The sequence below is a fragment of the Lonsdalea iberica genome (genome assembly GCF_002111585.1).
GTDB lineage: Bacteria > Pseudomonadota > Gammaproteobacteria > Enterobacterales > Enterobacteriaceae > Lonsdalea > Lonsdalea iberica.
This window is the reverse complement of the sequence record NZ_LUTP01000029.1, coordinates 1-45,690: the sequence shown is the minus strand read 5'-3', so window position 1 is coordinate 45,690 and position 45,690 is coordinate 1. Positions and strand designations below refer to the sequence as shown.

At 53.3% G+C, this 45,690-nt stretch carries 41 protein-coding genes and 1 pseudogene; 21 read left to right on the top strand and 21 right to left on the bottom strand.

Going from position 1 to position 45,690, the window contains the following annotated elements; translation table 11 throughout:
- The 6 genes from AU511_RS11995 to AU511_RS11965 all read left to right on the top strand — a co-directional run.
- Nucleotides 1–1,177, top strand: a 1,177-nt coding sequence (locus AU511_RS11995; RefSeq protein WP_139829371.1) for a sensor domain-containing diguanylate cyclase, incomplete at its 5' end; no start/stop codon positions are given.
- On the top strand, nucleotides 1,174–1,647 hold the full coding sequence (locus tag AU511_RS11990; RefSeq protein ID WP_094109828.1) for a GGDEF domain-containing protein: 474 nt from the start codon (nucleotides 1,174–1,176) through the stop codon (nucleotides 1,645–1,647). The genes AU511_RS11995 and AU511_RS11990, both read left to right, overlap by 4 nt.
- Nucleotides 1,648–2,017: 370 nt before the next feature.
- A complete protein-coding gene (locus AU511_RS11985) occupies nucleotides 2,018–2,338 on the top strand; it encodes a phage holin family protein (protein WP_094101100.1) in 321 nt (106 codons plus the stop codon).
- 312 nt (nucleotides 2,339–2,650) lie between these two features.
- Nucleotides 2,651–2,884: a hypothetical protein gene (locus AU511_RS11980; protein ID WP_094101133.1), complete on the top strand. Its 234-nt coding sequence runs from the start codon at nucleotides 2,651–2,653 to the stop codon at nucleotides 2,882–2,884.
- A 561-nt stretch (nucleotides 2,885–3,445) separates the two neighbouring features.
- Nucleotides 3,446–3,625, top strand: a complete 180-nt coding sequence (locus AU511_RS11970) for a DUF2158 domain-containing protein (RefSeq protein WP_094109827.1) — start codon at nucleotides 3,446–3,448, stop codon at nucleotides 3,623–3,625.
- Nucleotides 3,626–4,192: 567 nt separating this feature from the next.
- Entirely contained in the window at nucleotides 4,193–4,570 is a 378-nt protein-coding gene (locus AU511_RS11965; RefSeq protein ID WP_094109829.1) for a helix-turn-helix domain-containing protein, read from the top strand.
- Between the two features lie 2,087 nt (nucleotides 4,571–6,657).
- Here AU511_RS11965 and AU511_RS11960 read toward each other — a convergent pair.
- Nucleotides 6,658–6,996: a YebY family protein gene (locus AU511_RS11960; RefSeq protein ID WP_094109826.1), complete on the bottom strand. Its 339-nt coding sequence runs from the start codon at nucleotides 6,994–6,996 to the stop codon at nucleotides 6,658–6,660.
- Between the two features lie 172 nt (nucleotides 6,997–7,168).
- A complete protein-coding gene (gene ftnA / locus AU511_RS11955; RefSeq protein WP_094109825.1) occupies nucleotides 7,169–7,678 on the bottom strand; it encodes a non-heme ferritin in 510 nt (169 codons plus the stop codon).
- A 314-nt stretch (nucleotides 7,679–7,992) separates the two neighbouring features.
- On the opposite strand from ftnA, the gene AU511_RS11950 reads away from it, so the two are divergent.
- Both AU511_RS11950 and purT read left to right on the top strand, forming a co-directional pair.
- Nucleotides 7,993–8,223: a DNA polymerase III subunit theta gene (locus tag AU511_RS11950; protein WP_026739311.1), complete on the top strand. Its 231-nt coding sequence runs from the start codon at nucleotides 7,993–7,995 to the stop codon at nucleotides 8,221–8,223.
- A gap of 165 nt (nucleotides 8,224–8,388) precedes the next feature.
- Complete coding sequence (purT, locus tag AU511_RS11945; RefSeq protein ID WP_094109824.1) at nucleotides 8,389–9,567, top strand: formate-dependent phosphoribosylglycinamide formyltransferase; 1,179 nt, start codon at nucleotides 8,389–8,391, stop codon at nucleotides 9,565–9,567.
- Between the two features lie 506 nt (nucleotides 9,568–10,073).
- On the opposite strand, the gene AU511_RS11940 is transcribed toward purT, so the two are convergent.
- From AU511_RS11940 to zwf, 3 genes are all read right to left on the bottom strand, one after another.
- Entirely contained in the window at nucleotides 10,074–12,785 is a 2,712-nt protein-coding gene (locus tag AU511_RS11940; RefSeq protein ID WP_094109823.1) for an AAA domain-containing protein, read from the bottom strand.
- 544 nt (nucleotides 12,786–13,329) lie between these two features.
- Nucleotides 13,330–13,971, bottom strand: coding sequence for a bifunctional 4-hydroxy-2-oxoglutarate aldolase/2-dehydro-3-deoxy-phosphogluconate aldolase (locus AU511_RS11935; protein ID WP_094109822.1), 642 nt, complete (start codon nucleotides 13,969–13,971; stop codon nucleotides 13,330–13,332).
- A 121-nt stretch (nucleotides 13,972–14,092) separates the two neighbouring features.
- Nucleotides 14,093–15,568, bottom strand: coding sequence for a glucose-6-phosphate dehydrogenase (zwf, locus tag AU511_RS11930; RefSeq protein ID WP_094109821.1), 1,476 nt, complete (start codon nucleotides 15,566–15,568; stop codon nucleotides 14,093–14,095).
- Nucleotides 15,569–15,929: 361 nt separating this feature from the next.
- Between zwf and AU511_RS11925 the strand changes: the two genes are divergently transcribed.
- Both AU511_RS11925 and pyk read left to right on the top strand, forming a co-directional pair.
- Nucleotides 15,930–16,799, top strand: a complete 870-nt coding sequence (locus AU511_RS11925; RefSeq protein WP_094109820.1) for a MurR/RpiR family transcriptional regulator — start codon at nucleotides 15,930–15,932, stop codon at nucleotides 16,797–16,799.
- A gap of 153 nt (nucleotides 16,800–16,952) precedes the next feature.
- Nucleotides 16,953–18,395 carry a pyruvate kinase gene (gene pyk, locus AU511_RS11920; protein ID WP_094109819.1) on the top strand — a complete coding sequence of 481 codons (1,443 nt, stop codon included), beginning with the start codon at nucleotides 16,953–16,955 and terminating at the stop codon, nucleotides 18,393–18,395.
- Nucleotides 18,396–18,633: 238 nt separating this feature from the next.
- On the opposite strand, the gene AU511_RS11915 is transcribed toward pyk, so the two are convergent.
- The 4 genes from AU511_RS11915 to znuA all read right to left on the bottom strand — a co-directional run bounded on the left by AU511_RS11915 (nucleotide 18,634) and on the right by znuA (nucleotide 22,792).
- On the bottom strand, nucleotides 18,634–18,963 hold the full coding sequence (locus tag AU511_RS11915) for a hypothetical protein (RefSeq protein WP_094109818.1): 330 nt from the start codon (nucleotides 18,961–18,963) through the stop codon (nucleotides 18,634–18,636).
- Nucleotides 18,964–19,295: 332 nt separating this feature from the next.
- Nucleotides 19,296–20,258 carry a lauroyl-Kdo(2)-lipid IV(A) myristoyltransferase gene (lpxM, locus tag AU511_RS11910; protein ID WP_094109817.1) on the bottom strand — a complete coding sequence of 321 codons (963 nt, stop codon included), beginning with the start codon at nucleotides 20,256–20,258 and terminating at the stop codon, nucleotides 19,296–19,298.
- Between the two features lie 152 nt (nucleotides 20,259–20,410).
- Nucleotides 20,411–21,790 carry a murein DD-endopeptidase MepM gene (gene mepM / locus AU511_RS11905; protein WP_094109816.1) on the bottom strand — a complete coding sequence of 460 codons (1,380 nt, stop codon included), beginning with the start codon at nucleotides 21,788–21,790 and terminating at the stop codon, nucleotides 20,411–20,413.
- Nucleotides 21,791–21,802: 12 nt separating this feature from the next.
- Nucleotides 21,803–22,792, bottom strand: a complete 990-nt coding sequence (gene znuA, locus AU511_RS11900; protein ID WP_240503820.1) for a zinc ABC transporter substrate-binding protein ZnuA — start codon at nucleotides 22,790–22,792, stop codon at nucleotides 21,803–21,805.
- A 132-nt stretch (nucleotides 22,793–22,924) separates the two neighbouring features.
- Between znuA and znuC the strand changes: the two genes are divergently transcribed.
- Together znuC and znuB are read left to right on the top strand one after the other, a co-directional pair.
- Entirely contained in the window at nucleotides 22,925–23,677 is a 753-nt protein-coding gene (gene znuC, locus AU511_RS11895) for a zinc ABC transporter ATP-binding protein ZnuC (protein ID WP_094109814.1), read from the top strand.
- Nucleotides 23,674–24,459, top strand: a complete 786-nt coding sequence (gene znuB, locus AU511_RS11890) for a zinc ABC transporter permease subunit ZnuB (protein WP_094101113.1) — start codon at nucleotides 23,674–23,676, stop codon at nucleotides 24,457–24,459. The genes znuC and znuB overlap by 4 nt, the downstream gene beginning before the upstream one ends.
- Before the next feature lie 141 nt (nucleotides 24,460–24,600).
- Here znuB and ruvB read toward each other — a convergent pair whose 3' ends face one another.
- The 6 genes from ruvB to aspS all read right to left on the bottom strand — a co-directional run bounded on the left by ruvB (nucleotide 24,601) and on the right by aspS (nucleotide 29,882).
- Nucleotides 24,601–25,605, bottom strand: coding sequence for a Holliday junction branch migration DNA helicase RuvB (gene ruvB, locus AU511_RS11885; RefSeq protein ID WP_094101114.1), 1,005 nt, complete (start codon nucleotides 25,603–25,605; stop codon nucleotides 24,601–24,603).
- A 7-nt stretch (nucleotides 25,606–25,612) separates the two neighbouring features.
- The gene (gene ruvA, locus AU511_RS11880; RefSeq protein ID WP_094101115.1) at nucleotides 25,613–26,230 is read right to left on the bottom strand and encodes a Holliday junction branch migration protein RuvA; all 618 of its coding nucleotides are present in this window, start codon (nucleotides 26,228–26,230) and stop codon (nucleotides 25,613–25,615) included.
- Between the two features lie 84 nt (nucleotides 26,231–26,314).
- Nucleotides 26,315–26,836 carry a crossover junction endodeoxyribonuclease RuvC gene (gene ruvC / locus AU511_RS11875; protein WP_026742342.1) on the bottom strand — a complete coding sequence of 174 codons (522 nt, stop codon included), beginning with the start codon at nucleotides 26,834–26,836 and terminating at the stop codon, nucleotides 26,315–26,317.
- Nucleotides 26,837–26,873: 37 nt separating this feature from the next.
- Nucleotides 26,874–27,617 carry a YebC/PmpR family DNA-binding transcriptional regulator gene (locus tag AU511_RS11870; RefSeq protein WP_085653332.1) on the bottom strand — a complete coding sequence of 248 codons (744 nt, stop codon included), beginning with the start codon at nucleotides 27,615–27,617 and terminating at the stop codon, nucleotides 26,874–26,876.
- A gap of 23 nt (nucleotides 27,618–27,640) precedes the next feature.
- Nucleotides 27,641–28,093 carry a dihydroneopterin triphosphate diphosphatase gene (gene nudB, locus AU511_RS11865; protein WP_139823909.1) on the bottom strand — a complete coding sequence of 151 codons (453 nt, stop codon included), beginning with the start codon at nucleotides 28,091–28,093 and terminating at the stop codon, nucleotides 27,641–27,643.
- Nucleotides 28,086–29,882 (bottom strand): aspartate--tRNA ligase, encoded by a 1,797-nt coding sequence (gene aspS / locus AU511_RS11860; protein ID WP_094109813.1) that lies wholly within the window; start codon nucleotides 29,880–29,882, stop codon nucleotides 28,086–28,088. The genes nudB and aspS overlap by 8 nt, the downstream gene beginning before the upstream one ends.
- A 309-nt stretch (nucleotides 29,883–30,191) precedes the next feature.
- Here aspS and AU511_RS11855 point away from each other — a divergent pair, with 309 nt between their 5' ends.
- The 5 genes from AU511_RS11855 (at nucleotide 30,192) to cmoB (ending at nucleotide 33,988) form a co-directional block, all read left to right on the top strand.
- Nucleotides 30,192–30,773: a hydrolase gene (locus AU511_RS11855; RefSeq protein WP_094109812.1), complete on the top strand. Its 582-nt coding sequence runs from the start codon at nucleotides 30,192–30,194 to the stop codon at nucleotides 30,771–30,773.
- 18 nt (nucleotides 30,774–30,791) lie between these two features.
- Nucleotides 30,792–31,607 (top strand): DUF72 domain-containing protein, encoded by an 816-nt coding sequence (locus tag AU511_RS11850; RefSeq protein WP_094109811.1) that lies wholly within the window; start codon nucleotides 30,792–30,794, stop codon nucleotides 31,605–31,607.
- A gap of 155 nt (nucleotides 31,608–31,762) precedes the next feature.
- Complete coding sequence (locus tag AU511_RS11845) at nucleotides 31,763–32,158, top strand: MAPEG family protein (RefSeq protein WP_094101120.1); 396 nt, start codon at nucleotides 31,763–31,765, stop codon at nucleotides 32,156–32,158.
- 118 nt (nucleotides 32,159–32,276) lie between these two features.
- Nucleotides 32,277–33,020, top strand: a complete 744-nt coding sequence (gene cmoA / locus AU511_RS11840) for a carboxy-S-adenosyl-L-methionine synthase CmoA (RefSeq protein ID WP_094109810.1) — start codon at nucleotides 32,277–32,279, stop codon at nucleotides 33,018–33,020.
- Nucleotides 33,017–33,988, top strand: coding sequence for a tRNA 5-methoxyuridine(34)/uridine 5-oxyacetic acid(34) synthase CmoB (gene cmoB, locus AU511_RS11835; protein WP_094109809.1), 972 nt, complete (start codon nucleotides 33,017–33,019; stop codon nucleotides 33,986–33,988). Before cmoA ends, cmoB begins: the two co-directional genes overlap by 4 nt.
- A 464-nt stretch (nucleotides 33,989–34,452) precedes the next feature.
- Here the strand turns inward: cmoB and cutC are convergent, their stop codons facing one another.
- Both cutC and AU511_RS11825 read right to left on the bottom strand, forming a co-directional pair.
- Nucleotides 34,453–35,211 (bottom strand): copper homeostasis protein CutC, encoded by a 759-nt coding sequence (gene cutC / locus AU511_RS11830; RefSeq protein ID WP_094109808.1) that lies wholly within the window; start codon nucleotides 35,209–35,211, stop codon nucleotides 34,453–34,455.
- Between the two features lie 129 nt (nucleotides 35,212–35,340).
- Nucleotides 35,341–35,940 (bottom strand): VOC family protein, encoded by a 600-nt coding sequence (locus AU511_RS11825; protein WP_094109807.1) that lies wholly within the window; start codon nucleotides 35,938–35,940, stop codon nucleotides 35,341–35,343.
- A 660-nt stretch (nucleotides 35,941–36,600) separates the two neighbouring features.
- Between AU511_RS11825 and argS the strand changes: the two are divergent.
- Nucleotides 36,601–38,330, top strand: a pseudogene (gene argS / locus AU511_RS11820) (arginine--tRNA ligase).
- Between the two features lie 339 nt (nucleotides 38,331–38,669).
- Here the strand turns inward: argS and murJ are convergent.
- Nucleotides 38,670–40,205: a murein biosynthesis integral membrane protein MurJ gene (gene murJ, locus AU511_RS11815; protein ID WP_094109806.1), complete on the bottom strand. Its 1,536-nt coding sequence runs from the start codon at nucleotides 40,203–40,205 to the stop codon at nucleotides 38,670–38,672.
- Between the two features lie 187 nt (nucleotides 40,206–40,392).
- The gene (gene rimJ, locus AU511_RS11810; protein WP_094101126.1) at nucleotides 40,393–40,977 is read right to left on the bottom strand and encodes a ribosomal protein S5-alanine N-acetyltransferase; all 585 of its coding nucleotides are present in this window, start codon (nucleotides 40,975–40,977) and stop codon (nucleotides 40,393–40,395) included.
- Between the two features lie 309 nt (nucleotides 40,978–41,286).
- Here rimJ and mdtH point away from each other — a divergent pair, with 309 nt between their 5' ends.
- The 3 genes from mdtH (at nucleotide 41,287) to AU511_RS11795 (ending at nucleotide 44,024) form a co-directional block, all read left to right on the top strand.
- On the top strand, nucleotides 41,287–42,492 hold the full coding sequence (gene mdtH, locus AU511_RS11805; protein ID WP_094109805.1) for a multidrug efflux MFS transporter MdtH: 1,206 nt from the start codon (nucleotides 41,287–41,289) through the stop codon (nucleotides 42,490–42,492).
- Between the two features lie 168 nt (nucleotides 42,493–42,660).
- On the top strand, nucleotides 42,661–43,311 hold the full coding sequence (grxB, locus tag AU511_RS11800) for a glutaredoxin 2 (protein WP_094101128.1): 651 nt from the start codon (nucleotides 42,661–42,663) through the stop codon (nucleotides 43,309–43,311).
- Nucleotides 43,312–43,460: 149 nt separating this feature from the next.
- Nucleotides 43,461–44,024: a lipoprotein gene (locus AU511_RS11795; RefSeq protein ID WP_094109804.1), complete on the top strand. Its 564-nt coding sequence runs from the start codon at nucleotides 43,461–43,463 to the stop codon at nucleotides 44,022–44,024.
- 68 nt (nucleotides 44,025–44,092) lie between these two features.
- On the opposite strand, the gene AU511_RS11790 is transcribed toward AU511_RS11795, so the two are convergent.
- Together AU511_RS11790 and AU511_RS11785 are read right to left on the bottom strand one after the other, a co-directional pair.
- Complete coding sequence (locus tag AU511_RS11790; protein WP_094109803.1) at nucleotides 44,093–44,662, bottom strand: TorD/DmsD family molecular chaperone; 570 nt, start codon at nucleotides 44,660–44,662, stop codon at nucleotides 44,093–44,095.
- 31 nt (nucleotides 44,663–44,693) lie between these two features.
- Nucleotides 44,694–45,431, bottom strand: coding sequence for a phosphatase (locus AU511_RS11785; RefSeq protein ID WP_094109802.1), 738 nt, complete (start codon nucleotides 45,429–45,431; stop codon nucleotides 44,694–44,696).
- Nucleotides 45,432–45,690: the final 259 nt, after the last annotated feature.

Sequence of the window (45,690 nt, the reverse complement as noted above, 5' to 3'; positions counted from 1 at the left end):
TGAGACGCCGCTATCGATTTCTTTTTGCGTTCACACGGTCGCTTCCAACGAACCGCTTATCGTTTCCGACGCGCGCAACGATCCCAGATTCAGCGACAATCCGATGGTGACGGGTCAGCAACAAGTTCAATTCCACGCGAGTTATCCGCTTCGTTCATTTTACGGTATCCCTCTGGGAGCACTTTGTCTCTATCACAGCCAACCCATTGAATTTGATAGTAAAAAACTCGAAGAGCTGAGCGACCTGGCTTACGTAGTGCAAACCTACCTACAAAGAGTTGAGATGCAGGCCGAAGCTGAAAGCACGCGTGATATGCTCCATCGAGCAGATTACGTCAACCGCCAAATTTTTTCTCAGGCGGCAATTGGCCTTGTACTGATGACGCCGGATAAAAAACCGATCAGAGTCAACCTCACAATCTGCAAAATGATGGGGTATACCGAAGAAGAGCTGTTACAGACCACAATGGAAAGTGTGACGTACCACGGCGATCTTGCATTAACTAAAGAACGCTACGATCACCTCCTGAAAAATGGCAATCGCAATACGACGTTTCAGAAGCGCTATCGCCGGATGGACGGTTCATTGATGTGGGCGATGGTCTCGGTAGCGCTTCTGTACAACCCCGATGGTAGCCAGCACGGCCTGCTACTGGCGATTACTGACATTAGCAATCAGAAAGCTTCTGAAGCCGCGCTTCTCACCTTAAGTAAGGAGTTGGAGCAACGCGTTGAACAGCGTACCGAAGAGCTGCAGCGTAGCCATCAGTTTATCCAGGATATTACCGACCATATCCCCGCGATGATTTCCTGTATTCGCTCAGACAATGTCTTCACCTTCGCCAATCGTCATCTTAAGGCGCTGCTGGGAAGCACGGGCGATGACCCCATCAACTGCAATATCAGCACCGTTTTGCGTCCCAAAGAACGCAAACTGTTTACGCCATTGTTGGATAAGGTGCGAAAAAATCGGCGGCCGTTGCATATTGAACATACCGTCGACTTGCCATTAGGAGGCCGGATCACTTACCACACGCAGATGGTGCCCGCAGAGCCGCCGGCGCAGGGGGTATACGTGTTCTCCACCGACATCACCGATTTGACATCCTTACGCGATCAACTGAAGTTTGAAGCTAATCACGATCATCTCACCGGGTTACCCAACCGGCGCGCGTGATCTCCTACCTCAATCAGCTCGCCACGAAGCAACGGCAGCATGGACTGGCGCTGCTGTTTTTCGATCTGGATAACTTCAAACACTACAACGACCGGTACGGACACGAATTTGGCGATCGGGTGATCAAAACCTTCGCACGTGTCTTAGGTCAAAATACTCGCCCTAAAGATTTGATTGGGCGGCTGTCGGGCGATGAGTTCGTCATGGTGTTACACGAGCAACAGGATCTGGATCGTGAAGTGGATGAGTTGTGTCGCGTGCTGAAAGAACGCTTCCAAAAGCCCCTTCGCATCCGCGGCCAGGATATCGAGCTTTCCGCCAGTGTTGGGATCGCCATTTTAGGTAAAAATGACCGTTTGGATGTCAACCACTTCATCCACCAAGCCGACACCGCGATGTATCAGGCTAAACGTCAGAGTATTCACTCCTCTCGCGGGCATAAACATGACGCCGAAAACGATAATAAGTGACATGGTCACCAAAAAATAGTCTGCAAAAAAAATTATGCCTATCTATACTCCCTGTCGATTGCCGCTGAATTTGGCGGCATGCATCAATCTGACCTTCCCCCCTATTCCTGACACACTGTTTGCTCCACGCTCATACAACCCCAAGCACTAGCCCCCAACAGCCATAAACTGGTTACATAACGTGACTGGTATCACAGCGTTGCAAATGAGGGATGAACAGCTTAACAGCAGCATTTCATTTTCCTCGTGGTATATGCCCTACCATATGGAAGCTGGGAAATCCCAACTTGAATGACCGTTTGGACGGGGGATGCATTTACTAAGGAGAGAATTTATCCCCATCAAGCGTCCTACAAGAGGAGTTAAGATAATGAGTGAAACAGATAAAAGTGTCTTGTCACTATTCCTAATCGGCCTGCTGATTGCCGTCGGCAAGATTTTGATCAGCGGCAAACCCATCAGTCTGGGGCAATTTACCGGCCGATTAATGCTGGGGGGGTTTGTGTCGATGATTGCCGGAGTCGCATTGATACAATTTCCGACGCTGTCCCCGATTGCCATAAATGGGGTTGGCGCAGCGTTGGGGATTGCGGGTTATCAAACGATAGAGTTATTTCTACAGCGTCGCGCCCGCAACCAGGGAGATAAGGATAATAGTAGCGACACCAATGATAATAATCGAACGGAATAGCTATTCTGATCGTGGTGCGCCCCATCCCCGGGCTGACTTCAATGAAGGCTCACCATGACGCCATCAGGATGCATTCTAACTACACGCGGCAGTTTTTTCAGTCAGCCCAAAACTTTCCCCTGCTCTCCCCGCTCATCATGAGAGCCTTTTCCTGTAACGCCATTTAGCCGACAGGAGGCCACCTGGCTCGGTATTCCCCATGAAGATCAGCGCGACGTCGTTCGACGGCCGATGAGGCAGCGAAACGCAGCAGATGAGTTAAGAACCGAAGAACGGCAACGTGCTATACTGCCCTTCCCAGAGATTTTTAGTATGAAATCAGAAGACGCCCTGAATTGGTATCCTGCCCAACTCCCTCCTGTCAAAATCATATTAGGCAACGCCGTTCTGGAAGTCATTAAAGTCGGTCGTCCAGTCAATACGCGCACCCTGCTGGAGTTTCTGCAAGTCATGCAGGGCAGGCAGAAACGGCGTGATGATAAAATTGCCATGCAAACCGCCATTGATGTTTTAAAAAACAATCAAAGCATATATGGCAGGATATAGAACTTTACCCCGAAATAGCGAGGTAGGTAGGTCTTGCAGCTTAATGCTGACTTCTCCAAGTCCTGTTCATCTCTTTTGACACTTCACTTTCGAAGCAGATAGGGGCATCCCCCCCTGCTCGACTCCATGCGCTTCGACCACCACACCGACTCCCTTTTCTGGCTGAGCTATAAGGGCATGAATAATTCCCAGGATAATGGCTGACAAATTCTAGAATAAAGAAATTCTTTACCTGTTGAACGCTGAAAATAGATATTTTGGCGACCAGCGTACTTACAGACAATAAGGCCATAAGCGAAATTGTTTATATGTTGATTATTATGCTTGTTTTCATCTCAATTGACTTTTTTAGTGGCCGCAATATAAGCCCGAGCATGAGAGCAACCCCTTGAAGATTAAAAGCGAACTATCAGAACGCTTCCGCCCATTCAATCGCGTTGAACGACAAAAATATTGGATCAGTTCGCCGATGACTCATCGACTAATTTCACCGTACTGAAACCGCTAAAAAATGATGAATCTGCTATAGTGAAAATAATTTACACAGCTGAGGGATAATTTATGTTTAAAGAAGGTGATGTTGTCCAGAGTAAAACCGGGGGCCCCAAGATGGTCATCCACAAAGTAGAAGACGACAAACTCTGGTGCGTCCGAGTGGATGACTCATTAAAAAAAGAGGTCATCGTCGGCGCTGGCTCCGTGGAACACTACCGGGAAGAAGGCCCCTTCGGCGTTTGCTAACCCACCCGGCGGCTTATGCCGCCTGAATGTTGCGTATTCTTCGCTGGCTCTCGATCGGTTCCTGGGTGTGTCCACTCAGCATCGCAAGGCTTTTATCAATATAGTCATGTCATGAAGCGGCCAGACTTAATAGTCGGCAAAGATGACCTGCTCTCATTCTATTTCCCTAATACGAATGGTTATCTCCACCACGTAGAATTAATAGATGAAGGTTCATTGATGCCGAATTAAAGCTCCCTCCCACTTAATTTATTAGTAATAACTATTGCTCCCAAAACGTGAAGCTAGTTAAATATAGACTCGACCCAAAGAAATTATACGCTGATGACGCCGGTCATTTAAGAGAGAGTGAGAACATTACCGGCGTGACATCATTTCAATACACAGCATCAAAAAGCGAATCAACCATTGAATGACATTAGGCCTGACTCATTGCTATTTTTAATTAAATCATTGCTTAACACTCTTTAGCCTAAACATATCGAAAGCACTATAAAGAATTGCTTTATTATAAAATCAATTTTCAATTAACTATACCGAACTTAGTTCCGGAATAAAATGAACGCTATGCAGATGAAAGAATTCGATAACAGCCTTATTTCCAGACTCGCCGAACTCAACGAAAAGGGTTTTTCCAAGGCCGATATGGCCAGAGCCGCAAACGTCAGTAAACAAGCAGTGACTGGATGGTTCAGAACGGGAACAATAAGCAAAGCCTCGGCACTGGCCGTAGCAGATGCGAGTGGTGTTTCCATCGCTTGGCTTTTTGGTAAAGAGGTCGACGAAGACTTAGGCTTGAAAGAACGTGAAATACGAATGCTTAACTTATTTCGTCAACTTCCTGAGCCTGAACAAGATCACATGATCGACTTATTTCAGGGGCGACTGCGGGAGCTTGATGACTACGTCGAAAAATACTTGCGTGGAAGAGTGAAACAGGAATAAAGGGGCACTTTATTTTAACCATATCCTAGGATGATTTTCTTGGATATACACTTTTATGCGATTACCAGGATGCCGCCGAAAAAGCGATAAATAATGCGGTGCACTCAGTGTGTTTTTTGGTTGCATCCAGAATTTTTATAAGTCGATTCATAGAAATAAAAAATCCGAATGGTGCCACCCAGTAAAGAGAACGTTGATCCTAAGCTTTACACCTCAAAAACCGTATTGCTCATGCAAACAAGGGTGACCATAGCCACCCTTGTTTAAAATTAGCGTTTAGGACGAGTAAACAGCACAAACAAGCCAAGGATAATGTCCCCAACGATCCAGAGACTGGAAAGCATGGCTATCCCAAGCCCTGTTACGATTGCGCCACCCGCTTGCTCCGCACCCATAACTGTTCAATACCTTCAGAAGCAGAGTTGTAGCCACCAATAATCCAGACAAGCATTAAAATATTGAAGGTAATGGAAGAGAATTTGATTAATTTACCAAAAAACCTTCGCTTGGCTTTATTAGCTGAACTGCGCAAGATGGGCTTTCAACTGCACTGTCGCTAACTTGACTGGAACATTCGGGCCAACTGATTAGGGCCATTTTAACCATCCTTTTTTACATTAGTTTGTTAGCTTTGAATTTGAACAAAAATTCCGGCTCTGACAACGAACCGTTAATTGTCATGCTCTTTTCTTGTACTGCGTCCTCGTCAGAGGGGAAAAACATGCCTGAAAAAATAACTTTCTGCCCTACGTTCATATTCAGTAATGAGTTGTACAGGACGGTGTTTTTTTCAATTAACGTATAACTTTAGATGTCGGAAAGTTCATTATTCCATGTGCCGACTGAGAGGTTAGGAGAAAGCTTAATCGACAGTATTCTTTTTTCGTCATTATTAGTATCAAGCTCTGATATAGTTCCGACCCAATCAGTGATTTTTGTTAATTTCATATTCTGCAGCTGTTTTTTCCTTTCATCTCGCAAAACAGACTTCTGCAGTTCATTTTTTGCTGATACAAATTTTTCTCTTACATCATCGGAAAGAGCAAAAAAATCAGCTTCGTTATTCGGTAGTTCTGAGACACCCTTTTCCTGAGCACCTCAACTGGAGGTATTAGGTGTTGTTTCATTCGAAGGAATATCATTAGAACAGACAATAATAACGAAGAATAACACCAGTATGCTAAGGCACATATACAGTTTCTTTTAGAGATTTTTTTAGCTTACTTCCACATATTGAATAACATTCAAGGCTTTTTTATTTAAATTACCACAAGAACCATATTGTAGATAAAGGCTTTTACTTTTCATTCCATCCGGAATACCCCTGCCCTAATGACCTAACATATTAATATAACTATATATTTTTTCCTATCACACAGAAACGTTCACTCAATTGCTTAGTTATGAGTTTGACAGTTATCTTTATCCAGAGACGTGTGTGAACTTAGCTCATTAAATCTAAGTTAATATGTTATCAAATAAAAAATCACGTTTTATGGAGTTCAATATTTCCCCATTTCAAAATGCAAAACACGATCAGTTGTGATTTGACTATCCCATATCAGCGGACTCATTTTTCCCTAGGAGGTCATAACCAAATCTATGACTCTTTGCCGACCAATTCTGCCCATTTATATCTGTGCGAACATTTTCCAATGACAAAATAGGGAACCAGTGGAAATTCGTCTCCAGGTGGCATGAGGATGAATAAGTAAATTCAAAGAAAATAGCTGAAGTTGTGAGTCAATAATAGATTTATAAGTAAAAGATTGGATATCGTTTCTTGAAGCGGTTTGCAGGTCTAGCAGACATAAACATCATGGATTAATCGAAAAAAAAAGACCGAGTACGATTCCTATACTCGGTCTAGGGAAATGGCTCTTAGGATTGAGCCGTGCGCTAAAAGTTGGCATTGACGCAGGTTCCAAGGAACCTACTCTCTAAGCGTAGACGAGACATTTCCCTTTTCCAGCTATGTATGAGCCTACTTAGTACTTCATCACCTTACTTAGACTCAATTCGTGATCTACAGCACAATTAGCGTGACTGCCTGTTTCCTGATAACCCTCGGTGAAATGGCGCTTTATTCACTGGCACAGTTGTTCAGCTCGGTTCACAAAGGGTTGCAAACTTTTTTTCTGCCCGGGCTGTTTTGGGTCGTCCAGCAGGATGAAATCCAGCGGCTGAGCGTTGACTTTTCCCTGCCGTACCTGTGACCAGGCAACGTCGTTGAGCGGATATTGCATCAGTGTGCTGGGATTAATGACATAAAGCGCGTGACCGGGACGGCAGATCAACTGTACCTCTTCGCGAGTAAACGCCCAGCTATCGCCAAATTGCAGTTTGCTGACATTCGCGATCCCAGCTGTTGCGAGCGCTGAAGAGCATAAAGAGGCCGTTAACAGGAACCCGATTAATTTTTTCATTTTGATTTCCACAGCAGAACAGACCTTTGTATTTACAAGGTTTCTTGACTCATTTCGTCACGGATAAACCACGATAGAATCATAACGACAGACTGGAGGGAAGTCGAGCAAGGGGAATGGGTCGTAGTGAAAAGATAAGGCGATGCTCTATAAGCATCGCCTTTGTGCCCTATCAGGCTGAAGGCGTAGTGGCGGTCGCCATTCTTTTAAGATCTTGATCGATAAAGAACAATCCGCCTTCGGAGGTGCTCACCATCGCCAATTTATCCAGAATGGAGTTGAACAGCTTCTCTTCTTCATGCTGCTCAGCGACATACCACTGCAGGAAGTTGAACGTAGAATAGTCCTGCAAAGTCATGGCCGCATGCGCCAATTCGTTAATCTTTCCGGTGATAAGCTGTTCGTGTTCGAAGGTCTGTTTGAAAATATCCGTCAAAGAGTCGAACTCGACCGGCGGGGCTTCAATAGCACCAAGGACGGGCATACTGCCGGTATCATCCAGGTAGTCAAACAGACGCTGCATGTGCTCCATTTCTTCCTGAGAGTGAGACTTCAGAAAAACCGATGCGCCTTCGAAGCCCTTATTTCCACACCACGCGCTCATCTGCAAATAGAGGTTGGCTGAGTAAAATTCAAGGTTTAGCTGTTCATTCAGCTTTTGGATCATTTCTTTTTTTAACATGTTGAATCCTTTTCCACTGGTAGGGGATTATTTGAGAAGCATTATGCACAAAAATATCAAAATTAAAAACATACTATTAACCAATGATCTCAATATTTTTATCCTAAATTCAAAGTATTATCATTCATCTATGAGAATGGTTTTTATTATTTTTATGGCGTCGGTTTTCGTTCGAAAATAAGTTCCATTATGAGCAAATGAATTCATTCATTTCTCTTTTTGTCGTCAGAAGACGATTTGAGCTAGGGCGGCGCGTAGCTTGCCATTTGATCCGGGCTGTTTTATGTTTGTCGCGCCATGCACAGGAGGACATCATGGGACATAATCTGGCCGACCTCTCATTCGAAGAGATGGAAAAAGTAAACGTCGATCTCGCCGCTTCCGGTGTCGCTTTCAAAGAGCGCTATAACATGCCGGTCATCCCTGACGTACTCGAACAACAGCAGCCTGCGCATTTACGCGATTATTTCCGTGAACGAGTCAGCTTTTATCGTCAGCTTTCTTTGCAATTCTCCACACTGCCCTACGACCCCAACAGTAAATGATCCGCTAATACCGTCACCGCTAACGGGATGACGGTATCTATCTCCCCTTTACCAACACCCCCTTTGATTCAGCCTTAACTGGCCTAAAAAAGGCCTACGGATGCGCACGCAAACGGTTTCGTTTATACTGGGCCGGAATTCTTAACCGCATCGGATACGACTTTTATGTTAACAATTGGAACAGCCCTGCGCCCCGGAGCCACCCGTGTCATGCTGCTAGGATCGGGCGAGCTGGGAAAAGAAGTGGCGATTGAATGCCAACGTTTGGGAATTGAAGTCATCGCCGTCGACCGCTACGCCGATGCCCCGGCCATGCAGGTCGCACACCGAAGCCACATCATTAATATGCTGGATGGCGAAGCGCTGGAACGATTGATCAGTCAGGAAAAACCTGACTACATCGTTCCCGAAATTGAAGCCATCGCCACCGATACGCTGGTGGCGCTTGAGCAGCTAGGACAGCGCATCGTGCCATGCGCTCAGGCCACCCGATTAACGATGAATCGGGAAGGTATTCGACGCCTGGCGGCTGAAAACCTGGGCGTTCCAACTTCCCCCTACCGTTTTGCAGATAGCGAGGAAAGCTTTCGCGAAGCCGTGCAGGACATTGGCTTCCCCTGCATTGTAAAACCGGTTATGAGCTCATCAGGAAAAGGCCAGAGCCTGATGCGTGAAGCCCAACAATTGGACTCCGCATGGCGCTGTGCGCAGGAAGGCGGCCGGGCCGGCGGCGGTAAAGTGATTGTCGAAGGGCTGGTGAAATTTGATTTCGAAATTACCCTGCTCACCGTCAGCGCTGTCGATGGTATTCACTTCTGCGCGCCGATTGGACACCGCCAGGAGGATGGCGACTACCGAGAGTCCTGGCAGCCGCAGCAGATGAGCGCAGTTGCGCTTGAGCGGGCAAAAGCTATCGCCGGCAAAGTGGTTGACGCTCTTGGCGGCTTCGGCCTGTTCGGCGTAGAGCTGTTCATCTGCGGAGATGACGTCATTTTCAGCGAAGTCTCACCGCGGCCACACGATACCGGGATGGTGACGTTGATCTCTCAAGATTTGTCGGAGTTCGCATTACACGTACGCGCTTTTCTTGGCCTGCCGGTCGGAGCCATTCGCCAATATGGCGCTGCCGCTTCCGCGGTGATATTGCCGAACTTAACCAGCAGCGACGTTCACTATCAGGGATTGGAGCACGCCTTGCTGCCACAAACGCAAGTACGCCTGTTCGGCAAACCGGAAATCAGCGGCCAGCGTCGAATGGGTGTGGCGCTAGCGATGGACGATACGACAGGGGCTGCCGTGCAGCGCGCCACAGCCGTCGCGGCGGCGGTGAAAGTCAGCGGTTAACATTTAAAGGCGCAGCCTGTCTGCGCCCTTTTCCCTCATTCGCATGTCACCGTAACGTTATCGCCCAGCTAAACAAATTACCTTACCCGCTACCTCCGAAAACTTACAGCAAGTCACTTAGACCGTGGAATGCAGGCCGGTGGGTCTCATCTCAAGCCCGCATATGCTCTGTCAGCAGGCTTTCGTATTCTTATCATCAAAGGCCATTTTCAGCGCCACCAGATGAATACTGCTCCGCGCGCTGTCGGCGGCAGAGTCCGTCCAGAAGAAAGCCCGCCGGGTCGCCTTGGACTCCCCCCTGAGCTCACATGCCCAGGGTCACTTGGTATGACCGCTATCCATTTTCCCTTTCGATACGTCCTCTACTATGAAGGCCGACAAGCGATGACGATTAGGCTTCGCTCGTTGCAGCATTGTTGTAAATGAGGTCAGTTACCCCCCGGCTTTATGCTGCTGGTAACCGGGCCGCGGGGCCACTGACAAGAGCGGCACACGCCGATTGCATCTTACTCGCTGAGCGCTGGGCTTGCCCACTGGCCGATGAAGTCGGCGATTCTCTCTTCGATACGACTCTCGACGGTGCGAAGACGCAGAATTGGTATGCCCCCTTTCGCCAAAATACCGTTCTTTAAGACATCTCGTACCGCCTGGTCGGGCCGGTCATGGGAGCCGCCATCAACCTCAATGACCCCTAGTGGGGTCTTTCCCACCTTGTAATAGATCACAAAATCGCAGCTGGCACGCGCCATGAAGGCCCGCGCGCGTTCTGTTAAATTCACGTTACTTGGCGATACAACCTGATTAAGTTTGACCTGATCGTGATATCGCAAACCCCGGCACGACGGGTCAGATAGCGCCTCGCGCAGCCGTTGCGCCACAATCTGCTCAGATTGGTAGCGTGAGTCCTCAGGACGCAATCGAGCCTTCAAGCGCGCGAGAGACTGGTCGTATTCGCGGTACAGCAAGTCGAACGCCGATACTACAGGCGCACGCACGATCTGCTCGTCCTGTGCGTAATAAGCGATGTAGCGCATTAGAGCGGCGATATGCCCTTTGTTACCGGCAAAAACCTCGTCGCCCGTCACCAGTGTGAATCGGTGCTTGGACCGTGACACTGCAACGTTAATCATGCGCGGGTCATCGACGAAATTCAGGCGCTTTTGCTCTTGGTTGTAACGTTTCTTGTCCAGCACGGTGGAGAAGACGATCTCATCACACTCCCTACCCTGGAACTTGTGCACGGTATCCTTGACGAAATCCGTCGGCAGACACGTTCCGGAGAGGTTAACCTGAGCCCGGAATGGTGCGATAAAGCCGCGCCCCTCTCCGTCTACCCCCACAGCCTCGCCCTCGTTCTCAAGCAGCTTCAGCAGAGAGTCCAGCTCCCGCAAGTTGGTGTTCTGCCGGGTGTGATTGCCCTTTGCGGTCACGACCAGGCGTAACGGCACTTCACCTTCACCCTCCCTCGTCATCGGCACCAGCTCGTTGTTGTAGAACTGCTGGTTGCAGAATTGAATGATCCTGGGGTGACAGCGGTAATGCTCTTTCAACAGCGTTCGGGGCAATGCCTGCCTGAATACTTCAATGCATGAATCCAGCAGGCTGTAACGCTCGCAATCGTAAGCCTCAGCGGGAGCCTGCAGGCCTAACGCGACGGGAATATGCGCCAACTGCCGGTTGTCGCCGACGACGATCAGATTCTTCGCGCAGCCCAGCGCCAAAATTCCCGGCACAATATCCTGCAACGACGCCTCATCGATGATGATGTAATCGAGGACAGCCCCCGGCGCGATGGAATTGACGATGGAATGCGTTCCGCTGCCGAGGATGGGAAAGCGTTGCACAAAAGCGTCAAATCGCTTGCGGTAAGTCTGATCGTCGAAGCTGTCTAAAACCTTGGGCAATCCATGCAGATGCTGCTTCAAGTGACACATTGATGCCGTCTTCAATTCCTCCAGAGCAGCCATGAAATTTGCGCTCTCCAGCGATGCTCGACACGCCCGCAGCTCCGCCTCTTTTTCCTGCAGCGCTTTGTCGTAATAGTGCATTTGTAAGGCATAAAAAACGGACAGGCGCGCATCACCCTGAACGAATGGCTGGGCGCGGAAAATTCTGAAGTTGAATAGCAGCTCAATACGCGCTTTTAAGCGGATGCGTTGCTCTCCCAGATGAGCGAGGTAAGCCATCAGGTCCGCTATCTTGCGTGGAGACAATCCGTACTTGTCCAGCGAGGCGACGGCCCGCACGCCACTTTCTTCCTGCCACTGCTGCAAGTAACGCCGCTCAATCTTCAGCTCATCGAGTTCAACCTGTAATTGCGCCTCCCGATTGTGATTGTGCAGGTGCTCTTTCAACCGGGCCAGCATGGTTTGAATCTCGTTCAGAGTCGGTGCGGGTTCAGGCTCACTCGTTGGCTGAGCCGGCAGGTTGGCGAAGAAGTCCTTGCGGTTATGCTGATTGCCGAGTTTGGCGATCAAATGGCCTAAGTCGCATTTCTCCAACTTCTCATAAACATTTTCCACCGCCGCATTGTTGTTGGAGAGCACGGCCACCGTCTGTCCACGCAACAAGATATTGGCGAGTATGTTCAATATGGTTTGGGTCTTACCGGTGCCCGGCGGACCCTCAATTACGCTAATCTGCGCGCGGGAAGCCTGCTCGACCGCCTTGAGCTGACTCTCGTTCACACCAAATGGATAAATCAGACCTTTGGCCTCTGCCAGCATGCCATTCCGTGCCGTGCAATAGGCATGCAGTGCTGTGTCAACGCGAGCAGGCAGTTTTTCCAGTTGCCGTAGCACATTGGCGGCAATCTCCCGTTCATTCTTCGACCCAGCCCGCTCCTGGCGAGCATTTGCCACCTCCTTAAAATAGTGGAAAACCGGCGCGTCATTTATCGCCGACGGCGCAGCAAAGGCGATATCCTCGACCTTATAGATATAGGGTTTGCCTGCGTCCTTGTAGTACACGACGGCATACCTCTCACCATAGATCGTTGCCTTGGCGATGGGCGTGGCAATGGTGCTGCCGGTCTTGGTCAACAACATCTCGTCCAGCTCACGAACAGGGGAGATGTTACAGTCACAGAGAGGATAGAAGGCCGTTCCCTCATTGACGTAGGAACACCTCAGTTGTAAGCCTTCGTCCCCTTTGCTCCAGATCGACCAGTTGGCGATCGCTGCAGTTTTGTCCTTACCACCCACTAGGATCGAAACCATATGTCCCTTATTTGCGCACGAACAACATCTGAATTCGGTCGTATGCTGACGTTCAAATGCCGTTTTGTCCCTGATGTAGGGATTATTTTGCCACCAATTTCCACATGGCAAAAGACGGGGTGTGCGATAGGCCTTATGCTGTTTTGGACCGACGCATTGCCTGGCGGGCCACATCCGGATATCTCACTCTTTGCTGATGCTTCCGATGCCTGACGGGTGCTCAAACACGCCTCACTGAGCCTGGGAAGTGCCGCACCGACGGCTACGCGGAGAGTGGCACCTTTACGGGTTTAACATCGCAGGAAATCCGGTCGGTCAGCAACGCGCGAATACCATACGCAGGGTGAGTCAGCATCGAGTTTGGACACTACGGCAGGGGGACTTCATTGAAGGATACGCTGAGATAGAGGGATAGCCTGGTCCGACGAAAGGCCCATTGGGCTCATCATCATAAAAAAAACCACCTCCGAAGAGATGGTGTTGTCAAAGCACGAACACACGGCCAAAGCAGCATTAACGTCAGCTCACCGCATGATGTACTGGATTAGGCTTTAGCGCCTTCAACCGCCGTGCGAGCCAGCTCGGTGATGCGGTCATAGTCGCCGGACTCCAGCGCGTCAGCCGGCACCAGCCAAGAGCCGCCCACGCACAAGACGCTTTTCAGCGCCAAATAGTCGCGGTAGTTGTTCGGCGTAATCCCGCCGGTTGGGCAAAAACGGATTTTACCGAACGGACCCGCGATGGCCTGCAGGGCTTTCACGCCGCCGTTAGCCTCAGCCGGGAAGAATTTGAACTCCGTCAGTCCGTAATCCATGCCCAGCATCAGTTCAGAAACGGTGCTGATACCTGGAATCAGCGGAATATCGCCCGCCGTCGCCGCTTTTAACAACGGTTCGGTCAACCCAGGGCTAATGGCGAACTGCACACCGGCATCGACAACCTCGGCCAGTTGTTGAGGATTGGTCACCGTTCCCGCGCCCACAATCGCGTCCGGGACTTCTTTCGCAATCAGGCGAATCGCTTCGACCGCACACTCGGTGCGCAACGTGAGTTCCAGTACGCGGATACCGCCAGCGACCAGGGCTTTCGCCATGGGAACCGCATGTTCCAGTTTATTCACGACGATCACCGGAATGACCGGGCTTGCCGTCAGAATCTGTTCCGCACTGGTTTTCCAGTTTTTCATTAAGCGCTTTCTCCACTCATGCCTAATAGGCATTGATTAATTTGGCGCGGCCGCCCATGAGTCGACCGGGCCGTGATTCATTACTGCGTGGCCCCGACTATACAGAGGCTATGGTCAATCACTACTCGAATTCGTTCCAGGAACGGCCATCACGGGTAATCATCGCCACGGACGCAACCGGACCCCACGAGCCTGCCTGATAAGGCTTGGGCGCATCATTGTCCTGCCCCCAGGCTTCCATAATGGAGTCGACCCACTTCCAGGCCTCTTCCACTTCGTCGCGACGAACGAACAGCGCTTGAATACCTCGCATCGTTTCCAGCAACAGCCGCTCGTACGCATCGGCCAGGTGCTCCTGATTGAACGTTTCGGAGAAGCTGAGATCCAGTTTGGTCGTCTGCAGACGGTGCTTATGATCCAGCCCCGGAATTTTGTTCAAAATCTGAATCTCAATGCCTTCGTCAGGCTGAAGACGAATGATCAGTTTGTTTTGAGGCAGTTGCTGATAGGAATCGTGGAATAGATTGAGCGCCGGGTTTTTGAAGTACACCACGACTTCTGAACATTTACTCGGCAGGCGTTTACCGGTACGCAGGTAGAATGGCACGCCGGACCAGCGCCAGTCGTCAATATCCACGCGAAGGGCGACGAATGTCTCGGTGTTGCTGGATTTATTGGCGCCTTCTTCTTCCAAATAACCCGGCACTTTCTTGCCCTGAACGAAACCGGAAGTGTATTGGCCGCGTACGGTCGTGTCATGAATATTGGAACGATCGATACGGCGCAGAGAACGCAGTACCTTGACCTTCTCGTCACGGATGCGGTCCGTTGTCAGGTCGGACGGTGGCGACATGGCGATCATGGTCAGAATTTGCAGCAGATGGTTCTGAATCATGTCTCGCATCTGCCCGGCCTGGTCGAAATACCCCCAACGGCCTTCAATACCCACCTCTTCGGCGACGGTGATCTGAACGTGGTCGATGGTGCTGTTATCCCAGTTATTGGCAAACAGCGAATTGGCGAAGCGCAGCGCCAACAGGTTTAGAACCGTTTCTTTCCCGAGGTAATGGTCAATGCGATAAACCTGGCATTCGTTGAAGTATTCCGCCACCTGGTCATTGATAACCTGCGAAGAGGCCAAATCGGTTCCCAGCGGTTTTTCCATTACGACACGAGCAGGCTCTTTGTTTAACCCTGCTTTGCCAAGACCGCCGCAGATAGCCCCGAAGGTGCTGGGCGGCATGGCGAAATAGTTAATCGTTACGCGGTTTTCCTGGTCAAGCATGTCGCCCAAACGTGTGAAACCCGCGGCATCCTGTACATCCAGATTGCAGAAATCCAGCCGCTCGCTCAGTGTTTTCCACAGTTTATCGTCCAGCGGCTCTTTGAGAAAAGTATCCAGCGCTTCCCGCACGACTTTGGTGTAGGCCTTTTTGTCCCAGTCCGCACGGCCAACGCCGATGATACGGGTGTCCGGGTGAATATGACCTGCTTTTTCCAGTTGATACAGTGAAGGCAGCAATTTACGGCGCGCCAAATCCCCTTTTGCACCGAAAATCACCAGGTCACATGCCTGGGCCGTTGACGTTACCGCCATGTTCTATCTCCTCATTGCAGGATGCTGTAATTTTATTACATAGGTAATGTACTATTTTTGGCTGGGACCAGTAAACCGTTAGCCTGCGACTTACCCCATAAATCGCGGTGTAACAACGTGATACCTGAATATCTTCGTCGTCACACTGTTAACGACACGAGTCTTAAAGAGAAAATGAGCTAACAGTTTTGACAGTGAGTGACTACTTTGAAAGTTAGACACATGTCATGTTCTGGTGAAAAAACCACACTTTCGTTACGCCGCCCTCTGCCACGCCAGGTTAGCGCATAGTATATTTCCACGAAATTCGCATCGATTCACCTTTAGCTGAAATCGACATGACCATTGATGGTATCACTCTATGAAAATGCTGGATAAAGTTCGGACGCACCTGGAGCTACTGAGTAAGTCGGAAAGGAAAGTCGCTGAAGCCATTCTCGCCTCCCCTCAGTCAGCCATCCATTCCAGTATAGCGACACTCGCTAAGTTAGCGGAGGTGAGCGAACCCACCGTCAATCGATTCTGCCGGCGGCTGGACAGCAAAGGCTTCCCTGATTTCAAACTGAAGCTGGCGCAGAGTCTTGCCAACGGCACACCCTACGTGAACCGCAACGTGGATGAAGATGACACGGTCGAGGCCTACACGGCTAAAATTTTTGAGTCCACCATGGCCGGGCTTGAACATGCCAGATCGCGTATCGACATCGCCGCGGTCAACCGGGCGGTCGACCTGTTGACCCAGGCTCGCAAAATTTCCTTCTTTGGCTTCGGGGCCTCGGCGGCCGTCGCGCATGACGCCATGAACAAATTTTTTCGCTTCAACATCCCCGTGGCCTATTTCGACGACTTGGTCATGCAGCGCATGAGCTGCATGAATTCAGGCGAAGGCGACGTCGTGGTGTTGATTTCGCATACCGGCCGCACCAAAACCCTGGTGGACATGGCGCGTATTGCCCGCGAGAATGACGCGACGGTTATCGCTATCACTTCCGAAGGTACGCCGCTGGCTCGAGAAGCATCACTAACCCTCAAGTTGGAGGTTCCGGAAGATACCGACGTTTACATGCCGATGGTATCGCGCATCGCACAACTCACGCTGATTGATGTGCTGGCGACAGGGTTTACCTTACGGCGCGGCGCGAAATTTAGAGATAACTTGAAACGCGTCAAGGAAGCCTTAAAAGAATCGCGTTTTGATAAAGAAGGACCGTTCAGCACCCCATATAACTGATTTGCACTCAGCCGGCGTCGCGCCTTTTCGTCGGTACGGTTCAACCGCCACGGCATCCCCACAGTGCGGATCGCCCTCTCCCCCAGGGAGCGGCGTCAGCCGTGTTTAGATACTTTCGCCCTATTTCCGCTTCACCAGTCAACGGAGTCATCCATGTCCAGACGGTTAAGAAGAACGAAGATTGTGACTACTTTAGGGCCGGCAACCGACCGCGACAATAATCTGGAAAGAATTATTGCCGCCGGTGCAAACGTTGTCCGCTTGAACTTTTCTCACGGCACCGCAGAAGACCATCAACTACGTGCCGATAATGTGCGTAAAATTGCGGCAAGATTAGGCCGCCACGTCGCTATTCTTGGCGATCTCCAGGGTCCCAAAATTCGCGTTTCCACCTTCAAGGAAGGCAAAGTTTTCCTCAACGTCGGCGACAAATTCCTGCTTGATGCCAATCTGGGTCGCGGGGAAGGCGATAAAGAAGCCGTCGGTATCGACTACAAAGGTCTGCCCGATGACGTTGTTCCCGGCGACATCCTGCTGCTGGATGATGGTCGCGTTCAGCTCAAAGTGCTTGAGGTCGTTGACGCGAAGGTCTATACGGAGGTGACCGTCGGTGGCCCGTTATCGAACAACAAAGGCATTAACAAACTGGGTGGCGGGCTCTCTGCTGCGGCCCTGACCGACAAAGATAAAGCAGATATCGTGACCGCCGCTAAAATCGGCGTGGACTATTTGGCCGTCTCTTTTCCTCGTACCGGCGCCGATCTCAATTACGCTCGTGAACTAGCCTTGGAGGCGGGCTGTGAAGCCAAAATCGTCTCCAAAGTCGAACGCGCTGAAGCCGTTGCAACGGATGAAGCCATGGACGATATCATCTTGGCTTCCGACGTCGTCATGGTGGCCCGAGGCGATCTGGGCGTTGAAATCGGCGACCCTGAGCTGGTCGGTATCCAGAAAAAATTGATCCGTCGCGCCCGCAAGCTCAACCGAGCGGTCATCACCGCGACGCAGATGATGGAGTCGATGATCACCAATCCGATGCCGACGCGTGCAGAAGTCATGGACGTCGCCAACGCCGTGTTGGACGGTACCGACGCCGTTATGCTGTCGGCAGAGACCGCAGCGGGTCAGTATCCGGCGGAAACAGTAGCAGCGATGGCCAACGTGTGTCTGGGCGCGGAAAAAATCCCTAGCATCAACGTGTCAACACACCGTCTGGACGCCGAATTCGATAATGTCGAAGAGTCGGTGGCGATGTCGGCGATGTATGCCGCCAACCACCTGAAAGGCGTGACCGCCATCGTCGCGATGACCGAGTCGGGTCGTACCGCGCTGATGATGTCCCGCATCAGTTCCGGATTACCTATTTTTGCTATGTCTCGTCATGAAGGTACACTGAATCTGACTGCGCTGTATCGTGGCGTCACACCCGTGCAATTCACTCGTTATTCCGACGGCGTGGAAGCCGCGAATGATGCCGTCATTCTGCTGCGCGACAAAGGGTTCCTGATGTCCGGCGATCTGGTGATCGTTACGCAGGGCGATGTCATGGGCACGGTTGGCACGACGAATACGGTCAGGATCTTGCGGGTCGAATAAACGAATCATCACTCGCTATCGTCCCCTGCAACGGGCATGTTTTTTTAGATAGAAAAAAGCCGGAACTTCCGGCTTTTTTCTTAGGGGGAAAATTGAAAATGTTATGATTCAATGCGTTGTCACACAGATGCACATTTACTTTGTTTATTGAATTATCCGCGTTAAATTTCTGACTTCATCACTCTCCCATTCTATTTCTGACACCCTTCTCAGCTCACTTTTTGGGCGGGAATAACTCCTACTGTTTCTCTTTGGACGAATTCACATTATTAGCGTGATGCTTTACGGCTGATTTTTTCGCCTGCACCTTTTCGTGCAACTGGGTATTTTTCTTTTGAACTGTTTTCTGATGATTTTCGGCGTGGGATTTGGCAGCCTGACGCTCCGCCTCCACTTTTTTCGCCGTATGCGTGCCGATGTCGTGGCTAGCGGCTTCTACTCGCCCGTGGTCCGTAACAGGTGCCTTGACGTTACCGTTGTAGACGGGATCAACCGCCGCGTTGGCTGCCGTAAAGCTCAGTGCTGATGTCGCCAGTAAGGCACCTAAAAAAACCGGTTTAAAATGCATAATGAATATCCTTTTACCGCTCTATTTAATTTGAATGGTCGGTCATATAAAACGCATCGGAGAGGTGTCGTCCGCTTAAATTACAGACCTAACGCTAAAGTCATCCTGATGACGACCACGAGGAAAGTAATAACAAGGGATAAAGGATAATAATACGAGGAATTGTCTGAGATAATAGAAAATCAGGCATGAACAAGACGCTAATTATGTCTTATGTTCGGATAGGGTAAAGTTTAATTTAAAATTATTTCCATATTCACCGATGCCGTTATTTCCGGCACCGGTGAAATGTCATAAACGATGACGTCATAACACATCAAGCCATCGTTATATTATAAATCTTTGCGCTGATAAGGTTCCGTTTCTCCCGGCTTGCGGGTCTTTAACAATTTGAGGATCCAGGTGTACTGTTCCGGATTGGGACGTACCAAATACTCCAATTCTTCGTTCATTCGGCGCGCAATGCCCACATCGTCCGCCTGTGCGATATCGCTCATCGGCGGACGGACATAAATATCCAGCCGTGAAGCCCGAGCATTGTAGACCGGAAATAGCGGAACAATCTCACTACGGCAAACCTTCATCAAGCGACCGATCGCGGGCAGCGTAGCCTTATAGGTAGCAAAGAAATCGACGAATTCGCTATGCTCAGCCCCGTGATCCTGATCCGGCAAATAGTAGCCCCAATAGCCTTCCCGCACCGACCCAATAAAGGGCTTGATGCCATCGTTACGCGTGTGCAATCTACCGCCAAAGCGGCGCCTCAGCAGGTTCCACAGATAATCGACCAGTTCATTTTTTTGGTTGTGGATCATCGCCGCCATTTTCTGACCGCGCCAGCTCATCAGCATTGCCGGCAGGTCGACCGCCCAGCCGTGCGGCACCATGAAGATCACATTTCGATCCTGGTCTCTCAACGTATCGATGATGGCTTCGCCGTGCCACCGCACTCGCTTATAAACCCGTCTGGCCGGGAGAATAGCCAACTCGACCATCAGTACTATGGACTGAATGGAGGTCGCGAACATGTCATCGATGATCTTCTCACGCTGCGACTCGGTTATCTCAGGCATACACAGCAGCAGGTTGATGCGTGCGCGGCGGCGCGCGCCTTTAGAAACGCGGCCAACCATTCGACCTAACGCGCCCAGCACCGGATCGCGCAGCTTAGCCGGTAGGCAGGCGACTAGCGCCAGCGCGCCCGCTCCCAGCCAAATCCCCCAATAACGTGGGAGAAAAAAAGCAGATTGAAACTGAGGAATGAACTCGGACCGATTTTTCTTCACTTTTTCCATGCGTTTACTCTTGAGTACTTAGCGGTGACCGCGTTGAGGGCAGTCAGCCTGATAACTATCATTAAGCTAGATCGCCCTCCTGAGAGGTCGCGATCCATAAAAAAACAGCCGGTGGCGATGAGGCGACCGGCTGTTGCAAGATGTTGGGGAAGTTAATCCAGCTGCAACTGCGGCAGCATCTCGCGCACCTGAGCCAGGTAGTCACGACGTTCTTTGCCGTCCAGCCCTTCAGAGCGCGGCAGCTTCGCCGTCAGCGGATTGACCGCCTGCTGGTTAATCCAGACTTCATAGTGCAGATGCGGTCCGGTTGAGCGGCCAGTATTGCCCGACAGCGCGATACGGTCGCCGCGTTTGACTTTCTGCCCCGGTTTAACAAGGAGTCGGCTTAAATGCATATAGCGCGTGGTGTACTGACGACCATGACGTAAGGCGATGTAGTTGCCTGCCGCTCCGTCACGCTTCGCGACCACCACTTCCCCATCACCGATAGCCAACACGGGCGTTCCCACCGGCAGCGCGAAATCGACGCCGCGATGCGGTGCCACTCGCCCTGTGACAGGATTAAGCCGACGAGGGTTGAAGTTGGAAGAGATTTTAAACTGTTTCATGGTCGGGAAACGCATAAAGCCGCGAGATAACCCAGAACCCTCACGGTCATAGAACTTCCCATCTTCAGAACGGAAAGCATAGTAATCTTTACCGCCGGTGCGCAGACGGACGGCCTGCAGTTCGCTTTGCTCGTTGTGACCGTCGAGCACTTCGCGGGACATCAGCACCGAGAAACGATCGTCGAGACGCAATTTACGGAAATCCAACTGCCACTGTAGCGCTTTGATCACTTCGCGCACTTCGCCGTTGGTCAGTCCCGCATTCAATGCGCTGTTGACAAAGCTGCCCGTCAGCCGCCCGGTCAACACCTTGTTGTGCCAATCGCCCTGCATGTTTTCGATCGCTTCTTTGAAAACATCGCCCTTACGGGTGTAGGTGCGAACTTCCCGACGGGAAACCTGCCACCGCAAGCTTTGCAGATCGCCGTCCTTTCCCAGCTCCCAGGAAATCTGCTGACCAATCTTCAGATTGCGCAATGCGGAGTTCTGCTCGGCTAAAGTCGCGATGTCGGACATATCGATGCCGTACTGGGTCAGTATGCTGCCGAGGGTATCGCCTGTAGAGACGACATATTCATGCGCGGCGTTGCCGTCGGACACGTTGTCGTCCAGTTCATCCTTCGGGATATCGTCCGAAGGCGTCGGCTGGTCGAGCATCGTATTGTCGTCGCTGTCGGCGGAGTTCGCGTTAGCGGATGAAGGCGCATCCAGCGGTTCGCTAGCGGGAGGAGTTAATGTTTTAGGCTGATTTCTTTCATTATCAGCATCTTTGATAATCACAGGCGCATCGTTGACCGGGGGGTAAACCATTGGCCGCCAGACGGCGACGGCCAGTGTTACTATGGTCAGCGACCCCAACATCACTCGGTGAGGTCTTGGGAGAGTGTTATACGCCTGAGCGATAGTTCGGACTATCTGCTGCACTTATTCGTATCCTCATAATTTTTTCTCCAGGCAGCTCAGATACTGGTTAGACAATTGCAGCAAAAAGCGCGCATAGCTGTCTTTATCCAGAGCGATGTCGCTTCCCAACGGGTCCAAGACGCCCATGCGTACCTGCGTTCCCTTGGCGACAGCACTGATGACCGCTGGCCTGAATTGTGGCTCAGCAAAAACGCATTCCGCTTTGTGCTCAACCAACTGTGTTCGTATTTGATGTAAACGCTGTGCTCCAGGCGAGATGGCCGGATTGATTGTGAAGTAACCAAGAGGGCTTAATCCGTAGTGTTGTTCAAAGTACCCATAGGCATCATGAAACACGAAATAGCCTTTGTTTCGCACAGGCGACAGCATATTAACAATATTTTTATCCGTATGCGCAAGTTTCTCAGTGAATTGAGTCAGGTTCGCGTCTAATTTGTCCTTATTCTGCGGCATTAGTTCCAATAATTTGTCATGAATGGCGATAGCGGACGCTTGCGCCATTTCCGGCGACAGCCAAATGTGCATATTGAACTCGCCGTGATGGTGCCCGTCGTCATGTTCTTCCTCTATCGCTGCCGCGCCGTGCGCGTGGTCTTCATCATGCTCGTCATGGACCTCTGCCGCGTGGGTGTGTTCGTCATGATCCGCTTGGTGACTATCACCATCGTGGTCACTCTCGCTGTGGCGGTGCGACGCTTTGATCATGGCGGCTTGAATCTCCGGTAGGGCTGAAAGCGTGATTTGACGGTTTGGCGGAATTTGACTCAGCGGCTTCTGAAGGAAGGTTTCCATCTCCGGCCCAACCCAGATAACCAATTCAGAGGACTGTAAACGCTGGACATCAGAAGGACGCAGGGCATAATCGTGGGGCGACGCGCCGTCCGGCAGCAGCACTTCCGTCGGCGTCACACCGTCAGTAATCGCGGCGGCGATGAAAGCTAGCGGGCGAATGGACGTCACCACGTCCGCAGAAGCGATTGGAGCAGCCCCCGCCGCCATCATTAACGTGCTGGCGGTTAACGTTTTTTTTACCCATTGATGTAAGTTACGGCGTGTCATGACAGGTCATCCATCGATTTCAGAAAAAATTTTCGTTATATTATAACGTCACACGGTATCTGCAAGCAGAATTCTATGTCTACACTGGTTTCTCTCAACAATATTTCCGTCCAGTTCGGCAGCCGACGCGTACTCTCAGACATCTCGCTGACGCTGCAGCCTGGTCGAATCCTCACCCTTTTAGGCCCGAACGGCGCTGGAAAATCCACGTTGGTCAGAGTCGTGCTTGGTTTGCAGGACATTGCCGGCGGCACGCTCACCCGGACGCCGGGTCTGCGCATCGGCTACGTGCCTCAGAAGCTGCATCTCGATGCCACCCTGCCCCTGACGGTCAGCCGCTTTATGCAGCTCAGTCCCGGCGTCAAAAAACAGGATATCCTCCCCGCATTAAAACGGGTCAATGCCGGACACCTGCCGGGACAGCCGATGCAAAAACTTTCCGGGGGCGAGACCCAGCGTGTGCTGCTGGCCCGTGCGATCCTTACGCGTCCCCAATTGCTGGTGCTGGATGAACCGACGCAGGGCGTCGACGTCAACGGCCAGCTGGCGCTCTACGACCTCATCAATCAGCTGCGCCAGGAGTATGGCTGCGGGGTATTGATGGTTTCCCATGACCTGCACCTGGTGATGGCGAAAACGGATGAGGTCCTGTGTCTTAATCAGCACGTTTGCTGCTCCGGCGCGCCGGAGGTCGTTTCTCTGCACCCCGAGTTTTTGGCAATGTTCGGCCAGCGCGGCGCGGAACAGCTGGCCGTTTACCGGCATCACCACAATCATCGACATGATTTAAATGGAAAAGTGATTTTGAAAAGGCAGGATGGCGCATGATCGAATTGTTATTTCCCGGCTGGCTGGCGGGAATATTGCTGGCTGTGGCGGCCGGTCCACTGGGCTCCTTCGTCGTGTGGCGGCGAATGTCTTATTTTGGCGATACGCTGGCGCATGCGTCTCTGCTGGGGGTCGCTTTTGGTTTACTGCTGGATGTGAATCCCTTTTACGCCGTGATTGCCGTCACGCTGGCGCTGGCGCTGGGGCTAGTGTGGCTCGAACGTCGACCTTATCTCGCCATTGATACGCTGCTGGGCATTATGGCGCATAGCGCGCTCTCGTTAGGTCTGGTCGTGGTCAGCCTAATGAGCAACGTTCGGGTCGACCTTATGGCCTACCTGTTCGGCGACCTGCTCTCCGTCACCACCGATGACCTGTGGTTGATTGGGTGCGGGGTCGCCGTGGTCGTTTCTATTCTGTGCTGGCAGTGGCGTGCGCTGCTTTCCATGACGATCAGTCCGGAGCTGGCGCACGTCGACGGGGTTTCTCTGCAGCGCAGCAAACTCCTGTTGATGCTGGTGACCGCATTGACCATTGGTCTGGCAATGAAGTTTGTCGGCGCGCTGATTATCACATCACTGCTGATCATCCCTGCCGCCGCCGCCCGGCGCTTTGCCCGCACGCCCGAACAGATGGCGGGGATCGCCATTGTCATCGGGATGATTGCCGTGACGGGCGGCTTGATGCTTTCAGCCGATGCCAATACCCCGGCGGGCCCTTCCGTGGTGCTCTGCGCCTCTCTGCTGTTTATGCTGAGCCTGATGAAGAAGCAATCCGCCTAGTTACACCGCTGGCCTGCGTGATCTTCATGCAGGCCAGTTCAATCTCCTCCACCCTATCTTTTGCCTTATCGGGCGTTCTTAAAAAATAAGGCCGCGATATAGGCGGCCTTCTGCAAATGCGTTCAGACAAAAACGTCAGCGTTACTCTTCCCGCGTCAAACCGAAGTGGCGATAGGCATGTTGCGTGGCGATGCGCCCACGCGGCGTGCGCTGTAAAAAGCCCTGTTGAATCAAAAATGGCTCCAGCACATCCTCGATGGTTTCGCGCTCTTCGCCGATGGCCGCAGCCAGGTTATCCAGCCCGACCGGGCCGCCCATGAACTTATCGATGACCGCCAGCAGTAACTTGCGGTCCATATAGTCGAAACCCTCGGAGTCGACCGCCAGCATATCCAACGCCTGAATCGCGATGTCGCCGTCAATCACGCCGTTCGACTTCACCTCGGAAAAGTCCCGAACACGACGCAGCAAGCGGTTGGCGATACGCGGCGTACCACGCGCACGGCGGGCCACCTCAAGTGCACCTTCCTCCGTCATCTCCAGTCCGAGACAAACGGCGCTGCGGCCAACGATGTATTGCAAATCCGGAACCTGATAGAACTCGAGACGCTGCACGATACCGAAGCGATCGCGCAGTGGCGAGGTCAACGACCCCGCCCGGGTCGTAGCGCCCACCAACGTGAACGGAGGGAGATCCAACTTGATTGAACGCGCCGCAGGACCTTCGCCGATCATGATGTCCAACTGATAGTCTTCCATCGCAGGATAAAGCACCTCTTCCACCACCGGCGACAGGCGGTGAATTTCATCAATGAAGAGCACATCGTGGGGTTCAAGGTTAGTCAGCAGCGCGGCCAAATCGCCCGCTTTTTCAAGCACGGGGCCGGACGTGGTGCGCAGGTTCACCCCCATTTCGTTGGCCACGATATTGGCCAACGTGGTTTTGCCCAGTCCGGGAGGACCGAAGATCAACAGGTGGTCCAGCGCATCGCCACGCTGTTTCGCCGCCTGTATGAAGATTTCCATCTGCTCGCGCACCTTGGGCTGGCCGACGTACTCCGTCAACAACTTGGGGCGGATAGCGCGATCCAGCACTTCTTCTTCGGTGACGACCTCGGGGGAGATTAAACGATCGGCTTCAATCATGGCTACCTCAAAGAACGGCGCGCAGCGCGTCTCGGATCAGGGTTTCACAATCAGCGCCAGGTTTGGCGATCTTGCTAATCATCCGGCTGGCTTCCTGCGGCTTATAACCCAGCGCCACCAGCGCAGACTCTGCTTCGGCTTCAATATCCGCAGACGATGCTGCGGCATCCGTTGCCGGCGGCAAGGTCAGGTCGCTGGCCGGATTGAACATATCGCCATTGAGTCCCTTGAAGCGATCCTTCATCTCAACTACCAAACGCTCGGCCGTTTTCTTACCCACGCCAGGCAGTTTCACCAAGGCGCCGATTTCCTGACGCTCGACCGCGCCGACAAACTGCTGCGCCGACATACCGGAGAGAATGGCCAACGCCAGTTTTGGTCCGACGCCATTGACTTTGATTAGCTCTCGGAACAGGGAACGTTCCTGCTTGTTGTTGAACCCGAACAGCAGTTGCGCATCTTCACGCACGACAAAATGGGTGAAGATGATCGCTTCCTGTCCCAGCTCGGGCAACTCGTAGAAACAGGTCATCGGCATATGCACTTCATACCCCACGCCGTTGGCTTCAATCAATACCTGCGGGGGTTGTTTTTCCAGAATGATGCCTCTGAGACGACCTATCACGTGACGTTTCCTTTTGAATTTACGCTTAACGATGGGGTATAGCTTATACCATAAAAAAGGCTGGATGAATATCCAGCCCGGTCTCTAGCGCAGCCGCCCTCGCGCTAGGGTTAGCCTCTCCTGCCCCATGCGGGTCAAGTTCTGACTGAAGTGACAATGCGTGATGGCAATAGCCAGCGCATCAGCGGCATCCGCCTGGGGATTGGCGGGCAATTTCAGCAATGATCGCACCATATGCTGCACCTGACTTTTTTCCGCAGCGCCGGTGCCGACTACCGTTTGCTTTACCTGCCGCGCCGCATATTCAAAAACCGGCAGCGACTGGTTGACCGCCGCGACGATGGCCGCTCCCCGCGCCTGTCCAAGCTTTAGCGCCGAGTCGGCATTCCGCGCCATAAAAACCTGCTCAATGGCGAAACAGTCCGGCTGAAACTGCGTGATGATTTCACTCACTCCCGCATAAATCAGCTTCAGCCGCCCGGGAATATCATCCACCACGGTGCGAATGCAGCCGCTACCAAGGTAGCTAATCTGCCGCCCCTGTTGGCGGATGATGCCATAACCGGTGATTCGCGAACCAGGGTCAATACCTAAGATGATCGTCAACGCCTGTCTCCCCACCGGTTCATCGCCGGCAACGCCATTACAGCAGCGCCGCCACCTCGTCGGAGATATCACCGTTGTGGTAAACCTCCTGCACGTCGTCACAGTCTTCCAACATGTCGATCAAACGCATCAGTTTCGGTGCGGTTTCTGCATCCATATCGGCCTTGGTCGAAGGGATCATGGACACTTCGGCGGCTTCAGCCACCAGACCGGCGGCATCCAGCGCATCTTTGACTTCACCGAAGGTTTCCCACGGAGTGTAAACGTCGATAGCGCCGTCGTCATAGGTCACGACATCGTCCGCACCCGCTTCCAGCGCCGCATCCATGACCGTGTCTTCATCCAGACCCGGTGCGTAAGAAATCACGCCTTTTTTCGTAAACAGATAGGCGACGGAGCCGTCAGTGCCGAGGTTACCGCCGCTTTTGGTAAACGCGTGACGGACTTCGGAAACCGTACGGTTACGGTTGTCGCTCAGGCATTCCACCATCACCGCGGTGCCGCCGGGGCCGTAACCTTCATAAATGATGGTTTCCATGTTGTCGGCATCATCGCCGCCCACGCCGCGGGCAATCGCGCGGTTCAGAGTATCGCGCGTCATGTTGTTGGACAGCGCCTTATCGACCGCTGCACGCAAACGTGGGTTGGAGGCAACTTCACCGCCGCCCAGACGGGCTGCGGTCACCAGCTCACGAATAATTTTGGTGAAAATTTTTCCGCGTTTAGAATCCTGCGCCGCTTTACGATGTTTCGTGTTGGCCCACTTACTATGACCTGCCATAAAAATCTCCGAAAAAAGCCTGTTCAGGCCGGATAAATAACAAATTCTTCAATCGCCTGCCGGTTACTCCATGACTTTGTCAGCCGCGCCGCGCTGGGCGCGTCAAGCCACTGATACGCGAGATGTTCGCTGATCCGCACCTCACGTTCCGCAGGTAACGCCAGACAGAACCACGATTCCTTATTGTGCGTGACCCCCGGGGCATAGCGATGTCTTAAATGAGCAAAAAGCTCGAACTCAACACAGCGATGACAGTCGACCAGCGATAGCGCTTCCGCCGCGATATCGATGTCCACCTCTTCCTTTACTTCACGCTGTGCGGCATACCGCGCGGTTTCACCCTCTTCCAGGCTGCCGGTAACCGACTGCCAGAAGTCAGGATCGTCGCGCCGTTGCAACATGAGCACCCGCCCGGTGTCACGGGCATAAATAACCACCAGAACCGAAACGGGTCGCTTATAGGTCATATCATGGATTCTCTGACCGTTGATCCTGTGCCGCTTTACCTTTGCCCACAACCGCGATAGAGAGTTCATCCAACGCCGCCGGATTGGCGAAGTTCGGGGCTTCGGTCATCAGACAGGCGGCCGCCGTGGTTTTCGGGAACGCGATAACATCACGGATATTGTCAGTTCCGGTCAACAGCATGACCAGACGGTCGAGACCGAACGCCAGACCCGCATGCGGCGGCGTGCCGAATTTGAGGGCGTCCAGCAGGAAGCCGAACTTCTCGCGCTGCTCATGTTCAGTAATACCCAGAATGCGGAATACCGCCTGCTGCATGTCGCCGTTGTGGATACGTACAGACCCCCCGCCCACTTCATAGCCATTCAACACCATATCGTAGGCGTTGGCGATAGCCGAGGTTGGCGCGGCTTCCAACTGCTCCGGCGTCATGTTGCTCGGCGCAGTAAACGGATGATGCATCGCAGTTAAACCATCTTCGCCATCGTCTTCAAACATCGGGAAGTCGATGACCCACAGTGGGCGCCAGCTGCCTTCTTCCGTCAGTTTCAGCTCGCGGCCCAGCTTCAGTCGCAGCGCACCCAGCGCGTCAGAGACCACGTTAGCTTTGTCAGCGCCGAAGAAGATGATGTCGCCGTCCGCCGCATCGGTGCGTTCCAACACTGCCGAGATGATCGCTTCATTCAGGAACTTGGCGACCGGACTCTGGATACCTTCCAGGCCTTTAGCGCGCTCGTTGACCTTGATGTAGGCAAGACCTTTCGCGCCGTAAATCTCCACAAACTTCGCGTATTCATCGATCTGTTTACGGCTCAGTTGGGAGCCGCCCGGCACGCGCAGCGCAGCAACGCGGCCGCTGACATCGTTGGCAGGACCGGAGAACACTTTGAATTCGACGTCCTTCAGCAGGTCCGCGACGTCCACCAGCTCCATCGGGTTGCGCAGGTCCGGCTTGTCGGAACCGTAGCGACGCATCGCTTCGGCAAAGGTCATGATTGGGAACTCGCCGAGATCAACGTCGAGGATATCCAACCACAGCTCACGCACCAGTTTTTCCATCAGCTCGCGCACCTGCGGAGCCGTCAGGAACGATGTTTCCACATCGATCTGAGTAAACTCCGGCTGACGGTCTGCACGCAGATCTTCGTCACGGAAACATTTTACGATCTGATAGTAGCGGTCGAAGCCTGACATCATCAGCAACTGCTTGAACAGCTGAGGCGACTGCGGCAGCGCGTAGAACTTGCCTTTGTGTACCCGGCTTGGCACCAGATAGTCGCGCGCGCCTTCCGGCGTGGCTTTGGTCAGCATCGGCGTTTCAATATCCAGAAAACCGTTGCTGTCCATGTAACGACGTACAAAGCTGGTGATGCGTGCACGCGTTTTGAGACGCTGCGCCATTTCAGGACGGCGCAAATCGAGGTAGCGATACTTCAGGCGAGCTTCTTCGCTGTTGATCTGATTGCCGTCCAGCGGCAACGGCTCAGCACGGTTGATGATGGTCAGTGAAGTCGCGATCACTTCCACTTCCCCCGTCGCCATATCTTTGTTCACCTGATTGTCCGGACGGGCGCGCACCTGACCGGTCAGCTGAATACAAAATTCGTTACGCAGTTCGGAAGCCAGGGTAAATGCGTCCTGTCGATCAGGATCGAAAAAGACCTGAACCAGACCTTCGCGGTCACGCATATCAATGAAAATCAAGCCACCCAGATCGCGTCGACGGTTAACCCAGCCGCACAATGTCACTTCCTGGCCCACGTGGGACGAGTTTAACCGTCCGCAATATTCAGTACGCATCACGATGTCCTTTATACTCAACCGCCGTTGCCGCGCCCAACCAACCCGTTTGACGGCTGGCGAAGCGACGGCATGATTTGCGGGAATACTGTCCGATGAAAAAAGGGGGGCATTATAAAGGAATTTCCCCCTTTCGATAAGAGTCCCGACTGGCTGTGGCGGCTTTCTTCACCGCGCTGCCCTTTGTTTGATAAAAAAGTTAACATTATTATCATCTGGTAAACGTTTTTTGCTGGCCTGTTTACCGGCCTCCGCCTAGCCTGAAGCCAAGATTGAAGACCTGATTCATCACATTACGGGGCCCTCACCATGCTGAAACTGATACCCTCTACCACCGCGTTGGTACTGATCGATCTCCAGGAAGGCATTCTTCCTTTCGCCGGCGGGCCCTATCCCGCACAGGACGTGGTCAGTCGTGCGGATAAGTTGGCGACAATCTGCCGCCAGAACGGCGCGACGCTCATCCTTGTGCGCGTCGGCTGGTCCGCAGACTTAGGCGATGCGCCCCGACAGACGGTCGACCAACCCAATGCGGCCGGGACCCTGCCGGAGAATTGGCTGACGTTTGCGTCGGGGCTCAACGTTAGCGACAGCGATATCTGCATCATCAAACACCAGTGGGGCGCGTTTTACGGTACGGATCTCGATTTGCAACTCCGCCGCCGCGGCATCGATACCCTCATTTTGGGAGGCATTTCCACTAACATCGGCGTAGAGTCCACCGCGCGCAACGCCTGGGAGCACGGCTATAACCTGGTGATAGCCGAAGACCTCTGCAGTGCCGGCAGCGCTGAACAGCATCAGAGCAGTATGACGCATATTTTCCCGCGTATCGCTCGGGTACGGAACAGCGCCGAGATCGCGCAGGCGTTAACCACGGACACGGAATAGAAGGCACAACGCAAAACTATGTATATCGGATTGCCGCAGTGGCAGCACGCGGCCTGGGGAAAACTGGGATTACGCGACCTGGCGGACTACGCTAGACACTTTAACTGCGTGGAAGGTAATACCACCTTTTATGCGCTGCCATCCGCGGAAGTGGTTTTACGCTGGCGGGACATGACGCACGATGATTTCCGTTTCTGCTTCAAATTCCCGTCGACCATCAGCCATCAGGCGGCGCTGCGTGATTGCCAGCCAGATGTGACTCAATTCTTTCGCTGCATAGCGCCGCTGGCGACTCGAATGGGACAAGTGTGGCTGCAGTTGCCTGCTGCGTTCGGTCCCGGACAACTGCCGGACCTATGGCAGTTTCTGGATGCGCTGCCGTCGGGGTATACCTACGGCGTCGAGGTTCGTCACCCGCAGTTTTTCGCGAAAGACGAGGATGAGCGTCGGCTCAATCGGGGGCTGCATCAGCGTGGCGTCAACCGCGTCATTATGGACAGCAGGCCGGTCCATAGCGCGATAGCCGACAGTGAAGCGATGCGAGAAGCCCAGCGTAAAAAACCACGCGTTCCCGTCCACGCCGTAGTGACCGCCTCACAGCCGCTTGTGCGATTTATCGGCAACGACAGTCAGGAGGATAACTTGCGTTGGTTCGAGCCATGGCTCGCGAAACTGGCTCACTGGCAGACCGCGCACTCGCCTTACCTATTCATTCACACGCCGGATATCGGATTTGCGCCGGAGCTGGCGCGTCAGCTGTGGCCTCAACTGCGCGCAGTGCTGTCGGATATGCCGCCGCAGCCGCATTGGCCAGAGCAGTCAACGCTGTTTTAATCGACGCTGACAAGGCTTTTGTTAGTTCTTTTTCTTATACACAAACCACCCTGGTAAAAAATTTCAGATAAAAAACCCTGCCGTTCCAGGCGACAGTTGGGCAAAAGAGAGGCTATTATTCTGCCAGCCGCTTTGGACAGGCAATGGAGTAGAAAATGGTAAGCACGCTATACGTGGTGCTCGGTGCATTGTTGTTAATCAAGCTTTCTTTTGACGTCGTGAAACTCAGGATGCAGTACCGTGTCGCCTACGGCGACGGCGGTTTTTACGAGCTGCAAACCGCGATTCGGGTTCACGGCAACGCGGTCGAATACATTCCCATCGGCGCTATCATGCTGGTGTTAATGGAAATGAACGGCGCGCTGATCGGCATGATCCACCTCTGCGGCATCCTGCTGATCCTCGGTCGTTTGTTTCATTACTCTGGCTTACGGCAGCGCGAATTCCGCTGGCGCCGCTATGGCATGATGTCGACCTATCTTTCTCTGACATTGATGGTTTTGGCGAACCTGTATTATCTGCCCTGGGAACTGATCTTGACCCTGCGATAACCCTTGTTCCACGGTAAGACGGGCCCCCGTGCTTACCGTATTACCTCCCCGCTCTCTCTTTGCGCCACGTTTCTGGTAGAATGCGCCCCAATTTCTTGTTCACATGTGTTTTTCCGCTATGACCAACCGCGATATGCTTTTTTCCGCTCCCATCGCCAATCTGGGAGACTGGACTTTTGACGAACGCGTGGCCGAGGTCTTTCCCGACATGATCCAGCGCTCGGTGCCCGGCTACTCCAACATTATTTCCATGATCGGAATGCTGGCCGAGCGCTTTGTTCAGCCCAACTCGCATGTTTACGACCTGGGTTGCTCTCTGGGCGCGGCCACGCTTTCCATGCGTCGCCATATTCAGGTGCCGGACTGCCACATTATCGCCGTCGACAATTCCCCCGCCATGGTTGAACGTTGCCGCCGGCATATTGACGCCTTCCGCGCCGACACGCCCGTCGACGTTCGCGAAGCCGACGTATTGGACACGCCGATCGAAAATGCGTCGCTGGTCGTGCTGAACTTCACCCTACAGTTTGTCGCGCCGGAACTGCGCCAATCCCTGCTGACGCGGATTTATGAAGGCCTGCGGCCCGGCGGAGCGCTGGTCCTGTCTGAAAAATTCAGTTTTGACGATGACACGGTCGGCGATCTGCTCTTCAACATGCACCATGATTTCAAACGCGCTAACGGCTATAGCGAGCTGGAAGTCAGCCAGAAACGGAGCATGTTGGAAAATGTCATGCTGACGGACAGCGTCTCCACGCATAAAACGCGTCTGGCGCAGGCTGGCTTCGAACACAGCGACGTCTGGTTCCAGTGCTTCAACTTCGGTTCCCTGCTGGCTATCAAAGCGGAGGCGGCACAATGATCGACTTCGGACGCTTTTATCAGCAGATCGCCATCGGACCGCTTAGCCATTGGCTCAACACATTGCCGGCGCAAATTACCCAGTGGCAGCAGGAGTCGCTGCATGGTCGATTTAAGCAGTGGTTCAACACGCTGGAACACTTGCCCGAACTGACGCCCACCTCGCTTGACCTGCAAAACGGCGTCTCGGCTACGATGACACCCGACATCACCGACGGTCAGCGCGCAGGCATTGAGCAGCTGCTACGTAATCTGATGCCGTGGCGTAAAGGTCCCTTCTCGCTTTACGGTGTCACTATCGACACCGAGTGGCGCTCGGACTGGAAGTGGGATCGCGTGCTACCGCATATTTCCCCCTTACAGGACCGGCATATTCTTGATGTCGGCTGCGGCAGTGGCTACCACCTGTGGCGCATGGTCGGCGCGGGCGCCCGCCTGGCCGTCGGCATCGACCCTATGCAGCTATTTTTATGCCAGTTTGAAGCCGTTCGCCGGCTGCTGGGCGACGATCGTCGCGCCCACGTTTTGCCTTTGGGCATTGAGCAGTTACCTGCGCTGGCCGCGTTTGACACCGTCTTTTCCATGGGCGTGCTTTACCACCGGCGCTCTCCGCTGGACCACCTGTGGCAGTTGAAAGATCAGCTGGTCAGCGGCGGTGAATTGGTATTGGAAACACTGGTTATCGAAGGGGATGAAAACAGCGTACTGGTGCCAGGCGAACGCTACGGTCAGATGCGTAACGTCTATTTCCTTCCCTCACCCACAGCGCTGACACAGTGGCTTGAAAAATGCGGTTTTGTGGACGTTCGGGTGGTCGACCTTTGCGTTACCACCACGCAGGAGCAGCGGCGCACGGACTGGATGGTCAGCGAGTCGCTGGCGGACTTCCTCGACCCGACGGACAACACCAAGACGGTCGAAGGCTACCCGGCTCCGCTTCGCGCGGTCATTGTCGCCAAAAAACCTTAATACGTCGTCGAACGAAGCCCCGGTCACGCGCTGGGGCAAATCACCACTATGTTTAATAACTAAGAAGTCAGTTCCGTATCAACCACGCAGAGGCTGTACATTCACCGCGATGCCCGCCTGGCTGCCAAACCGCTGACAAGACGATCGCCATCTCGTTCTCTCGCCCCCTCAATGCTGTTGAATATACCCGCTGCCCCACCTACGCTATTGTTCCGTTGACGCTTGTGTCTGGGTAAGCCGTACCGATTAAAGTAGAGTTTCGCTTTTGAGTGTCCGCCTTACGGGGAAAAGTGGTCCCCCCCCCCTTTTTTTATACCCTAGCCCTGATAGCGGTATGACCGATGAGCGAATCAGGTGACCTAACGATAGGCGAAAAAAAGCCCCGGTAACACACCGGGGCTTGGTACTCGCAAGCAAACCTGCTGAAGTATGCTGCGCGGCAAAGGTGGGCACATCGCGTCACATCATACGACGGGCACCGTGTGCTGATCGGAGGTCAAGGCGATCTTAATGGCCGCCACCACGTCGCCATCGACGCAGTAGTGTTGGAATTCATCGCCGTCGACGTCGGCGCTCATGGTCACGCCCGCTTTGCGATAACGCATGGGCGACGGCAGCCATTGGCCCGCGGAACTGTGCAACTCTTTAATTCCGCTGGCGCGAAACTTATGCAGGTTGGTCAGACGCACGCCTGAGCCCGCCATAATGATAGGACCACGCTCTAGCGCGTTAAGTTCCCGCAATAATGGCAAACCGCTTTCGGCACTCTGCTGCTGGCCGGAAGTCAACACGCGGGCAACGCCCAGATCGGCGAGCTGCATCAACGCCTGTCGGGGGTTAAAGCACATATCAAATGCACGGTGAAACGTCACGGCTAGCCCCTGGCAATGCGTCATCACCTGCTTCATGCGCGCTAAATCGATATGCCCTTCGTCATCCAACACACCAACGACCACTCCCGGGAACCCCAGGTCGCGGACCTGGTCGATATCATACAAAATCGCTGAGAACTCTGTCGCGCTGTAGCAAAAGTCGCCGCCACGAGGCCGAACCATAGGATGCACCGGGAGCGTGAGGTGCTCCCTCGCCTGACGAAGCATGCCGTATCCCGGCGTCAAACCGCCCTCCCGCAGGCCCGCGCACAGTTCCACACGGTCAGCCCCCGCACGTTCTGCCGTCAATGCGCAATCAATGCTGTAGCAGCATACTTCCAGCTTAGGCATAGGCCCCTCCCTAAATCGCGGCCAGGAGCAATAGCGCTCCTGATGAATGATTCAATATACTATGGCATCGCGTTACCGTTCTTGATGAGAGCAACGTTGAAGGATATGAAGTGGCGCACAGTATAGGCGTCAACGCCCGACGTGATCGTCGTGTCTCGGGAGCGAATTTCGTTCACTCTCGACAATGTCCTGCAAGCGGGAAGGATGAAACTTGAGCGTGACCGTACCGTTGGTCACGGCCAACGTGGGATTGGGCAGTCGTTCTTGTTCTCCCTGCGGCTGACTGAATTTGAGACGAATGCCCTGAGTGAGCAGCGCCGCATCCGGCAGGCACGCCAGCGCCCGCTGATGCAACGTGGCTGGATCCCCCGGCAGGACGACTTCCACATGCTCCCAGCCTTCATGAGGATAGCGCTTATTCCCCGGCCACGGCAGCTCGATGCATGTAATCTGCCATGGGCCGACCGTCAACGGTTGAGGGAGTAAAAACAGGCAAATGGGCCGATCGTTGATGACATTCTCAGCTAACAACGTCGCGCCATTATTCAGCAGCGCCTCGCGCCAGCGTTCCGCTGTTGCGTTTTGGTGGCAACGCAGTGAGATATGATCGGCCTCAAACAGCCCGATATCCAACGAAAGCTGCTCGGCCAGTTTGAACATCTCTGATTCGAACCGAGACAGATCATCCATTAATGACGTGGGTAGCGGTTGCGATGTATTGGCAGCCATTTTATTTTCAAATACCTCCGTTAACTTAATTGCTTTATTAATTTACAGAGAGTTAGCATCTGCATCCAGTTTTAAGCGGAATTGTCAGTCGATTGTCAGTTTTTTGTAGGTTTTTTTATCGTTTAAGATCATCACGCTGATTAGTTTATTAACGAAAATCATCCCTTCTCATGATGTTTTTTTTGCTTGTCGCCAACGATAACCCTGATGCGAAAAACGATCTTAATTCACTGTTTTTACGCATATTCCTATATATCATGGGAGTAATCTTAAATACAGTTCCTCCCATTGTTAATAAACAATAAAAGGGATAATTTCATTATTCCAAAAGATATAAAAAGGTCATTCACCATGTTTCTACTTATTGTATCGGTTTTATTAATTGCATTAGCCAGTTATGCTATCTTTCGTCATCTCAAAAACATGAAAAATGCGCGTTTAGTGACTGATAGACGAAATAAAAAACGTTAATGACGCTCTGGTTATTTATTTTTTAGATTTATCTGTATAGCTGTTTTCTTCCTATTTCCTCTGTGCTTTTTTAACCGTGATGCGTCATCATCATGCGCTCCCCGCTGAGCCTGTGACACCGCCGCTCTGCTGACTCAATCTATCAAATATGGTATAAGCAGGGCTTAATTTGTAATGTAAGGTAACCCGGTGAATATTCAGGCTCTTCTTTCCGAAAAAGTCCGTCAGGCATTGGTTGCGGCGGGCGCGCCCGCTGACAGCGAAGCGCAGGTTCGCCAATCGGCAAAAGCGCAATTTGGTGATTATCAGGCTAACGGCGTAATGGCCGTGGCTAAAAATTAGGCATGCCTCCGCGTCAACTCGCGGAAAAAGTCGTCCAGCTGCTGCAGTTGGAAGGAATTGCCGCCAAAACTGAAATCGCCGGTCCCGGCTTCATCAATATCTTCCTCGATCCTCAGTGGCTGTCCGTACAGGTTGAGCGCGTGCTGACCAGTCCGAAACTGGGCGTGTCGCCGGTAGCCCCCCAAACGATCGTCGTCGACTACTCCGCCCCCAACGTGGCTAAAGAGATGCACGTCGGCCATCTGCGTTCCACCATCATCGGCGACGCGGCGGTAAGAACGCTGGAGTTCCTCGGTCACAACGTCATCCGCGCCAACCACGTCGGCGACTGGGGCACACAGTTCGGCATGCTGATTGCGTATCTGGAAAAAGTTCAGAACGAAAACGCCGGAGAGCTGGAGCTGTCCGACCTGGAGGCTTTCTACCGTGAAGCGAAGCAGCATTACGACGCTGATGCCGCATTCGCCGAACGCGCTCGCGGTTACGTCGTAAAACTGCAGGGCGGCGACGAATATTGCCGTGCCATGTGGCGCAAGCTGGTGGACATTACCATGAGCCAGAACCAGCATAACTACGATCGACTCAACGTCACGCTGACCAAAGACGACGTTATGGGCGAAAGCCTGTACAACGACATGCTGCCGGGTATTGTCGCCGATCTGAAAGCCAAGGGTCTCGCAGTCGAAAGCGAAGGCGCCACGGTCGTTTTCCTTGATGAGTTCAAAAACAAGGAAGGCGAACCAATGGGCGTGATCGTCCAGAAGAAAGACGGCGGTTATCTGTACACCACCACGGACATCGCCTGCGCCAAGTATCGCTACGAAACGCTGGGCGCCGACCGCGTCCTCTACTACATCGACTCTCGTCAGCATCAGCACCTGACGCAGGCCTGGACCATCGTCCGCAAAGCGGGATACATCCCCGAAAGCATGAGCCTGGAACATCACATGTTCGGGATGATGCTGGGCAAAGACGGCAAGCCGTTCAAGACCCGCTCCGGCGGAACCATCAAGCTGGCTGATCTGCTTGATGAAGCATACGAACGCGCAGTGAAGCTGATCGCGGACAAAAACCCTGAGATGCCGCAGGGCGAAGTGGCCGAGCTGGCGAACGTGGTGTCCATCGGCGCGGTGAAATACGCGGATCTCTCCAAGAGCCGCACCACTGACTACGTATTCGATTGGGACAACATGCTGGCATTTGAAGGCAATACCGCGCCTTATATGCAGTATGCCTATACGCGCGTCGCCTCCATTTTTAAACGCGCCGGTGTTGATGAAGCCAGCCTGACCCAACCAGTCGTACTGACCAACGAGCGCGAACAGGCGCTAGCGACGCGTCTGTTGCAGTTCGAAGAGGTGATTACGACCGTCGCTCGCGACGGTACGCCGCATGTCATGTGTGCTTACCTCTACGATTTGGCTGGCCAGTTCTCCGGCTTCTACGAGCACTGCCCGATCCTGAATGCCGAGAACGAAGCAGAACGCCAAAGCCGTCTGAAACTCGCCATGCTGACGTCGAAGACGCTGAAGCAAGGGTTGGACACGTTAGGTATTCAGACCGTCGAGAAAATGTAACGCCTCTTTCCACGCCGTCTTCCCCAAAGGCGGCGTGTTTCGCCCTTCCCTTGCCCAATCCGCATTTAAGCAACGTTGATACCCACGGATCCATCCCTACTCACAAGATTTGTCCGCTGAGTGCTCCCGACCCGTTCCTTCCTTCTCTAACCGCCAATCGACTCTACGCGACGGTGATACCCACGGTATCCCACCTCACCCACAGCGTGACTGAGTGGCCGATGATCGGGACTCATACGTCATTGCACTGGGGGGGAACGGCGGAGGGAAGCCGAGACGGCTGGTTCAAGGTGACTCCCCCTCGGCGTGCGTGCCGAGAGGGGATAAGGCGGGTAAAGCTTAAATGCTGCGGCGCGAGAAATCTTTCGGGCGGAATCCCATCAGCGCCAGCGAGACGAAGTAAGCGCCGGCACCGGCCGCCACCATCGCCATCAAGCGCAAGATACGGGCCGTCATATTGCCCTGATCCCACGGCGGCATGATCTGGTCTAGCGCCAACAGCGCCGCCGACATCACGACGACCGCCAGCAGTAGCCGCACCAGAAAACGCCTCCACCCCGGCGACGGCTGGAAAATTTGCTGCTTACGCAGTTGCCAGAACAGCAGCGCGGCGTTGAGGCAAGAGGCCAGCCCAATCGACAACGCTAATCCTGCATGCTGCAACGGGCCGATAAACGCCAGGTTCATCAGCTGAGTCAGCGCCAGCGTCACCAAAGCGATTTTCACCGGCGTTTTAATGTCTTGTCGCGCGTAAAAGCCGGGTACCAGCACTTTCACCAGAATCAGCCCCATCAGCCCGATGGAATACGCCACCAGCGCCCGCTGTGTCATCGCCGCATCGAAAGCGCTGAACTTACCGTATTGAAACAGGGACACCGTCAGCGGCTTCGCCAAGATCCCCAGCGCCACCGCGCTCGGCAACGCTAACAAGAAGCAAAGTCGCAGCCCCCAGTCCATCAAGTGAGAGTACTCTTTATGGTCACCACTGGCTGCGCTTTTAGACAGCGACGGCAGCAGGATAGTGCCCAGTGCTACGCCCAGAACGCCGGAGGGAAACTCCATCAGACGGTCTGCGTAATACATCCATGACACCGCGCCCTGACTCAGGAAAGAAGCGAAAATTGTGTTGATGATCAACGAGATTTGACTCACCGACACGCCGAGGATTGCTGGCGCCATCAGCTTCATGACGCGGGCGACACTAGGGTCGCGCCATTTGATTCGCGGCAAGACCAGCATACCGATTTTCTTGAGATGCGGCAGTTGATATCCCAATTGCAAGACACCACCGACCACCACGGCCCAGGCCAGCGCCAGCACCGGCGGGTGAAAATAGGGCGTGGCGAACAGGGCAAACAAGATCATGCTGACATTGAGCAGCGTCGGCGCAAATGCTGGCACCGAAAAACGGTTCCAGGTATTGAGCACGGACCCGACCATCGAGGTCAGCGAGATCAGTAAGATGTAAGGAAACGTGATGCGCAGCAGCGAAGAGGTCAGCTCGAAGCGCGCCGGGGTTTCGGCAAAGCCGGGCGCCGTCACCATGATTACCCAGGGCGCGGCCAGCATGCCGGCGATGGTCACCAATGTCAGTACCAGCGTCAGCATCCCGGCGATGTAAGCCAGAAACGTGCGGGTGGCCTCTTCTCCCTGTTGACTCTTATATTCAGCCAGAATGGGAACGAAAGCCTGAGAGAACGCGCCTTCGGCGAAGATTCGACGCAGCAGGTTCGGAAGTTTGAAGGCGACGAAAAAGGCGTCGGTCGCCATACCTGCACCGAACACGCGGGCGACGATGGCGTCACGCACAAAGCCCAGCAGGCGCGAAAGCATTGTCATTGAACTGACCGCAGCCAGAGATTTGAGTAAATTCATGCGAATGTTCTAAATACCGGGGAAGATAATGGCGCAAACAGCCGTCCGGCCGTATACGTCTATTGGGTGCGCCTAGTCTACGCATTGTGCGGGCAAAAGCTACCGGTTGGTGCCCCGCTCAGCGCGGTTAGGCCGCAGAAGTGACTGAGCACGTTGATTTTTGCGACAGTTCTGAATACGTGACCCACTACGTGCGCATTGCCCAGCGATCGCTAGTCAACGAGGTTAACACGTGGTCCTGCCATTCGCCGTCGATCAGCAGGTAGTCTCGGGCATATCCTTCTTTTTCGAATCCCAACCGCGCCAGCAGGCCGCCGCTGCGATGATTGTGCGGCATATAGTTGGCCATAATGCGGTGCATGCGCTGTTGAACAAACATGTAACGCAGGGCCGCGTTGAGCGCTTCAAACATCAGCCCCTGCCCCTGCCATTTTCGCCCGAGCGAATAGCCCAGATAACAGGCGTGGAAAGATCCGCGCAGAATATTGCTGAAGTTGGCGACGCCGCGTACCTCGGTTTCCTCTGGATCAAGCAGCAGAAAATAGAATGCGCTGCTCTGTTTATGCATATCAGTAATCACGCTTAGACGCGCCTGCCAGCCAGAAGGATAACAGTGGCTAGCATCGCGCACCGGTTCCCACGGTTTCAAAAAATCGCGGTTTTCCGCGTAATACTCCGCCAAACGCCAGGCATCACGTTCATGAGCCAGACGTACCACCAGCCGGTCCGTCGTCAAACGCACCGTGGCAGATGTGGAACGATAGCCAAACATTTTTCTTCCCTCAGGTGCGGGGTGATTAATCGATTATGTTTATGGAACCAAGCTCACGGCTATTCGCCAGCAATTAGCCGATAAACATGACGTTAAGCTTACTATAAATGGCGTTGACTGCATCAACGTAACCTCGCTGACACTGGGTTATCATGCAATTTGCAGGCGCCAGCGTCTGTCATTTCCGCAGCATCGCTGCCGTAAAGCGGTTGACGATAAAAAAATATCATCTCTCAGTCACCTATCGCCATTTCACAATTGGCGAGAGAATCAGCAGGTGGTGATTCCTTCTTTCCGTGACGGTGCAACATGCCTTTGATGACGCAGGCGCGCAGCCTGGGTAAATATTTCATTCTGCTCGATAACATGCTGGTGATTTTGGGTTTTTTCGTCGTGTTCCCCCTGATTTCAATACGATTTGTCGACCAAATGGGCTGGGCCGCGCTAACGGTCGGCACCGCACTGGGGCTGCGCCAGCTCACACAACAGGGATTGGGGATCTTCGGCGGCGCGATTGCCGACCGATTCGGCGCCAAGCCGATGATTATTTCCGGCATGTTGATGCGTTCGGCCGGTTTTATCTGCATGGCGCTGGCCACCACCCCGCTGGTACTGGTGCTCTCCTGTTTTCTTTCCGGACTAGGCGGCACGTTATTTGACCCGCCGCGCACCGCGCTGGTCATCAAGCTGACCCGTCCCAGCGAACGCGGGCGCTTCTTCTCGCTCTTGCTGATGCAGGACACGGCAGGCTCTGTCACCGGCGCGCTGCTCGGCAGTTGGTTGATGCAATATAATTTCAACGTCGTCTGCTGGGTGGGCGCCTTTATGTTTCTGCTGGCAGCGGGCGCGAATGCCTGGTTGCTGCCCGCCTATCGCATTTCCACCACGCGAACGCCCATGCGCGAAGGCATGCTGCGGGTTCTGCGCGACCGTCGTTTCGTCATCTATGTCCTGACGTTGACCGGGTATTTCATGCTGGCGGTGCAGGTACTATTGATGATGCCGATCGTCGTCAACGAAGTCGCAGGAACGCCCGCGGCGGTGAAATGGATGTACGCCATCGAAGCCGCGCTCTCACTGACATTGCTCTACCCGGTCGCGCGCTGGAGTGAAAAACATTTTCGGCTGGAGCAGCGTCTCATGGCCGGGCTGTTCATTATGACCCTTAGCCTGTTTCCGATGGGGATGGCGACGCACCTGAACGTGTTGCTGGTGCTGATTGGGCTGTTCTATTTCGGCTCTATCATCTCCGAACCCGCGCGCGAAACGCTGGGGGCTTCGCTGGCCAACGCCCGCGCCCGGGGCAGCTATATGGGCTTCAGCCGCATGGGCTTAGCGCTGGGCGGCGCGCTCGGGTACAGCGGCGGCGGCTGGCTTTACGACAGCGGACGCGCGCTGGGTCAACCGGAACTGCCGTGGTGTATGCTCGGGATCATCGGGCTGATGACGCTGGCCGCACTATACTGGCAGTTCCATTTACGGCGTATTGAGCCCGCAATGCTGGGCGATCGCTAATCCCGCCGCGATTTCTTTTAGCGGGAGCCTTCGCACCCGAATTGATCTCGAGCGAAAAGCCCCCCATACTTTTTCGTCATAGATGCCGCTTTTTACCGCGTGCTCGCAGGGATGCTTTCGTGAATACGGCACCGGCATCGCATTGATCGACTAATGAGGAAGACTGGTATGAAACTTTATATTTATGACCACTGCCCGTTCTGCGTGAAGGCACGCATGATTTTCGGCCTGAAGGATATCCCGGTAAAACTGGAATACCTCCTCAATGACGACGAAAAGACGCCCATCTCTATGGTCGGTAAAAAAATGGTCCCTATCCTTCAAAAAGAAGATGGAAGCTTTATGCCAGAAAGCCTTGATATTGTGAAATATATCGATGCGTATGACGGCAAACCGCTATTGACCGGCCCGACAAATCCGCAGATAGACGCCTGGCTACGTAAAGTCTCCGACTACGTGTATCGTCGTCTGGTTATGCCTCGCCTCAGCCGCGCGCCCTTCGAGGAGTTCGCCACGCCTGCCGCACGCGATTACTTCATCAATAAAAAGCAGGCGCAGAGCGGCGATTTTGAAGAGCTGATGAGCCACTCCGCGGGATTGATCAAAAACATCAGCAACGATCTCAAAGATCTCGAACCACTGATTGTTCAGGCCAACGCCTGTAACGGCGAGCTGTCACTGGACGATATTCACCTGTTCCCGCTGCTTCGCGCTTTAACCATCGTCAATGGCGTCTCTGTCCCGTCAAAAGTGGCCGACTACCGCGACAACATGGCCAAACAAACCCAGATCCCGCTGCTGAGCGGCATGGCTCAATAAGTATTAGGTCGTAGCCACATACCGGTGCCTGAGTGCCGGTATGTGCTTCACCGTTTCAGGACTTTCCGATAGGCGCTATGCACGCGAAAGCGCACGCTGCCCCGCTATCAGGTATCGAGAGTATTAAGGGAATTAACGAGGTTATAACAATGAAAAAAACAGGATGGGCGACACTGGCATTACTGGGCGGACTGATGCTCAGCGGCTGTAATCAGCTGACCCAGTACACCCTGAGCGAACAGGAAGTAAATCACTATTTGCAGGAGCACAATGATTACCAGAAACAAATTGGCGTACCGGGTGTGGTGGACGCGCATATCGTCCTGACCGATCTAACCACGCAGATTGGCCGTGAAGAACCCGGGAAAGTTACGTTGACCGGCAACGCCAAAGTCGACATCAGCTCCCTGCTGGGCGCGCAGTCCGCGGATATGAAGCTAACGCTCAAAGCACAGCCGGTATTTGATAAGGCACAGGGCGCCATTTATCTGAAAGAGATGACGCTGACGGATTACAGCGTACAGCCGGAAAAGATGCAGACGATGTTCAAAACGCTGACGCCTTATCTCAATCAATCGCTGAAAAGCTACTTTGATCAAAAACCCGCCTACGTTTTAAATGCTGAACACAGCACGAAAGAGGCGATGGCCAAGAAATTGGCTAAGGGAATTGAAGTGAAACCCGGAGAGTTAATCATCCAGCTAACCGAATAATCCCGTGACTGGCCGGAGACGATATCGCTCGCGGCCAGCCTTATCTTTCTGAGGGAACGTGGGCTCGTTTACTCCTCGCCCTCTTCAGTCTCCGCCAGCTCTTCGCGCATTGCTTCCAGCGCTTCACGCGTCACTATCGCCAGCGCGCGGTAAAACCCCGTCGTAGCATGACTTTCAACCTTGCCCAGAAAACGGTCGCTCCACGGCAGCAGGTAGGTATCGAATAGCGCAGTCTGCGCCTCGATCTCATCTTCCTGAGCCTGATCCTCCAGCCATGAAGCGGCAAGCAGCAGTCCGCCAAAGTGGTCTGACGGACCCTCGCCTAGCGACATGCCGCGTTGCTGTAAAAATTCGCGCACGTCCGTTTCCGGAGATGTTGGCTCGTAGCCGGAACGCCAGGGCGTTACCGCCGGTTCTTCCCCGGCAAATAGCCGCAGATAGTCGGCACTCACGGAATCAAGCCCTTCTGCCTTCAAGCTGGTTTGCATTCGCGTCAACAGCGCATCCTGCTCCAGCGGCCACTGCTGGCCTAGCTTGCCCTCTTTGACCAGCGTCATAAGCGGGGTCAGCAACGGGTCCTGAGGCTGGCGATAAAACAGTGAGCCCAAGACACGGCACACAATGGAGAATTCATTCATGCGTTAAACCTGTAGATAAAGAGTGACAACGTCACAGGAAGGCTAATTCAGAAATAGCCGGCTTGCCGCGGCGTTCCAGAAAATCCAAGACCCGACGAGGGCTGACATTCAACACACGTTCCGCCGGGAAATCAACTTCCCGCAAAATACGTTCGCAGTAGGGAAACTCGCCCAGCGCAAACGCCACGTGGCTATCCGACCCCAAAGCAAGATATCCGCCCGCATCGCGCACCGCCTCGGCAATCGCCTGACAGTTGGCTTCGCTGCCTTTACGGGAGTGGATAAAGGAGGAGTTATTCAGCTCTAGCGCCACATCATACTTCGCGGCCGCTTCCGCTACTGCCTGAATGTCGATAGGGTATTTCGGGTTGCCGGGATGGCTGATGATATGGACATTGCCCTGCGCCATCGTCGCGATCATCGCCGTGGTGTGCGCCTCTCTATCCTGCGGGGGAAATACCGGTTCGTGGAAACCCGCGATGATCAGATCCAGGCTCTCCAGCATTGGTCCCGTGCAGTCGATATCACCGTTCTGATTTTTGATATTGGCCTCGATACCTCGCAGGATACCCATTCCATCCACTACGCGGGGCCAGACACGCATGTTGATAAAATGCCAAGGATGCGGGGCATCGGCCATGTCCGGACCGTGATCCGTGATGGCGAACAGTTGGATATGCTTGCGCCGGGCTTCGGCAATGTAATCATGCAGGGTGCTATAGGCGTGGGTGCTGGCGACGGTGTGCATATGTAAATCGACGGGGTACATGGCTTCTCCTGGCGCTAATTTTACCGTGACAGCATATCATCGTTCCCTTTTCCACACAGCTCACGGGGGCAATCGTCACGGTATTTTAACAAACCTCAAACACGTTATAGCGCCCGCCGGAGGCCTGAATGCGCACACCTGGCGAGTAAAACAGCAAATTGCGTTAACTTTAGCTAATCGCACCATAACAAGGCATAAGTGTGTTGACGATGCAGGGGAATTTCCCTACAGTAGCGCCCGTTGTCTGAGAGGACAACCA

Bases quoted from the DNA above. Each gene is read 5' to 3' on its own strand.
- AU511_RS11940 (WP_094109823.1), bottom strand. From the start codon at position 12,785: ATGGTTTCGATCCTAGTGGGTGGTAAGGACAAAACTGCAGCGATCGCC.
- AU511_RS11850 (WP_094109811.1), top strand. From the start codon at position 30,792: ATGTATATCGGATTGCCGCAGTGGCAGCACGCGGCCTGGGGAAAACTG.
- znuC (WP_094109814.1), top strand. From the start codon at position 22,925: ATGTCTACACTGGTTTCTCTCAACAATATTTCCGTCCAGTTCGGCAGC.
- AU511_RS11970 (WP_094109827.1), top strand. From the start codon at position 3,446: ATGTTTAAAGAAGGTGATGTTGTCCAGAGTAAAACCGGGGGCCCCAAG.
- zwf (WP_094109821.1), bottom strand. From the start codon at position 15,568: ATGGCGGTAACGTCAACGGCCCAGGCATGTGACCTGGTGATTTTCGGT.
- AU511_RS11785 (WP_094109802.1), bottom strand. From the start codon at position 45,431: ATGTACCCCGTCGATTTACATATGCACACCGTCGCCAGCACCCACGCC.
- murJ (WP_094109806.1), bottom strand. From the start codon at position 40,205: ATGAATTTACTCAAATCTCTGGCTGCGGTCAGTTCAATGACAATGCTT.
- AU511_RS11795 (WP_094109804.1), top strand. From the start codon at position 43,461: ATGAAAAAAACAGGATGGGCGACACTGGCATTACTGGGCGGACTGATG.
- ftnA (WP_094109825.1), bottom strand. From the start codon at position 7,678: ATGTTAAAAAAAGAAATGATCCAAAAGCTGAATGAACAGCTAAACCTT.
- purT (WP_094109824.1), top strand. From the start codon at position 8,389: ATGTTAACAATTGGAACAGCCCTGCGCCCCGGAGCCACCCGTGTCATG.
- cmoA (WP_094109810.1), top strand. From the start codon at position 32,277: ATGACCAACCGCGATATGCTTTTTTCCGCTCCCATCGCCAATCTGGGA.
- AU511_RS11870 (WP_085653332.1), bottom strand. From the start codon at position 27,617: ATGGCAGGTCATAGTAAGTGGGCCAACACGAAACATCGTAAAGCGGCG.
- cmoB (WP_094109809.1), top strand. From the start codon at position 33,017: ATGATCGACTTCGGACGCTTTTATCAGCAGATCGCCATCGGACCGCTT.
- AU511_RS11960 (WP_094109826.1), bottom strand. From the start codon at position 6,996: ATGAAAAAATTAATCGGGTTCCTGTTAACGGCCTCTTTATGCTCTTCA.
- AU511_RS11855 (WP_094109812.1), top strand. From the start codon at position 30,192: ATGCTGAAACTGATACCCTCTACCACCGCGTTGGTACTGATCGATCTC.
- znuA (WP_240503820.1), bottom strand. From the start codon at position 22,792: ATGATGGCGGCGGGGGCTGCTCCAATCGCTTCTGCGGACGTGGTGACG.
- AU511_RS11950 (WP_026739311.1), top strand. From the start codon at position 7,993: ATGGGACATAATCTGGCCGACCTCTCATTCGAAGAGATGGAAAAAGTA.
- AU511_RS11925 (WP_094109820.1), top strand. From the start codon at position 15,930: ATGAAAATGCTGGATAAAGTTCGGACGCACCTGGAGCTACTGAGTAAG.
- AU511_RS11845 (WP_094101120.1), top strand. From the start codon at position 31,763: ATGGTAAGCACGCTATACGTGGTGCTCGGTGCATTGTTGTTAATCAAG.
- AU511_RS11825 (WP_094109807.1), bottom strand. From the start codon at position 35,940: ATGGCTGCCAATACATCGCAACCGCTACCCACGTCATTAATGGATGAT.
- AU511_RS11790 (WP_094109803.1), bottom strand. From the start codon at position 44,662: ATGAATGAATTCTCCATTGTGTGCCGTGTCTTGGGCTCACTGTTTTAT.
- rimJ (WP_094101126.1), bottom strand. From the start codon at position 40,977: ATGTTTGGCTATCGTTCCACATCTGCCACGGTGCGTTTGACGACGGAC.
- AU511_RS11915 (WP_094109818.1), bottom strand. From the start codon at position 18,963: ATGCATTTTAAACCGGTTTTTTTAGGTGCCTTACTGGCGACATCAGCA.
- ruvB (WP_094101114.1), bottom strand. From the start codon at position 25,605: ATGATTGAAGCCGATCGTTTAATCTCCCCCGAGGTCGTCACCGAAGAA.
- AU511_RS11980 (WP_094101133.1), top strand. From the start codon at position 2,651: ATGAAATCAGAAGACGCCCTGAATTGGTATCCTGCCCAACTCCCTCCT.
- grxB (WP_094101128.1), top strand. From the start codon at position 42,661: ATGAAACTTTATATTTATGACCACTGCCCGTTCTGCGTGAAGGCACGC.
- mdtH (WP_094109805.1), top strand. From the start codon at position 41,287: ATGCCTTTGATGACGCAGGCGCGCAGCCTGGGTAAATATTTCATTCTG.
- AU511_RS11965 (WP_094109829.1), top strand. From the start codon at position 4,193: ATGCAGATGAAAGAATTCGATAACAGCCTTATTTCCAGACTCGCCGAA.
- AU511_RS11985 (WP_094101100.1), top strand. From the start codon at position 2,018: ATGAGTGAAACAGATAAAAGTGTCTTGTCACTATTCCTAATCGGCCTG.
- AU511_RS11935 (WP_094109822.1), bottom strand. From the start codon at position 13,971: ATGAAAAACTGGAAAACCAGTGCGGAACAGATTCTGACGGCAAGCCCG.
- aspS (WP_094109813.1), bottom strand. From the start codon at position 29,882: ATGCGTACTGAATATTGCGGACGGTTAAACTCGTCCCACGTGGGCCAG.
- cutC (WP_094109808.1), bottom strand. From the start codon at position 35,211: ATGCCTAAGCTGGAAGTATGCTGCTACAGCATTGATTGCGCATTGACG.
- pyk (WP_094109819.1), top strand. From the start codon at position 16,953: ATGTCCAGACGGTTAAGAAGAACGAAGATTGTGACTACTTTAGGGCCG.
- znuB (WP_094101113.1), top strand. From the start codon at position 23,674: ATGATCGAATTGTTATTTCCCGGCTGGCTGGCGGGAATATTGCTGGCT.
- lpxM (WP_094109817.1), bottom strand. From the start codon at position 20,258: ATGGAAAAAGTGAAGAAAAATCGGTCCGAGTTCATTCCTCAGTTTCAA.